Source organism: Mesorhizobium sp. WSM3866, assembly GCF_002294795.1.
In the GTDB taxonomy this organism is placed as follows: domain Bacteria; phylum Pseudomonadota; class Alphaproteobacteria; order Rhizobiales; family Rhizobiaceae; genus Mesorhizobium.
In genome coordinates this window covers 57,672-115,342 of sequence record NZ_NSGC01000014.1, presented here as the reverse complement: position 1 = coordinate 115,342, position 57,671 = coordinate 57,672, and the positions used below count along the sequence as shown (strand labels likewise).

45 protein-coding genes and 9 pseudogenes (2 of these 54 cut by a window edge) are annotated in these 57,671 nt (G+C 60.7%); 38 read left to right on the top strand and 16 right to left on the bottom strand.

The features are described from left to right. Positions 1–654, top strand: partial view of a 5-demethoxyubiquinol-8 5-hydroxylase UbiM gene (gene ubiM / locus CK222_RS26140; RefSeq protein WP_095802366.1) — the 3' portion only. It extends 528 nt beyond the left edge of the window; the window shows 654 of its 1,182 coding nt (coding positions 529–1,182); its start codon lies beyond the left edge, outside the window; the stop codon is at positions 652–654. Between the two features lie 452 nt (positions 655–1,106). After that, a pseudogene (locus CK222_RS33445) lies at positions 1,107–1,232 on the top strand (helix-turn-helix domain-containing protein); the annotation flags it as partial. A gap of 602 nt (positions 1,233–1,834) precedes the next feature. On the opposite strand, the pseudogene CK222_RS26130 reads toward CK222_RS33445, so the two are convergent. Then, positions 1,835–2,105 (bottom strand): annotated as a pseudogene (locus CK222_RS26130) (LysR family transcriptional regulator); the annotation flags it as partial. Positions 2,106–2,629: 524 nt separating this feature from the next. Here CK222_RS26130 and CK222_RS26125 point away from each other — a divergent pair. The 3 genes and pseudogenes from CK222_RS26125 (at position 2,630) to CK222_RS26115 (ending at position 5,493) form a co-directional block, all read left to right on the top strand. Continuing rightward, positions 2,630–3,412: a sulfotransferase gene (locus CK222_RS26125; RefSeq protein WP_095802365.1), complete on the top strand. Its 783-nt coding sequence runs from the start codon at positions 2,630–2,632 to the stop codon at positions 3,410–3,412. Between the two features lie 390 nt (positions 3,413–3,802). Continuing rightward, a pseudogene (locus CK222_RS33070) lies at positions 3,803–3,980 on the top strand (transposase); the annotation flags it as partial. Positions 3,981–4,323: 343 nt separating this feature from the next. Beyond that, a complete protein-coding gene (locus CK222_RS26115) occupies positions 4,324–5,493 on the top strand; it encodes an MFS transporter (RefSeq protein ID WP_095802364.1) in 1,170 nt (389 codons plus the stop codon). Between the two features lie 104 nt (positions 5,494–5,597). Here the strand turns inward: CK222_RS26115 and nifH are convergent. After that, positions 5,598–5,772, bottom strand: a pseudogene (gene nifH, locus CK222_RS26110) (nitrogenase reductase); the annotation flags it as partial. Positions 5,773–6,205: 433 nt separating this feature from the next. Between nifH and CK222_RS26100 the strand changes: the two are divergent. From CK222_RS26100 to CK222_RS26055, 10 genes are all read left to right on the top strand, one after another. Beyond that, complete coding sequence (locus CK222_RS26100) at positions 6,206–6,799, top strand: NodA family N-acyltransferase (RefSeq protein WP_095802362.1); 594 nt, start codon at positions 6,206–6,208, stop codon at positions 6,797–6,799. A gap of 127 nt (positions 6,800–6,926) precedes the next feature. After that, complete coding sequence (nodC, locus tag CK222_RS26095) at positions 6,927–8,201, top strand: chitooligosaccharide synthase NodC (RefSeq protein ID WP_095802361.1); 1,275 nt, start codon at positions 6,927–6,929, stop codon at positions 8,199–8,201. A 43-nt stretch (positions 8,202–8,244) separates the two neighbouring features. Further along, on the top strand, positions 8,245–9,267 hold the full coding sequence (gene nodI, locus CK222_RS26090) for a nodulation factor ABC transporter ATP-binding protein NodI (protein ID WP_095802360.1): 1,023 nt from the start codon (positions 8,245–8,247) through the stop codon (positions 9,265–9,267). Positions 9,268–9,270: 3 nt separating this feature from the next. After that, a complete protein-coding gene (locus CK222_RS26085) occupies positions 9,271–10,059 on the top strand; it encodes an ABC transporter permease (RefSeq protein WP_095802359.1) in 789 nt (262 codons plus the stop codon). 291 nt (positions 10,060–10,350) lie between these two features. Continuing rightward, a complete protein-coding gene (locus CK222_RS26080) occupies positions 10,351–12,366 on the top strand; it encodes a carbamoyltransferase (protein ID WP_095776600.1) in 2,016 nt (671 codons plus the stop codon). Between the two features lie 656 nt (positions 12,367–13,022). Further along, positions 13,023–14,492, top strand: coding sequence for a PLP-dependent aminotransferase family protein (locus CK222_RS26075; protein WP_095802379.1), 1,470 nt, complete (start codon positions 13,023–13,025; stop codon positions 14,490–14,492). A 530-nt stretch (positions 14,493–15,022) separates the two neighbouring features. Then, complete coding sequence (locus CK222_RS32515) at positions 15,023–15,205, top strand: hypothetical protein (RefSeq protein ID WP_170954330.1); 183 nt, start codon at positions 15,023–15,025, stop codon at positions 15,203–15,205. A gap of 309 nt (positions 15,206–15,514) precedes the next feature. After that, the gene (gene nodB, locus CK222_RS26065) at positions 15,515–16,162 is read left to right on the top strand and encodes a chitooligosaccharide deacetylase NodB (protein WP_095802358.1); all 648 of its coding nucleotides are present in this window, start codon (positions 15,515–15,517) and stop codon (positions 16,160–16,162) included. A 595-nt stretch (positions 16,163–16,757) separates the two neighbouring features. Then, on the top strand, positions 16,758–17,408 hold the full coding sequence (locus tag CK222_RS26060) for a LysE family translocator (protein ID WP_095802378.1): 651 nt from the start codon (positions 16,758–16,760) through the stop codon (positions 17,406–17,408). A 256-nt stretch (positions 17,409–17,664) separates the two neighbouring features. Next, complete coding sequence (locus tag CK222_RS26055) at positions 17,665–18,477, top strand: TIM barrel protein (protein ID WP_245322475.1); 813 nt, start codon at positions 17,665–17,667, stop codon at positions 18,475–18,477. Here CK222_RS26055 and CK222_RS26050 read toward each other — a convergent pair. Continuing rightward, positions 18,454–19,431, bottom strand: coding sequence for a LysR family transcriptional regulator (locus tag CK222_RS26050; protein ID WP_095776596.1), 978 nt, complete (start codon positions 19,429–19,431; stop codon positions 18,454–18,456). The genes CK222_RS26055 and CK222_RS26050 overlap by 24 nt on opposite strands. A 571-nt stretch (positions 19,432–20,002) precedes the next feature. Here CK222_RS26050 and nolL point away from each other — a divergent pair. Beyond that, entirely contained in the window at positions 20,003–21,124 is a 1,122-nt protein-coding gene (gene nolL / locus CK222_RS26035) for a nodulation factor fucose acetyltransferase NolL (protein ID WP_095802357.1), read from the top strand. A gap of 18 nt (positions 21,125–21,142) precedes the next feature. On the opposite strand, the pseudogene CK222_RS33065 reads toward nolL, so the two are convergent. Continuing rightward, positions 21,143–21,252 (bottom strand): annotated as a pseudogene (locus CK222_RS33065) (acyltransferase); the annotation flags it as partial. 74 nt (positions 21,253–21,326) lie between these two features. On the opposite strand from CK222_RS33065, the gene CK222_RS26030 reads away from it, so the two are divergent. Both CK222_RS26030 and CK222_RS26025 read left to right on the top strand, forming a co-directional pair. Beyond that, positions 21,327–22,232 (top strand): LysR family transcriptional regulator, encoded by a 906-nt coding sequence (locus CK222_RS26030; RefSeq protein WP_095776592.1) that lies wholly within the window; start codon positions 21,327–21,329, stop codon positions 22,230–22,232. 210 nt (positions 22,233–22,442) lie between these two features. After that, a pseudogene (locus tag CK222_RS26025) lies at positions 22,443–23,138 on the top strand (MFS transporter); the annotation flags it as partial. A gap of 108 nt (positions 23,139–23,246) precedes the next feature. Here CK222_RS26025 and CK222_RS33060 read toward each other — a convergent pair. Both CK222_RS33060 and nodU read right to left on the bottom strand, forming a co-directional pair. Beyond that, positions 23,247–23,488 (bottom strand): annotated as a pseudogene (locus CK222_RS33060) (MFS transporter); the annotation flags it as partial. 681 nt (positions 23,489–24,169) lie between these two features. Beyond that, complete coding sequence (gene nodU / locus CK222_RS26015) at positions 24,170–25,837, bottom strand: nodulation protein NodU (RefSeq protein WP_095776591.1); 1,668 nt, start codon at positions 25,835–25,837, stop codon at positions 24,170–24,172. Between the two features lie 758 nt (positions 25,838–26,595). Here nodU and CK222_RS26010 point away from each other — a divergent pair. The 8 genes from CK222_RS26010 to rlxS all read left to right on the top strand — a co-directional run bounded on the left by CK222_RS26010 (position 26,596) and on the right by rlxS (position 34,640). Next, the gene (locus CK222_RS26010; protein ID WP_095776590.1) at positions 26,596–27,558 is read left to right on the top strand and encodes a zincin-like metallopeptidase domain-containing protein; all 963 of its coding nucleotides are present in this window, start codon (positions 26,596–26,598) and stop codon (positions 27,556–27,558) included. 215 nt (positions 27,559–27,773) lie between these two features. Beyond that, on the top strand, positions 27,774–28,193 hold the full coding sequence (locus CK222_RS26005; RefSeq protein ID WP_095776589.1) for a DUF2958 domain-containing protein: 420 nt from the start codon (positions 27,774–27,776) through the stop codon (positions 28,191–28,193). Positions 28,194–28,272: 79 nt separating this feature from the next. Continuing rightward, positions 28,273–30,003, top strand: a complete 1,731-nt coding sequence (locus tag CK222_RS26000; RefSeq protein ID WP_095776588.1) for a ParB/RepB/Spo0J family partition protein — start codon at positions 28,273–28,275, stop codon at positions 30,001–30,003. A gap of 537 nt (positions 30,004–30,540) precedes the next feature. Beyond that, positions 30,541–30,864 carry a DUF736 domain-containing protein gene (locus CK222_RS25995; protein ID WP_095776587.1) on the top strand — a complete coding sequence of 108 codons (324 nt, stop codon included), beginning with the start codon at positions 30,541–30,543 and terminating at the stop codon, positions 30,862–30,864. Between the two features lie 151 nt (positions 30,865–31,015). Next, positions 31,016–31,276 (top strand): helix-turn-helix domain-containing protein, encoded by a 261-nt coding sequence (locus CK222_RS25990; RefSeq protein ID WP_095776586.1) that lies wholly within the window; start codon positions 31,016–31,018, stop codon positions 31,274–31,276. Between the two features lie 20 nt (positions 31,277–31,296). Beyond that, positions 31,297–31,821 (top strand): S26 family signal peptidase, encoded by a 525-nt coding sequence (locus CK222_RS25985; protein ID WP_245420462.1) that lies wholly within the window; start codon positions 31,297–31,299, stop codon positions 31,819–31,821. After that, the gene (locus CK222_RS25980; RefSeq protein WP_095776584.1) at positions 31,809–32,492 is read left to right on the top strand and encodes a lytic transglycosylase domain-containing protein; all 684 of its coding nucleotides are present in this window, start codon (positions 31,809–31,811) and stop codon (positions 32,490–32,492) included. The genes CK222_RS25985 and CK222_RS25980 overlap by 13 nt, the downstream gene beginning before the upstream one ends. A 177-nt stretch (positions 32,493–32,669) precedes the next feature. After that, positions 32,670–34,640, top strand: coding sequence for a relaxase/mobilization nuclease RlxS (gene rlxS, locus CK222_RS25975; protein ID WP_095776583.1), 1,971 nt, complete (start codon positions 32,670–32,672; stop codon positions 34,638–34,640). 62 nt (positions 34,641–34,702) lie between these two features. On the opposite strand, the gene CK222_RS25970 is transcribed toward rlxS, so the two are convergent. The 4 genes from CK222_RS25970 to CK222_RS25955 are packed head-to-tail and all read right to left on the bottom strand — an operon-like array spanning position 34,703 to position 37,656. Next, positions 34,703–36,262 (bottom strand): E2 ligase fold family C protein, encoded by a 1,560-nt coding sequence (locus CK222_RS25970; RefSeq protein ID WP_095776582.1) that lies wholly within the window; start codon positions 36,260–36,262, stop codon positions 34,703–34,705. Between the two features lie 2 nt (positions 36,263–36,264). Further along, positions 36,265–36,753 carry a Mov34/MPN/PAD-1 family protein gene (locus CK222_RS25965; protein ID WP_095776581.1) on the bottom strand — a complete coding sequence of 163 codons (489 nt, stop codon included), beginning with the start codon at positions 36,751–36,753 and terminating at the stop codon, positions 36,265–36,267. After that, positions 36,750–37,367, bottom strand: coding sequence for a putative metal-binding protein (locus tag CK222_RS25960; RefSeq protein ID WP_095802377.1), 618 nt, complete (start codon positions 37,365–37,367; stop codon positions 36,750–36,752). Before CK222_RS25960 ends, CK222_RS25965 begins: the two co-directional genes overlap by 4 nt. Next, complete coding sequence (locus tag CK222_RS25955) at positions 37,360–37,656, bottom strand: DUF2604 domain-containing protein (RefSeq protein ID WP_095776580.1); 297 nt, start codon at positions 37,654–37,656, stop codon at positions 37,360–37,362. Before CK222_RS25955 ends, CK222_RS25960 begins: the two co-directional genes overlap by 8 nt. A 551-nt stretch (positions 37,657–38,207) precedes the next feature. On the opposite strand from CK222_RS25955, the pseudogene CK222_RS25950 reads away from it, so the two are divergent. Continuing rightward, positions 38,208–39,175 (top strand): annotated as a pseudogene (locus CK222_RS25950) (DUF1403 family protein). Between the two features lie 2 nt (positions 39,176–39,177). Next, complete coding sequence (locus CK222_RS25945; protein WP_095776579.1) at positions 39,178–39,876, top strand: SMC-Scp complex subunit ScpB; 699 nt, start codon at positions 39,178–39,180, stop codon at positions 39,874–39,876. A gap of 239 nt (positions 39,877–40,115) precedes the next feature. On the opposite strand, the gene CK222_RS25940 is transcribed toward CK222_RS25945, so the two are convergent. Together CK222_RS25940 and CK222_RS25935 are read right to left on the bottom strand one after the other, a co-directional pair. Further along, positions 40,116–40,412: a hypothetical protein gene (locus tag CK222_RS25940; RefSeq protein WP_095776578.1), complete on the bottom strand. Its 297-nt coding sequence runs from the start codon at positions 40,410–40,412 to the stop codon at positions 40,116–40,118. Next, positions 40,411–40,797 (bottom strand): annotated as a pseudogene (locus tag CK222_RS25935) (damage-inducible protein); the annotation flags it as partial. The pseudogene CK222_RS25935 and the gene CK222_RS25940, both read right to left, overlap by 2 nt. Before the next feature lie 242 nt (positions 40,798–41,039). Between CK222_RS25935 and CK222_RS25930 the strand changes: the two are divergent. Next, positions 41,040–42,314, top strand: coding sequence for a DUF4238 domain-containing protein (locus CK222_RS25930; RefSeq protein WP_095776577.1), 1,275 nt, complete (start codon positions 41,040–41,042; stop codon positions 42,312–42,314). Between the two features lie 2 nt (positions 42,315–42,316). Here CK222_RS25930 and CK222_RS25925 read toward each other — a convergent pair whose 3' ends face one another. Together CK222_RS25925 and CK222_RS25920 are read right to left on the bottom strand one after the other, a co-directional pair. Continuing rightward, on the bottom strand, positions 42,317–43,192 hold the full coding sequence (locus CK222_RS25925; RefSeq protein WP_141245928.1) for a hypothetical protein: 876 nt from the start codon (positions 43,190–43,192) through the stop codon (positions 42,317–42,319). 42 nt (positions 43,193–43,234) lie between these two features. Beyond that, a complete protein-coding gene (locus CK222_RS25920; RefSeq protein ID WP_095776575.1) occupies positions 43,235–43,963 on the bottom strand; it encodes a DUF2971 domain-containing protein in 729 nt (242 codons plus the stop codon). A 151-nt stretch (positions 43,964–44,114) separates the two neighbouring features. Between CK222_RS25920 and CK222_RS25915 the strand changes: the two genes are divergently transcribed. From CK222_RS25915 to CK222_RS31910, 3 genes are all read left to right on the top strand, one after another. Next, entirely contained in the window at positions 44,115–44,366 is a 252-nt protein-coding gene (locus tag CK222_RS25915; protein ID WP_170954332.1) for a helix-turn-helix transcriptional regulator, read from the top strand. A 93-nt stretch (positions 44,367–44,459) separates the two neighbouring features. Beyond that, on the top strand, positions 44,460–45,425 hold the full coding sequence (locus tag CK222_RS25905) for a HipA domain-containing protein (protein ID WP_245420464.1): 966 nt from the start codon (positions 44,460–44,462) through the stop codon (positions 45,423–45,425). A 74-nt stretch (positions 45,426–45,499) separates the two neighbouring features. Beyond that, positions 45,500–45,637 carry a type II toxin-antitoxin system HipA family toxin gene (locus CK222_RS31910; RefSeq protein WP_141245929.1) on the top strand — a complete coding sequence of 46 codons (138 nt, stop codon included), beginning with the start codon at positions 45,500–45,502 and terminating at the stop codon, positions 45,635–45,637. A 1-nt stretch (position 45,638) separates the two neighbouring features. Here CK222_RS31910 and CK222_RS33055 read toward each other — a convergent pair whose 3' ends face one another. Then, complete coding sequence (locus CK222_RS33055; RefSeq protein ID WP_245420466.1) at positions 45,639–45,881, bottom strand: hypothetical protein; 243 nt, start codon at positions 45,879–45,881, stop codon at positions 45,639–45,641. A gap of 15 nt (positions 45,882–45,896) precedes the next feature. On the opposite strand from CK222_RS33055, the gene CK222_RS33050 reads away from it, so the two are divergent. Next, positions 45,897–46,223 (top strand): hypothetical protein, encoded by a 327-nt coding sequence (locus tag CK222_RS33050; RefSeq protein ID WP_245420468.1) that lies wholly within the window; start codon positions 45,897–45,899, stop codon positions 46,221–46,223. A 110-nt stretch (positions 46,224–46,333) separates the two neighbouring features. Here CK222_RS33050 and CK222_RS25895 read toward each other — a convergent pair whose 3' ends face one another. Continuing rightward, the gene (locus tag CK222_RS25895; protein WP_095802356.1) at positions 46,334–47,515 is read right to left on the bottom strand and encodes a hypothetical protein; all 1,182 of its coding nucleotides are present in this window, start codon (positions 47,513–47,515) and stop codon (positions 46,334–46,336) included. A 266-nt stretch (positions 47,516–47,781) separates the two neighbouring features. Between CK222_RS25895 and CK222_RS25890 the strand changes: the two genes are divergently transcribed. The 5 genes from CK222_RS25890 to CK222_RS25870 form a co-directional block, all read left to right on the top strand. Further along, the gene (locus tag CK222_RS25890; RefSeq protein ID WP_095776570.1) at positions 47,782–48,837 is read left to right on the top strand and encodes a hypothetical protein; all 1,056 of its coding nucleotides are present in this window, start codon (positions 47,782–47,784) and stop codon (positions 48,835–48,837) included. Between the two features lie 73 nt (positions 48,838–48,910). Continuing rightward, a complete protein-coding gene (locus tag CK222_RS25885; RefSeq protein ID WP_095802355.1) occupies positions 48,911–52,204 on the top strand; it encodes an NERD domain-containing protein in 3,294 nt (1,097 codons plus the stop codon). Between the two features lie 284 nt (positions 52,205–52,488). Next, positions 52,489–53,406, top strand: a complete 918-nt coding sequence (locus CK222_RS25880) for a hypothetical protein (protein WP_095776568.1) — start codon at positions 52,489–52,491, stop codon at positions 53,404–53,406. 219 nt (positions 53,407–53,625) lie between these two features. Further along, positions 53,626–56,916 (top strand): AAA domain-containing protein, encoded by a 3,291-nt coding sequence (locus CK222_RS25875; protein WP_095776691.1) that lies wholly within the window; start codon positions 53,626–53,628, stop codon positions 56,914–56,916. Further along, positions 56,913–57,671, top strand: the 5' end (the start) of a protein-coding gene (locus CK222_RS25870) for a phospholipase D-like domain-containing protein (RefSeq protein WP_095776567.1). It continues 981 nt past the right edge of the window; only the first 759 of its 1,740 coding nucleotides appear in the window; its start codon is at positions 56,913–56,915; its stop codon lies beyond the right edge, outside the window. The genes CK222_RS25875 and CK222_RS25870 overlap by 4 nt, the downstream gene beginning before the upstream one ends.

Genomic DNA, 57,671 nt, shown 5'->3' with positions numbered 1-57,671 from the left:
CTCGGCATCGGCGCCGATATCAACCGGCTTGGCAACTCGATGCTGATTTGCCGGGTGAGGCACGAGCGCCCCCACCATCAGATCGCGATCGAATGGTTCGATCATCATCAGACGATAGCGATGTTGCCCCTCGCCAAGGGCGTGTCGTCGCTGCTTTTGACTTTGCCCTCAAACGAGGCCGAAGAACTGCTTGCCCTTGATGACGAGTTGTTCCTGATGGAGTTGACGAAACGCTGTCGAGGCCGCCTCGGCAACATGAGCCTGGCAAGCCAACGCCATATCTATCCGTTGGTCACGACCTGGGCGCACAGGTTCCGGGCGCCGAGCGCCGCATTGATCGGCGACGCTGCCATCGGCATGCACCCGGTGACCGCGCATGGCTTCAACATCGGCCTCGGCGGCCAGAAGCAGCTCGCCCGTGGTATTCAGACAGCATGGCGCGACCGTCGCGACATTGCCGATCCCGACATGCTCCACAGATATGAAAGCCGACTGCGCCTGTCGGCCGCGCCGCTCTACCATGCTACGAATATTCTCGTCGGTCTCTACTCAAGCGAGCATCCGGCAGCACGGCTTGCAAGGCATGTGGGGCTGCGCCTCGGACAACATCTTCCCTTTGTCCGTTATGGCATTGCGGCCATGCTGAGGCGGTGAACCCCAGTCACAGTGGCATCGTCCGCGTGCCGGCCTAGCAGGCTGGCGAGTGTGGTTCGATGTGAGCGGTCGCGGCTGCGCGGAATCGTCGATCGCCGAAGAGCATGACGCCTTCCTCCCTTGTATAGGCGAAGGCGTGATCTGCTCTTTCAGGCGTTTGTGTTCCTAGTGCGGACGACGAGGTATCTGGGCCGGTCAATCCGCTTTCGGTGCTGATTATGGCAGGGCCGCCCCTCTACTGAGCGATCGGTCAGGATTGCTCTGTCTTGGGAGAGAGAGGGGACCGCCGCGATTTTCGACCCGCGCAGCGCCCAGCCGGTTCCGCGGTTGCACGCTTGCCGTTCCATGGTCCGGCGCAGCCGGCACACGAGGTGGGCGACCGAACGAACCGCAGGGGCGACGATCCGAAGGAGCCCAATTGCTCCACAATGGGCCTCGCGGCTGACGGAACGCGGCTGATCGACGCGATGGAGAACGCCAACTGGGTCCAGGCTAGGGCGGCTCGTATCCTCGGCCCCACGCCGCGGCAAGTCGGCTATGCTCTGCGCCGGCACGGAATTGAGGTGAAGAAGTTCTAAACGCCTGGATGATGTCAGGTCGCGAAGTCGCCCCCGGCCGTTGTGACCCTAGACATGCGGCACCTCTCGCGAGCGAGTTCGCTTCGTCAATGTCGGGGGCCGAGACATTGGGCGATGACACCTTTGTGAGTTGGCATAGGATTGGACGTTGAAGCGCATTCTGGAACAGAGTTTGAAATGGCCGAGTTGAGCCCGCTGCGCCGCCTGAGCGAGGACATGACGGCTTGCAACAACGATCGCACATCCACACGGTAGCGAAGGTGTTTCGTTTCTCCGGAACGAGGATGCGCGCCGTCTTGTACGTCTCCTTCGCGATGTAAGTGATCCGCAAGCTTAGATAGCTCAAGGTGGAGTTCGCACAGGAGGTGCGGTGTCTCCTTCACCCTCATCGCCGCCGCCCGACCCTCCAAGCCAGATCGGCTACTGGGCCAGTGTGCCGACAGGCTGTCGGATGGGAAGGTCGACCTCGTCACCACGGCGATCGCCCGGCAACAACAACCCATTTCCCTGTACCGGGGATGAAATCGGTACCTGATAATCGTCTCGCCCCGACTGATAGCGGGCACTACATGAAGCTGGGAACGCAAACGCCCCTCACGCAGGTCGTCCTCGAGAGGCAGCAATTCAAAGCCGGTGGCGGGTGCTTCCCGGGCGACACGCTCCACGACCGCTTGAAGACCGTCATGAAATCGGAAGTGCCGATCCTGAAGCGACGCGCCGATTGGGTTGGGTTGAATTATGCCAGGGAATGATAGAGAGCTGGATGTGCAGCAGAGCCTCGCGGACCGCGGGGACGAGCCCTTCCGCACGGCGTGTTGGGACAAGTTCACGGCCTCTGATGATAAATAGCTCGTCGCGGAAAAAGTCGCGCACCGGCTTTAGCGGGTGGAGCATTCACATCAAGGCCCTTGAAGCGCACGGTCGATTCTTCCACGGCATGGATGTGAAGTATCCGAACAATCGATTTTGCGACGTTTATGGAGTGCTGCATTTCTGAAGTAGACGTCTAGCATCAAACTAGGCCATGCTCACTCGAATATGTTCTTCGGACGTTGCACAAGCTCCATCGATCCGGCTGACGCAACCAAGCCCCAAGGCCGCTTGGAGGCATACCACCGGCAAAAGCTCCGTACGCTTTCCAGACTGGCCGAGATCGGATCGCGTGGCGCCTAACCCAGGAAACGGCAAGAGGAAGTTATTCCAATGCGCTTTCCAAAGTACGCCGGGAGACTATGCGGGAAATGAGCTGGGACTTGCAGACAACGTCGAATTCGCCGAATTCTTTCAAAAAGCCATTTTTAGGAAGGCGGCTTACATAGAGTTGCTGCGCCGTTTCATCCAGGGCTGACATCGTAGGTCAACCCCAGCCGAACAAACCTTAGAACGGAAACACTTGCATGACCCATCCAATGCCTTCACCTAGCCCATTTGTGATCCTTGCGATGCCGAGGGCGGGTACGCATTACTTGGAAGAACTGCTGAACGAGCATGCGAGCGTACTGAGCAATGGTGAGTTGCTCAACCCCTATGATACTAACTGGCTCGATAAGGACCGCTTGCTAGGCAGCGATCGCGAGCTCCTCGAGCTGGCCTACTTGCGTTATCCCAACGCAACCGACAAGAAGGTGACGCGCGTTGGTTGCAAGATCAACGAACCTCAGTTTCGCGAGCGTCCGGGCTTTTTTGCTAAGCTCGCTCGTTGGCCATGCCTGAAGGTCATCCTTCTAGTTCGCAGAAACACATTGGAATCGCTACGATCCCTGACACAGGCGAGGCAAACCCGCCAATGGCTTAAGTACATTTCGGGCAACGACGCGAATCCATGCGTCAAACTGACAGTCGCCTGCTGCGAGGCTTATTTCAAGACCGCCGATGAATTCCACAATCTCGTCGCGCGCTCCTTCGCGTCCACCGACTTGCATGTGGTCGAGTACGAGAGCCTTCTTGGCGAACCCTCTGCGTGCTTGGCAACAATTTGGGAGTTCCTGGGGATTCCACCGGTTCGGCTCTCTGGTGCCACTATTCTTAAGCGGCAGGAAGCGCGCCCCCTGGACCAAACGATAGAGAATTTCGGAGAGTTGCGGCGTCACTTCGCAGGCGGACCTTACGCGCGATTCTTTGAGGTTGGTGACCGTCTGAATAGTCGGCGCAGCGGAAAGCGACAGCCTGCCCTTCCTTAGCCTCGGGGACCCAACGTCGACGAGCTCGCTCGCCCTTCCGACAATAGTGCAGCGCTGAATTCAGGGCGAAAAAGGGGCTCGACGATGAAGGGCAGCATGGGCATCCAAACCTAGAGACCGCACACCCGCAAGGCACCGGCACCACCATCACCGCTTCTCGCAATCGGCACGTCCGTGTTCATACGGCCATGGCGTAAGACATACCAGACCGAGCGAAATAGGGATGCCGCCGGCGAAAGCAAGCGCCGGAATGGCAATAAGGGCTTGGAATGGCCTCCTGTACTGGCAACACCGGGAAGCAGCACGAACATTCGCATTGGTATGGCGATGCCGGGAGTTGCTGCGTGAGACGGCGCGGGCGCACGAAATTGTCATTCACGCCGGATCGACGTGCGCATGCTTGTGTCGGTCCCGCCGAACCTGTCGGTAAGTATCGCGTGCAGCGCCTGAAGGGACGCAGTTTACACAAGCTGCTGAGCGAGTTCGGATATTGCGCAAACGCTACTAGGGCCAGCATCTGTGGGCGAGGGGTTATTGGGTTGCCACAAGCGGCAATGTTACCGACGAATGTGGGGAACCAGACGCCGCCCGAGCCTGACGACAATCTCAACGTGACGTGAGTTCGCGCCCTGTCCGCCGGACGCGGACCGATCCGGCTTTAAGCCGTAACCTGAAGCCACCGGTTTTAGTCGGTGAAGCATTCACCCGATGCTCAGAAGGTAGCCGGAAACTCCCTCAACGCGCGGCATGGGCTTCCCGGACAGCAGTGCAGAAATGACAAAGCCGGGGCGACAATGTCGGACAGGCGACGTACCTGTTTACGCTATCTGCTTGTTCCAGAATGACCTTTTATTCGGAACGGCACATGCTTGGTTGTCCGCGAGTCATCACCGAGCGAGTCTGGACACCCCATGCCTTTGCCGATCCTTGCACTTGCCATTGCATCCTTCTGCATAGGCACCACCGAATTCGTCATCATGGGACTGCTGCCGGAGGTGGCCGCCGATCTCGGCGTTTCAATTCCATCGGCCGGCTTGCTCGTCACCGGCTACGCGCTGGGCGTTGTCATCGGCGCACCGATCGTCGCTGTGGCGACGGCCCGCCTGCCGCGCAAGCCGGTGCTTGTCGGCCTTGCTACGCTCTTTGTCATCGGCAATCTGTTCTGCGCGCTTGCGCCCAATTACTGGCTGCTGATGGCGGCGCGCGTCTTCACCGCTTTCGGCCATGGCGCCTTCTTCGGCATCGGCTCGGTCGTCGCCGCGAGTCTTGTGCCGCGCAACAAAAGGGCGAGCGCGATCGCGCTCATGTTCGCCGGTCTGACGCTCTCCAACATACTCGGCGTCCCCTCCGGCACCGTGCTCGGCGAAGCCTTCGGCTGGCGCGCCACCTTCTTTGCCGTCGTTGGCATCGGGCTGGTCTCGGTCGCGGCCATCGCCTGGCTGGTGCCTTCGGATGTCGCCGAGCCGAGCGGTGGCCTGCTCGCTGAATTGCGCGTGCTCGGCAAGCTGCAGGTGTGGTTGGCGATGGTGATCGCCTCGCTTGCATCGGCCAGCCTGTTCGCGGTTTTCACATACATCAAGCCTTATCTCACCGACGTCTCCGGCCTGTCGACGGCGACCGTCACCTGGGTGCTGCTCTTGTTCGGCGCCGGCATGACGATCGGCAACCTCATCGGCGGCAGCCTAGCCCAATGGAGGCTGATGCCGACGGTAATCGGCACGCTTTTCGCCATGGCCTTGATGTTCGTCATCTTCGCCAAATTCGGTGCGATAGGGATGGTTGCCATAGCCATCGTCTTCCTATGGGGTATGCTGATCTTCATCGTCGTGCCGCCGCTGCAGATCCGCGTCATCGAGGCGGCTGCCGAGGGCCCGAACCTGGCCGCCACGCTCATCCAGAGCGCCTTCAATGTCGGCAATGCCGGCGGCGCTTGGATCGGTGGCCTCGCTATCTCCTGGGGCGTATCCTACGCCCGGTTGCCGCTGGTAGGTGCGGCGCTGGCGCTGCTAGCCGTCGCCGCCGCTGTGCTGCTGCAGTCAGTCGACCGCCGTACTGTCCCGCAGACGCGGCCGGCGGAATAGCCGCTCTGCGCATGCTAAGTCGGCACCCCCGAAATTCTGGGCTGAATACGAAGGGTAAGGCGATGCGACGACATTCCGAGATGCGCGAAGATACATCCACCTGTTTGCAATTCCCCTGCCTGCTTGGAGTCCGGCGCACGCTGGATCACTGACATCTTCCTGAGTTCGGACGATGTTGTCGCGAGGCAGGAAGGGGATGAGCTTGGAATTGAGCCTGGATGCCAGTGTGTAGGCGAGGTTGAGCTCGCGGTCGGTTTGACGCTCATTGCAGATCAGTCCGCTCGATGCACGACATGCGGCTCGACTCCAGCAGCGTCTCACCAAGAGAGCCGACGCGCTGGCGGCACGTTGATGGCCGGCTGTGACGACGGCTTCGACATCATTGACGTTGGCGGGTCGGGCCCTTCCTCCACTTGATCGCTGCTTCGGCACGAGGCACAGACACGCCGGCGGCCGCTCTTGAGGCAGGTTGTGTCACCGACAGCCGCCATCGCTGCCGTCGCATTATCGGGCCGATCGAGGACGACCAGAAGGTTCAGATCAGGGCTTTGAAACGCATGGTGTTAACATCCACAGTGTGGATGCTCGCCATCTAAACAATCAATTTTACCAATCCGAGCGGGTCATTCATAGACCGCCGCACATGACGTACACCGCCGTTGCACCACCGCGTGAGGTACACAAAAGAACCCGAAAAAAAGGAAGTCTTCGCATGCGCTCTGACGTGCAGTGGAGGTTGTGCTGGGAAAATGAGTTGCGGCTTACCGATCATCTCGAACTCTCTGAGTTCTTCCGGAAGATCTATGAGCCTGTCGGAGCCTTTAGTGCAAAGGCATTCGCGGGCGGGCGAAGTTGGGCCGGTGCAAGGCCGGAGGTCCGCGCAATCGGCTATGATGTGCACGGGATAGCGGCTCACTTGGGCGTGCTGCGCCGATACATCAAAGTTGGCGACGCTGATCTCCTTGTCGCTGAACTCGGTCTATACGGGGTGCGTCCGGATCTTGAGGGGCTAGGAATCGCCCATTCGATCAGCGCGATGTATCCAGTGCTGCAGCAGCTTGGCGTTCCATTCGCTTTCGGCACGGTTCGGCACGCGCTCCGGCACCATCTTGGCAGGTTCTGCCGCAAAGGCTTGGCGAGCATTTTGTCGGGCGTTCGCGTGCGTTCAACCCGCCCGGACGTGTACCCAGATCTGCCTCCCACGCGAATCGACGACGACGTGCTCGTCATGGTGCTCCCAATCGGACGCTCAATGAGCGAGTGGCCGGCCGGCACTTTGATCGATCGGAACGGTCCAGAGCTATGAAGAACACCCGCAATGATATCAGTCACCGCGACCCGCCCCTCATCGCATTGACCGATCTGAACCCAGCATTGACCGCGGATTTGTTGTCCGCTCGCTTCCTCAAATGTACTGAAAAATCTGACATCTCATGAACCTCTTTGTCCCGGCCAGTATTGTCGCCGTCTGCTCTTATGCGCTGCTGTCGACCGTCTATAAGACCGCGCAGGTGCTTTATACCCTGCCTGCAGACGTACCGCCGTCCTCGGGCGAACCGGCCGGCTGTGAGCCTTGGCCGAGCGTCGATGTCATTATCCCGTGCTACAACGAGGCACCTCGCACCCTCTCGGACTGCCTGGCTTCCATTGCAAGTCAGGACTATGCCGGAGAACTGCAAGTCTATGTTGTTGATGATGGTTCTGGAAACCGCGATGCCCTCGTAGGTGTGCACGAGGAATACGCGCGCGACCCGAGGTTCAATTTCATTGCGCTCCCAAAGAATGTCGGAAAGCGCAAGGCACAGATTGCGGCGGTTCGCCGCTCGTGCGGAGATTTGGTGCTCAATGTAGATTCGGACACGGTACTCGCACCGGACGTCATCACAAGGCTTGCGCTAAAGATGCAAGATCAAGCGATCGGCGCCGCCATGGGCCAGTTGGCGGCTAGCAATCGCAATGAAACTTGGCTGACGCGGTTAATTGACATGGAATACTGGCTCGCCTGCAACGAAGAGCGGGCAGCGCAGGCTCGGTTCGGTGCCGTCATGTGTTGCTGCGGTCCGTGTGCCATGTACCGGCGAACCGCGCTTGTTTCGCTGCTTGATCAGTACGAGACGCAGCGCTTTCGAGGGAAACCGAGCGACTTCGGTGAGGACCGCCACCTTACGATCCTGATGCTGAAGGCAGGCTTTCGAACAGAATATGTCCCGGAGGCCGTCGCGGCAACAGTCGTTCCCAACAGCATGGGGCCTTATCTGCGCCAACAACTTCGCTGGGCTCGGAGCACGTTCCGTGACACGTTGCTGGGGCTCCAACTGCTGCGCGGCCTTAATATCTATCTCACATTGGATGTGATTGGGCAGAACCTTGGCCCATTATTGCTGTCATTGTCGCTCCTGGCGGGGCTCGCGCAATTCCTAACGACGGGTACCGTGCCTTGGACGGCGTGCCTGACGATTGCGGTCATGACTATAATTCGCTGCAGCGTGGCAGCGTTTCGTGCGCGCCAACTTCGATTTCTCGGATTCTCGCTCCACACACTCATCAACATTTTTCTCTTGCTCCCATTGAAAGCATACGCGCTGTGTACATTGAGCAATAGCGATTGGTTGTCGCGAGGCTCTGCGGCCAATGTGCCAAACATCGGCGGCGCCGTTCCAAAGCACAACTTGGTGGGATCTGACGCAACTTACAGCGAACAGCAATAGGCACGTAGGTGGAAGAGCTTTGAGCCAGGACCAGGAACATCAAGTGTTGAGTCGGAAGTTGGGCCCAGAGGATTTGCGGCGGCTCGAGACTGGTCCGATCGAACGGAAGTCTCACGGGCAAACAAGCGCGAAAAGCTCCCTGCCTGGCCCTCTGTCGACCGTGGCTGTCGATTTTGCCGGCGTAACCAAGTCGTATGGGAACAAGGCCGTTGTCGACGAACTGTCGTTCAGCGTTGCGTCGGGCGAGTGTTTCGGCCTCCTCGGACCAAACGGCGCGGGCAAAAGCACGATTGCGCGTATGCTCCTTGGCATGACATGCCCTGACGCGGGCACGATCACAGTGCTCGGCGTCCCGGTGCCGGCGCGAGCTCGGCTGGCACGCAGGGGCATTGGCGTGGTCCCGCAATTCGACAATCTTGACCAGGAATTCACCGTACGCGAGAACCTGCTGGTGTTCGGCCGCTACTTCGGCATGAGCACACGCCAGAGCGAAGCAGTCATCCCGTCCCTTCTCGAATTCGCTCGCCTCGAGCGAAAGGCGGATGCGCGTGTCTCGGAACTGTCCGGCGGGATGAAGCGATGCCTGACGATGGCGCGGGCGTTGATCAACGACCCCCAGCTCATTGTGATGGACGAGCCGACAACCGGCCTCGATCCGCACGCGCGCCACCTGATTTGGGAGCGGCTGCGCGCCCTGTTGGCATGCGGCAAGACGATTATCCTGACGACGCATTTCATGGAAGAGGCTGAGAGATTATGCGATCGGCTGTGCGTGCTCGAAAGAGGTCGCAACATCGCCGAAGGCCGCCCGCAGGCGCTTATCGACGAGCATATAGGATGCCAGGTCATGGAGATCTACGGCGGCGATCCGCACGAGTTGCATTCGCTGGTCAAGCCACATTCTCAGCGCATCGAGATCAGCGGCGAAACCCTTTATTGCTATGGGCCAGACCCTGACCAGGTGCGCACGCAACTGCAGGAGCGTGCAGGTCTGCGTCTTCTTCTGCGCCCAGCCAATCTCGAGGATGTTTTCTTGCGGCTGACCGGGCGCGAGATGGAGGAGTGAACGATGATTGAAGGTTTTGCCGCGGCGCTGCCGGCCAATGCGTGGAACTGGGTTGCGGTGTGGCGCCGCAACTATCTGGCATGGAAGAAAGTCGCACTCGTGTCGATTCTCGGTAACCTCGCCGATCCGATGATCTATCTTTTCGGACTCGGCACCGGACTCGGCATAATGGTCGGCCACGTTGACGGTGCGTCGTATATCGCCTTTTTGGCGGCCGGTATGGTCGCGGTAAGTGCGATGACCGCCTCTACCCTCGAAACATTGTACGCGGCTTTCGCTCGCATGCATTCTCAACGCACATGGGAAGCCATGCTGTACACGCACGTTACCCTCGGCGACATCGTTTTGGGTGAACTGGCCTGGGCAGCCACCAAGGCCTTCCTGGCCGGTACGGCAATTACGATTGTCACCGTAACGTTGGGCTATGCAGCCTGGCCGTCCGTCCTCTATGCGCTGCCAATCATTGCTCTGACGGGCTGCGTATTTGCGAGCCTCGCGATGATCGTCACCGCACTTTCGCCCAGCTACGATTACTTCGTATTTTACCAGACGCTTGTGCTTACACCTATGCTGTTCCTGTCGGGCGCCGTTTTCCCATTGAATCAGCTGCCTGACGCCTTTCAGAAGATAGCGCGATGCATGCCGCTGTCACATTCGATCGACCTCATTCGACCTGTTATGCTTGATCGCCCGATCGCCGGCATCGCCCTGCACATCGGTGTGCTCGGCCTGTACGCACTGTTGCCATTCTTTCTCTCGATGGCGCTGTTGCGCCGCCGACTGATGCGCTGACGCGAAAGAGAGAAGGAGATAAATCATGCCTATGAGCGCAAATAAAAACGACATCGCCAGCATGTGCCGCGAAGGGTTTGGCTGGCGTCAATACAATCTCACAACGCTATGGGACCGGCGTCTCGAGCACAGAATCTTATGTTGATCCCGGCGGACCCAAGAGGATTTCTTTGAGGTCAGTGATGTCTGACTGGCGTTCGCCGGGACGAATGACAACGCAGCCGGTCTTTCTGATCGAACGGCCTCGAGACAGGCCAATTTAGTATTCTTGTACGACAAACGGAGAGCCAGATGCTGTGTCTAGGATTGAACGGCGGATTGGACAAAGTCCATGAAAACAGGTTTCAGATTCCAAACACATTCATGCACGATGGCGCTGCGGTGCTCGTCCGGGACGGACAGGTCATTGCGGCAGTAGAAGAAGAGCGCCTCAATCGGATCAAACATTCCAACAAGCTCCCAATTAGCGCGGCTCAATACTGTCTTTCAGCAGCCGGGGTTCAGCTCAGCGAAATCGATCGTGTGGCGTTCTACGCTACCGAAGCCTACTCGAATGCCATGCTAGAAAACATGCTTGTTTCCCAGCCGGATGCCTCCATTCCGTTGGATGCTAAACTGTTGGTGCAGAAGCTGTTGGCGCAGGAATTCGGTACCGAACTCGACGCTTCGCGTATCTCATTCGTAAGTCATCATCAGGCGCACGCCGTGAGTGCTTTTGCAATGTCGGGCTTCGAGCAAAGTCTGATTTTTGCGGTCGATGGCTCTGGTGATTTCCTGTCGGGCCTAATGGCGATAGGATCCGGTACTGAAATTACGCAACTCGCGACTTTCCCGGAGAACAATTCCCTTGGGCAATTTTATCTCGAGACGATCCGGTATCTCGGCTACGGCTTGTTCGATGAATACAAGGTAATGGGGCTAGCCCCCTACGGCGATCCCGTTCCCTATCGCGAGCTTTTCGAGCAGTTCTATGAACTCTCAGCAAACGGCGAGTATCGCGTCCACCTGGACCGCATCGGTCCGACTTTGCTCCGCAGCATTCAGGTTCGGCAAAAGGGAATGCCATTCACCCAGCAGCACAAGGATGTGAGTGCGTCGTTACAGGAAGCGCTCGAACGCATCGTGTTTCACATTCTTCGGCATTATCGCGAGGCCACCGGGATGACGCGGTTATGCCTGGCCGGCGGAGTTGCGCACAATTGCTCCATGAACGGCAAGCTCCTCTATTCAGGACTTTTCGAAGACATCTTCGTGCAGCCCGCATCGCATGACGCTGGGTGCGCATTAGGCGCTGCACTAATCGCGTCTAATGAGCTGGGCCGCCCCGCGCCGCGTGCGCGATTGCAGGAGGTTTATTGGGGGCCGGATCTTGCGAGTGATCACGCTGTCGAAGAGGAACTAAAGGCATGGGCGGGGCACCTGGAGTTTGAACGCACCGAGGAAGTGGCGGATAGGGCAGCCGAGTGGATGGCCGGTGGGGCCGTGATCGGCTGGGTGCAAGGTCGTTCGGAGTTCGGGCCGCGCGCGCTCGGAAATCGCAGCATTCTTGCCGATCCCAGGCCCGCCACAAACAAGGACCGGATCAACGCTATGGTCAAGAAGCGGGAAGGGTATCGCCCGTTCGCCCCATCTGTGCTGGAGGAGGATGCGCGCGAATTCTTTGACCTTCCGGGGAGTGCGGGCGAATTTCCGTTCATGAACTTCGTAGTTCGTGTGCACGATTCCAAACGTGGTTTGCTCGGCGCCATCACGCACGTCGACGGTACGGCTCGGCTGCAAACAGTATCGCGCAAGGCCAGTCCTGCCTACTGGAACGTTATCAATGCCTTCAAGCAGCGCACTGGCATTCCAATGCTGCTCAATACGTCCTTTAACAACAATGCCGAGCCGATCGTAGATTCAGTTGCAGACTCGATTGCCACGTTCTTGACGACAGAGCTGGATGGACTTGTGGTCGGGCCGTACCTCGTCAAAAAACGGGCCGCAACGCTGCAGGACTGGACTGCGCTCGCGGTTTCATTGCCGCCATATGTGTCCCTGCATAAAGTCCGCGCATACACGGCGCAGGATCGCCAAGAGACCGTCTGCGAAATCCGAACGGATAACCGTGACTGCGCGCGTATTTCACATGACTTGTTCGATCTGCTGACGCGGATCGAAGGCGAGGCCGTGCTCGCAGAGCTCCTCGACACAACCACGATGGATCAAGCCCAGCGCGAGGCTCTCACATCAGAGCTGAGACGATTGTGGGAGCAGCGCCACGTCCGGATGCACCCCTCACGAGCTGCTCGCGTCCACCAAAAATGATGCCAGAGCCTGGACGACCGATACCAGCTGCCGAAACACCGGTGCGTCCAAGCACCTTCATATGACAAGCCGCTTGGTGCGGGGGATCCGGAGCAATTGGCCGAACACCCGGATCCTGATCCATAGCCATTTATTGCAGTCCGCAGGTTTTTCGACTGGTGCCGGGCCAATATATCGACTTCAGCCTCGGCCTGGTGCTCACCATGAGCTTGCGCAAGGCATGGCGCGGATCTGGAGCCCCGCACAATGGCGCGCTTCGAAGCGTCCCGGCGAAGGGCGAGTCCGAAGGTCAAATTCGTTTACGGAGCCGGCAGTTGGAGCCGCGTCGAACGCGTCATCGCCTCGTGTCGAGGGCAGCGAATGAAAGCGTGGCCAAGGCGAGCTGTTCTCAAGCTGCGCCACGCGTCGCTGAAGGATTTCCGCGAGGAACGTGGAATTGCTAGCGTGACGCGAACCTCAGTTGGCACGCCGATCTAAACCATGCGAGTTCGACTGGAGCGCCGCGGCCTATCGCGCGGGCAGCCGAGTTGGCCGTTCGCAGACGGTGCCAGTTTATCAGTCTTGGATCGGTGGGGCGGGCTCGGGCATCGACTTCGGACATGCTCTTGGCTTTCGGCAAGAGTAGCTGCAAACTGGTCCAGTTGGGAGGAAAAGAAATGGTCCAGTTTCCAGGTCCCGGCGGCTCAAACCGCTCGTACGGCATGGGTGCGCGCCAGATCTACGAATCGCTTCGCGAGCAGATCCTCAGAGGCGTCTACGACACCGGCAGCCAACTGCCCTCCTCACGTGGTCTCGCCGAGGAACTTGGAGTCTCGCGAACGACCGTCACCGCTGCCTACGAGCAGCTGGCGGCGGAAGGTTTCATCGACGTCCGTCAAGGCGCGCGCCATCGTGTCGCATCCTCGCTGATCGGACCTGAGCTAACCGCCAATCCTCCAAAACGGGCCGGCCCGGGTCACTTGTCGAACTATGGCGAACGGCTGCGTGGCACTCCGCGCTGGCCGGATCACCTGCCCAACAGGCTGAAGATCGATTTCCGATATGGCGACCTGGCGCCCTCAGATTTTCCGGCACCGGTTTGGAAGCGCGCGATGAACGCGGCTATGGCGCAGCGGCCTGCACGGCTCGCCTACGACCATCCGTGCGGTTCGCGCCGGCTGCGCCAGGCGCTTCAGGGCTATCTCTGGCGCGCCCGTACTGTGCGCTGCGACCCTGAGCAAATCGTCATTGTCAATGGGTCGCAGCAGGGGCTCGATCTCTGCGCGCGCCTGCTGCTCGACCCAGGGGACAGCTTCGTCATCGAGGACCCCTGCTACAGGATGGCACGCCAGGTCTTTGCCAGTACAGGTGCCACGCCGGTTCCGGTCGAGGTTGACGAGCATGGCATGCAGACGGAGCAACTGGCGGGGCTCGCGGCTCGGCTGGCCTATGCGACGCCATCGCATCAGTTTCCGCTCGGCGGTGTCATGCCGATCGCTCGGCGGCATCAGCTTCTGGAATGGGCGCGGGACGAGGGCGCCTACGTCATCGAGGACGACTACGACAGCGAATATCGCTACGATATCAGCCCCGTTCCCCCACTGCACAGCCTGGAGGATCATGGAGCCGTCATCTACCTAGGCACCATCTCCAAGACGCTCTCGCCGATGCTGCGCATCGGCTATCTCGTCGTCCCGGTGGAATTGCAGCAGGTTTTTGAAACCGCCAAGCAGTTTGCCGACCGGCATTCTCCGATGGCCGAGCAGGAGTCATTGGCCTCTCTGATCGAGAGCGGCAGCTATGAAAGCCATGTGCGCCGCGTGCGCCGCCTCAACGGCGAGCGCCGGGAGGTGTTGCTGACCACCATGAAACGGAGTTTTCAAGATAGGATCGCCGTCCAAGGGGCAGAGGCCGGACTGCACGTCGTCATATGGTTCAACGACCTGCCGCGGTCGCGCGAAACGGCGTTGGTCGAAGCCGCGCAATGCGCAGGTCTAGGTCTGCACCTCATTTCGCCGCTTTATCATGGGCAATCGGGAGCAGGCGAGGCCGATCGCGTCGGGCTTGTCATGGGCTATTCCGCCTTGAGCATCCGGCAGATCGAAAAAGGCGTCGAGATGCTGCGGGACGTCGTCGCTCAACTCTGAGACGCTGACAGTTTCCGCATGCGGAGTAGGACACGTTCGCGGGTGCTCATCGTAAACAGTTCATCGTTGAAAGCAGCCGGGCAACGGCCGCGCTCATGGCCGGCTGACTTGGGTTGATGCTGCTTGCCCCCCCGTGAGGTTGCACTTCGGTCGGTGCGTCGCACGACCAGGAGGTTCAGATCAAGGGCTTGATCTCATCTATTCACAAACTGGATGCTTGTCATCGAAGCAATCGATTTTGCGGATTGGACAGGACGTTGCATAGGAAGATGCAGCCCTAAAAGGATTGTCGATGTATACGTTGGCTCCGAGTAGCATTTCTGGTGTGTGCCTCCTGGGCTGCGCCGAACTTAGGCGAGCCGATCCGCTTTCCGATCAGGTTCGTCGGTGATCGGCGCAAGCTGCATCGGGTCGGCTCTTCGCCACAAGCTCCCTCAGGTGGCGTAGCGCCTACCTCAACATCAACAAGGTTGAGGTTTTCCCATGCGCTCCCAAGGACGGTGGAGGTTGTGCTTGGAAACAAGTTGCAAGTGGCCGATCATGTCGAACTCTCCGACTCTTCCGAAAAACCTATCGAGGGACTGATCCCTTTGATGGAAAGCTATTCGCAGCCGTTCGAAGTTGGGCTGGGGCTTCGGCCTAACGGCTACGACGCGCTGGTCGTCACGGCTTACTTGGGCCTGTTGCGCCGCCATCAGGATCGGCGAGGTTGATGTCGTGGCGGGAGAATTCGGGTTGCACGCGATGCGTCCGCATCTTGATCGGTTCGGAATCAGCAATTCATTTTGTATACCATATCCAGTGCTTTCTCACTTGGGGCACGCGCTGCGGAACCAATTTGAGGTCCTGCAGAAACAGGCGTGGCGGCTATCGCGTCTACTTTCGCGTACGATCCCACTCCGGAGTGCCGAACCTCGACCGGCCGTCTCGCGCGTTTGAGCACGTGCTCTCGTGGCTATGCCGATTGCGGGGCCGATGAGCAAATGGCCGGTACAACAATTGACCCGGAAGGATCCAGAGCTATGAAATATCATGATGAAAGATGGGAGGTGCAGAGTGAATGCGCTGATGGAAGTCGGAGCGTTTATCTGACGTTTGACGACGGTCCCGATCCATTTTTCACGCCACAGATACTCGATGTGCTGGCGCAAAATGGGGTGCCAGCGACTTTCTTCGCCATCGGTGCCTGTGCCGCAGAGCACCCGGATCTCATCCAGCGAATGATCGCAGAAGGGCACGAGGTAGGCAACCACACCATGTCTCATCCAGATCTGTCCAAATGCGACTTGGGTGAAGTGCAACGCGAGGTATTTGAGGCCAACCGTGCCATTATGGCAGCATGCCCGCAGGCCTCGATCCGCTACATTCGCGCGCCATACGGCGCCTGGAGCGAAGAAGTGTTCACTGCGTCAGAGATCGCCGGGCTGGCCGCCCTTCATTGGTCGATAGACCCAAAGGACTGGGCGCGGCCCGGCACCGACGCAATCGTCGATGCAGTGCTCGCTTCGGTCCGGCCTGGCGCAATCGTGCTCTTGCATGACGGTTGCCCTCCCGACGAGTCCAGCACTCAAGCCAGTCTGCGCGACCAGACCGTTATGGCGCTGTCCAATCTGATTCCGGCATTACATGCCCGCGGATATGAAATTCGCTCGCTACCAGAACATCACTGAAATGCCGGATTGGACCTGCTTCCCGCCAGAACCTTGTGATCTCGCGCATGAAGGCTTGCAGGCCGTTTACGCCCTGCGCACAAGCACTTCGTCGACCTCGGACGAACTGCGACCGTTCGCTTAAGCATGGAAGGTAGTTGTCACCTGCCGGACCCGCGCACGCTCTCGGCATTGCCTGGCCGACGCGCTCTCCTGGAGGTTGTTTTAACATGGCTCATTTTGCGTTAGCTCTATTCATTGGGCTTGCCAGAGGCCTATACCACATTCCTGCGTGATCGCGGGCCACAAGGTTTGGGAAACTAGCCGCCGTTGCCGTCGTTGCGGGATATGCACCACCGCTCGGCTGCGAAGGACGCAGGCTGTTGCCAGACTCGCCCACCCCGCCGCGGGATCTGTCCCTGATCGGATCGGCGCGATGCCGTCTTTCGTCAACTGGACCACGTCGATAGCTTCTGACTGGCCGTTTTCAGCAGGTCAGATTGCCAGTAGCTGACTGGTAACGCAAGGAGGGCCTTGCAGCGAGCGGGCGGGCATCTGACCGAGAGATCGCCGCGCTCATCCCAAATAATCGTGAACCTCGTTGGAATCGACCATGATGCCAGAACTGACCCCGTTCGCCCTGTATCTCGCCGCGGCCTTCATGCTCGCCATCACGCCAGGTCCGGGCATCTTCTACGTTGCCGCGCGCACGCTTGCCGGCGGTCGTGCGGAAGGTATCGCTTCCAGCTTCGGCACCGGGGTAGGGGGCATGATACATGTCCTCGCCGCAAGCTTAGGTGTCTCCGCGATCGTGCTCGGGAGCTCGGAACTGTTCTCTGCATTAAAGCTGTTCGGCGCGGTCTACCTCGTCTGGCTGGGCTTGCGCACCTTTCAAACCGCCCGCCGCAAGGAAGCGACTGGCGGCCATGACGGCGACCGGGTGAGTCCAGTCGGACCCCGGCGGGCATTTCGTGAAGGGGTGCTGGTCGAGGCTCTCAACCCGAAGACGGCAGCGTTTTTTTTAGCCTTCCTTCCGCAGTTCGTGAACCCGAGCGCAGGGTTCGTAGCTCTGCAATTCGTGGTGCTTGGCTCCTTGTCGATTGCACTCAACACGCTTGCCGACATCGTGGTTGCCTTCCTGGCCAGCGGCATTCAAGACGGCGCGGCAGCGCGTCCCGGGTTGATCCGCCGCCTAAGGGAAGCGTCGGGCGGCGCGATGATCGCGCTGGGCGTAGGCCTCGCTCTGGCCAAGAACCCGGCTGCCTGAATTGTGAATCCGATCGGTTGGCCGTCTCTGTGGGTTGGCGGGTTAGCTTGCGCAAGCAGATGGATGGCCCGAGCCAGCTTCGGTCATTGCACCTATTCAGGCAATTTCTCGGAAGGCGCGGCACCACAGTGAGAGAAGCGTGAGCTCGACCGACTCGCCTCCCGCATGAAGATCATTTCGGCCCTCGCATATCAACGGACGGTAGAAGACAAGTCAGCCGAGAATGGCATCCGTTTCCTGGAAGGAAAACCAACCCATGCGCCAAGCATCGCCCCGCTTTGCACTCGATCATATGGCGACACCCGGACTTGACGTCGGGGCACTTTTCGCTTTTGCCCGCGACCAGGGGCTGACCGAGGTCCAGATCCGCGGCCAGCCGCGCAGCAATGCGGTTGCACTCGGCATCCCGGCAGCGGACGTCCGGTCTGCCGCCGCCGAAGCAGGCGTTGGGATTCTTTCCGTCAATGCCTTGCAGCGCTTCAATGAGTGGACACCCGCCCGCAAGGCCGAGGCGAGCAAACTCGCCGATTACGCGGCCGCCTGCGGAGCCAAGATGCTCATGCTGGTCCCGGTCAACGACGGTTGCTGGCCCGCCAATGGCGAGCGGCGGGGCGATCTCCACGCCGCCTTGAAGGCGCTCAAGCCGATCCTCCAGTCGCGCGGTCTGATCGGTCTCGTCGAGCCGCTGGGCTTCCAAACCTGCTCGCTTCGATCGAAGAACGAAGCGGCTAAGGCCATCGCCGCTGTTGATGGCCAATCGGTATTCCGACTCGTGCACGACACGTTCCATCACACGCTCGCCGGGGAGACGTTCTTCTCCTGCGAGCTGACCGGTCTAGTGCACATTTCAAGAGTGAACGATCCAATCCACTGGATTTACCCGGATCGCGTCCTGGCAGGTTCCGACAATGGCAGCCAGATCCGGGCGCTGCTTGATGGCGGTTATGGGGGCCCCTTCTCATTCGCACCGTTTGTCGATGCAGCCCACCCGCTCGACGACTTCGCAGGCGCACTTGCCGCAAGCATCGATCTAGTCCGACACGGGCTATTGACCCGACTGGCGGCCTGAGACGCGGGTGTGGGGGTGCCTGCGGCGCCCTTTGGCGTCCGGCGGAGAAGTCATTCGGGACGCCTCCTGTAACAACACCTCTCGCATCCAGATGCTTGCCGGATCGCTGTTGTGAAGGGCGGGCCACTGGACGGCCTCGGTGAATGCGGGAAGCGGCAGCGGAAGTTCGACGATCCGCAGGGGCAAGGTTTTTTCGAAATATTTAACCAGCCGGAAGGGCATGCTGGCGATACGAGCTGTGCCTGAGACCATCGGCGGGATCATGCTAAAAGCCTGTACGACGATCTCGATACGTCTCTTGAGACCATGCTCAAGCAAAAACCGTTCCTCCATGGATGGCGTCAGCGCATGGCCGAACTTGACCGCAACGTGCCTCATAGACATGTAGCTCTCGAAGGTAAGCTGCCCTGGCAGCTGCTTGTTCGTGGGGCAGCCGACGCACACGAGTGTCTCGTCGAACAGCGCCGCTCTTGGATGCGCGCTCGACATGAACAATTCGGGACAAATCAGGAAATCGACGTCGCCGCGCCGGAGAAGCTCATCCGGATCGTCGTCGAGCGGCAGCAATTCGAAGCTGACGCCGGGTGCTTCGCGTGCAACACGCTCCACGACCTTTTCAAAAAACACGAGTGTGACGAAATCGGAAAGAATGATCCTGAAACGGCGATCGGATTGAGCCGGGTTAAACGGATCCCAAGAAATAATCGAGGATTGGATTGTCAGGAGTGCGCCGCGAACTGCGGGAGCGAGTGTCTCCGCACGCTGCGTTAGAACACGTTCGCGTCCGCTCATCGTAAACAGTTCATCGTTGAAATAATCCCGCAGCCGGCCGACGGCCGCGCTCATGGCCGGCTGACTCAGGTTGATGCTGTCTGCCGCCGCCGTGAGGTTGCGCTCGCTCAGCAGTGCGTCGAGCACGACGAGAAGGTTCAGATCAAGGCCCTTGAAGCGCATGGCTTTCACTTATCCATAGCGTGGATGCTCACGATCTAAACAATCGATTTTACCAAACTTCCATGGCGCTGCATAGATGACCGCACCCGAGATGCACCCGATCACGCCACTGCACGGCGTAGCGGCTCACTTGGACCTGCTGCGCCGTTTCCTCACGGTCGGCGAGGTTGATTTCTTGGTAGGCGAACTCGGATTGTACAACGGTGCAAGTCGGATCTTGAGAGACTCGGAATGAGCCATTCTATCCGCGTCATGCGTGTCCCACCGCAGCAGCCTGACATTCCATTCGCTTTCGGCACGGTTCGGCACGCTCTGTGGAACCACCTTGAGAAGTTCTGCAGAGACCGCCTGACGGCAATAGTGCCGTGCGTTCGCGTCGCCGCACATGATCGCGACCGCCGCCGCGATCGAGGTAGCGATCAGGCGCTGAGATTTTGTCCGCTCGCTTGCAGCCGATCGCCCCACAATACCATGCCCGATCCCCGTCAGTTTCGATCCTTTGCGCCGCAACTGGCCCGCTCGCCGTGCCCGCAGACGGCACGTAGCAATGCGATAGATAGGCTGGAGTCTGATGCTTGATCACATAACAATCGGAGCGAAAGCACGCGACTCGCGCCCAGCCGGAACAAACAACCGAGATCCAAGCTTTGATTTCGCCAAAGGTATACTCATTACTTTAGTGATAATTGGGCACTTATTACAATATTGCATTTATCGAGGCACTGACGCCTTCTGGCTGTCGCCGTATTTCAAGTCGATATACATATTTCATATGCCTCTCTTTATGGCCATAAGCGGCTATCTATCTTCTGCGGCAATTTTGCGAAAACCATTCATTCAGGGAGTCCGCAATCGAGCAACCCAGCTACTGCTGCCAATGCTTTTTTGGTGTGCGTTAATTTGGACGCTAAAGTCCACCGTGATGGTCCCGACGAAGAGTTTAACTGGTGGGTTGTTGGATCTTTTGAATGAGGTCATTGGAACATACTGGTTCATATGGGCGGCGTTTACGTCGTTCGTCCTGGTTAAGTTTTTTACAACTTTCAATCGTCTATCGATGTGGATCATAAGCGCATCTGCAATTGCGGTCGCAATCGCCCCCATCACATCATCGATAATCCCGTCGTTAAGATACACATACCCATTTTATTGTTTGGGTTTCTTTTTTGCCCAGTCGAAAGGGTGGCAAGAAAGTATTAGCTGGACCCACAAATCAATATTTTTGTTCCTACTTTCGATAGCAGCTTTCATATGCTTGCTATGGTGGGATAAGCAGACCTACGCCTTCAACAATCTCGTGTTAATCAATGATGAACGGTCAGCTAAACAAGTATTGCTAATGTTCGCCGGCTCTGCGGCGGCTTCTGCAGTGGCAATGCAGTTTATGTTGCAATGCTGGAGAATCGGGTATTCGACCAGAATAGCTCACTTTGTAGCGGTCGAGCTTGGTCAGAGCACTCTGCTGCTTTACCTGGTCCAGGGTGCCGTGTTTCGCCTCACGGATTTTATACAGTTTGGAGAAGTCTGGAATCTCACGACCAGAATCGTGTTCGCAAGTGTTCTTGGAGTGGCCATTGTCGTAACAGCGATGGCAATTCGCAAGTTTGTGGGAGACCTTGGATATGTGTCGCAGATCGTTGTCGGAGCGCCGCCACGCTCAAGCCTGCTCAAACCTCAATCTGTGATCAATTAGCCACGTGAAAAATTCAGTTCATAGCTCCGGACCTGTCCGATCAACAGTTGTACACGCCGGCCATTCGCTGATCGGCCGCGCAATCGGCATAACCCGAGCACTTCCTCCACACGCGTGGGCGGCAGGTCAAGACACAACACCTCTGAGTGGGACTTACGCAATGGTCGCGATGACAAGCAACCACGTTGCGGACGGATGAGGCATGCGCTTCAAAGGCCTTGATCTGAACCTTCTCGTCGTACTCGACGCACTGCTGACCGAGCGCAACCTCACGGCGGCGGCAAACAGCATCAACCTGAGCCAGCCTGCCATGAGCGCGGCCGTCGGCCGGCTGCGCCATTATTTCAATGATGAACTGTTTACGATGAGCGGACGCGAACGTGTTCTAACCCCGCGTGCGGAAACACTCGCTCCCGCAGTTCGCGGCGCACTCCTGCACATCCAGTGCTCGATTATTTCTTGGGAGCCGTTTAAGCCGGCTCAATCCGATCGCCGCTTCCGGATCATGGTTTCGGATTTCGTCACACTTGTGTTTTTTGAAAAGGTCGTGGAGCGTGTTGCACGCGTAGCACCCGCCATCAGCTTCGAATTGCTGCCGCTCGACGACGATCCGGACGATCTTCTCCGGCGCGGTGACGTTGATTTTCTGATCCTTCCCGAATTGTTCATGTCGAGCGCGCATCCAAGAGCGGCGCTATTCGACGAGACATTCGTGTGCGTCGGCTGCCCCACGAACAAGCAATTGCCAGGGCAGCTTACATTTGAGAGATACGTGACGATGAAGCACATTGCGTTCAGGCTTGGCCGCGCGCAGATGCCATCCATCGAGGAACGGTTTTTGCTTGAGAATGGCCTCAAGAGGCGTGTCGAGATCATCGTTCAGGCTTTTAGCATGATCCCGCCGATGGTCTCGGGCACATCTCGTATAGCGACCATGCCGCTCCGGCTGGTTCAGCATTTCAAAAACACCTTTCCCTTGCGGATCATCGAACTTCCGCGGCCACTACCCACGTTCACCGAGGCCGTCCAATGGCCCACCCTTCACAACAGCGATCCAGCAAGTACCTGGATGCGGCAGATAATGTTGCAGGAGGCGTCCCGCATGTGAAGTCGCGGGTGCTCCCTGGTCCAGGTCTGGATTTTACTCAGCGCCTCGTACGGGTGCAAACGGCGCGCAAAAAATTGGGCCTGGCTCTTCGATGATTTTGGCATGACGGTGTGGTGCTGGCTTCCCCACTGTCCCCGGGTGCTTCCCGGAGGTCACGCGGCGTGCGCATCGAAACTGGAGACCCGGTTCATGACGGAATCCGCGATATACATGGACGGAGTTCTGCATGACCCAGAACAGCCAAAATCAACGGTCGGGTCCCGCCCTGCGGTGCGGTCATCTCGCTTGCCTTAGGCACCTTCGGGCTTGTGGCGGCAGAGTTTCTGCCTGCCAGCGTGCTGACGCCGCTCGCGCATGATCTCGGTATCACCGAGGGTGCAGTTGGACAGGCGCTGACAGCGACTGCAATCGTCGGTGCCATCGCCGCGCCGACGATGGCCATCATCACAAATCGCCTTGACCGCAGGATCGTCATGTGGGCGATGACGCTGCTGCTGATCCTGTCGAACGTTCTATCGGCCGTCGCTGGGTCGCTGCCGGTTCTTGTGACCGCCCGCGTCGTGCTCGGAATAGCGATCGGAGGCTTCTGGTCGATTTCAGCAGCGCTGGCGATGCGGCTCGTTCCAAGTCACCTTCCTGCAGCGCGCCATGTCGATCATCCTCACCGGCGTTACCGTCGCTAAAGTCTGCGCGGCTCCTATCGGCGCCTATGTCGGCGACATCTGGGAATGGCGAACCGCCTTCATCATCGCTGCGGTCGTAGCCGCCATTACACTGATAGTGCAACTCGTGACCCTTCCGAGGCTGCCTCCGATGGGACCGGCCAGCTTTCGCCGTCTGCTGGACGTGGCCAGGAACCCGAGGATCAAAGTCGCGATTTTGGTCGTCCTGCTGGCGGCGTCCGGGGCCGATTGCGAAGCCTGCAACCGCCAAAGATCGTGCGCAGGATCGGACCGCGCGGCCGATCTGATTGCATCTATCCCCGCGCTTTCACTTACGGCCTCTTTCAACGGTCTAGGCATCGCGCTTGGGGCCGAGCAAGAACACCGTCAGGGCAGCGAGGAACGAGGCTACGGCGCTGTAGGCAAAAACACTGGCCACGCCGGCATTGTCCACGAGTAGTCCGCCGAAAACCGCGCCGGCTGCAGCGGCGCGCAGCACCATCCATGTCTGCATACCCACCGGCACCCCGCCGAAGGCAAAGCCCCATACGAAACCGCAATCACCGCGGCCCACGCCGATGCTCCCAGCGCGATGGCCACTTGGAACGTTGCGGCCATCAGTCCACCGGCGTTCTCGGCATGCTCGGGAGTTGGGACCTGCATCGACCGCGTTTTTTTAGTGGGTGATTGCGTGCGCAGGCCGGGGATCTGGGATGACGCGGCCATCGCACCTCTACCATTGCGCTGTTGCTGCTCCCCCGTCGAGGAAGGTCTTTGACGCCTCCCGCTCATCAGCACCGCGCCGGTCTGCACGTGGTAAGGATCGAGTTCGGCTGGGCGTCAGGATCGTTGCATGATCGAGATGCCTTGATTTGCTCGCGGGCGCGCCCATCCGAAAAACTTTTTTTGGGCCCGAAGGCGGACAAGAATGTTGCAAGCGCGACCAAAAGATCGCCTCGGCCGTCTGCCCGTACTGGGGCAATGGTCAAAGGCAAACGGCACGGCGATCGGCGCGCAACTTGCTCCGACAATTTTGTAGTGGGCGTCGTCAGCAGTGCTTCACGAGCTCAGCGGTGATTGACCAACGATTGGCGGCGTGGCGGTTGTCGAATCCTGACGAGAAATACCGTGAGGAGAGCCTTCATGCCCTATCCTTCGACCGGCCACGGGCTTGTGACGCCGGCTACGCTGCCCGATGATGCCGCATGCACGCGCCAAACCAGGCGCGATTGACCCTGCACACACAGCCAGCCTTATTGAAGACCGGAGCGGCGACTAGCCCGTCTTGGTCAACAGCAACCCATCGCACCAAACGTGGTCCACGCATCCCCACTCACACGCTGCCGAGGCATCGGGAAAGAAGCCCCGTCCGTTTAGGTTGGCACTCGTGTTGCAGAGCAGCGGAATGCCGGTGAGTTGTTCGTATTCGACCAGGAGCTCTGCAATTGGGTGATCAGATTTTCTAGAAACTGTCTGTAGTCGTGCAGTCCCGTCGAGATGAATGACTGCCGGGATTTTCTCTTTCCACTCCGAACGTGTTCGGTGATCGAACAGCATGTAGGGATCAGGCGTGCCAGGTTCAAATATATCAACTGCGCGATCCTCCAAGCATATTGGCGCTACCGGCCGGAAGTGCTCTCGACGTTTTACTTTGTTGAGGTGGTCCTTCATTTGGGGCGAAGTCGCGGCGGCCAGGATGCTTCTGCCTCCCAAGGCTCGTGGACCAAGCTCTGCACGGCCAGTGAGGAAAACGACAGGCTTGCCGTCGGCGAGCACGCTGGCCAGTTCTGCCACGCTGCATGGAGCAGCCTGCCATCCCGGCGACACGGGGCCATCCTTCATGTTTGGTCCGCTGTAGACCGACCAATCGAGGTGAACGAAGCCTTTGTCGGCAGCCAGCGCGCAGCAAGCGGCACCGAGCGCCGACCCGCTGTCGTTTGGGAACGGAGGCACCCAAACTGTATCGAACAAACCACTCGCCCGAAGTGCGCTGTTCCATTTGATATTCAGCCCGCATCCCCCGGCGATGCACAGGTTTCGCGTTCCGGCAACCGAGAGCCCACGCAGCGCGATTGCCATTTCGCGAACCAGAAGACGCTCGAGAAAGGCATGAAACGAAGCAAGTATGTCCTCAGGTGTCTCGGCGACCAGCCGTGCCTCGGCTGCATCGAAGAAATCATGCACGGCCGTGAGTAACGCGTCCTCGGAGCGGCTGTTGTTTCTATATTCAATAGCAAGCTTCGTGTCACCGGCGAAATGTTGGTCGTAAAGTTCCCCAAATACTGTCACGATCTTTTCGCTGACAGATCCGAGCGCGATATAGGCCATCAGCTTGCCGGCGATATCCAGATTCCAGCCGGTCCTCGTTTCCTGCCTGTAAGGACCGAAGTGTTGGCCCGCGGCGGCATAGGCATGACCCATCATCGGAAACAGGCATTCGATAAACCGCACTCCGCTTGGTTCCACGTAGTAAAGCCGCGGGAAGATGAAGCCGTCCCATACCAGGCAAAGGGCAGGTTCTTTGGCTTTGGCGAATGAACTGGTACAGTATGCGGAAGCTACGTGGCCAAGGACATGCGGATAGCTTTCATAACAAAATACCCCGCCGCCCAGCACGAGGCCTGAGCCATGACAAGCTGTCAGGGGACTTTTAGGATCCCGCTCCACATATGGTGCCCCGTTGAGAGTGACTGGTGTGCCCTCACTAACAACCTCGAATTGCGACTCGATCTCACCGTCCCAGCCATCGATGACGAACCGGTCTACATCGCGCGGATCCAGGCCATGCTCCGCTAAGGCGGCAACAATCGTTTCAAGACGATCAATGGATTGATATCGAGGATTATTGTCGAGTTTTTCCTGCTCGATGCAGAAGGCCAATCGGCCGTCCTCGACGACAGCGATTGCCCCGTCGTGCGTTAGCTTAATACCGCAAATTCGCATAATAGATCCATGTCAAAGTTAGCTGTGGAACAACTTAGGCAACCGACGAACGTGAGCTGGAAAGCATCGGGCATACGCTTTCAAGCAATGCGCTATGCAGTATGAGAACCCATCGGTAAACTTGATTGTTTGGATATAGTGCATCCATGGCGTGGATATCGCGGCACATGCCCACAGGCGCCCGGTGGCCAAGCTTAGTGAGCACGCGAGCTCAATAGCGCGCCCCATTCAAAGCCTCCATGCCGACCAGACACGCCGGCAAATTGGCGAAGAAGCGGGCGACCGCATCGCGGCGCAGCCTCTTTCGCAAAGAGAGTCCTATGGTAATTGACGCCATAGGCTTAGTAAGCCGCCAAGGGCGCAGCGGTCGCCTTGACGCCATCGGCACTGCTCAGCGCCCGCGCGCCTGAGGCGCGCGCCGGGTGCTCGTGAACCGAGCCCACTTTCTTCGGCAAGCTCAGGCGGTCTCGGCCCTGCGGCTTCGCCCCCTGGCGCGGCCCAGCCTGTCGGCTGCTGACGGTCGCCGGCCTTTGGGCCGGCGTGGTTTCTTGTACTGGCCTTCCCCGGTGGCGCGCGGTGGGCGGCACTCCCTTCTAGGCCCGCCGCGGCGTCCCGCAACCCTTCGCTTCGCTTCGGGTCCGCCTCTTCGTTCCGGTCCTTCGGATGCGGTCCGCCTTGGACGTCGGGCCTTTCCGGTCGCTTTCGCCGCCCACCCCGCTTCCGGGGAGGGCGCGGGATTAGGAGCGGAGGACCAGACGATGGGTGCAAAATACAAGCGTTCCGGTAGCCAAGAGGCTGGCGCGGGCAGGGGCGGGCGCACGAGCGCCAGCCTTTATCAGGAAATCACTGATCGCATCATCGCCGAGCTGGAGCGCGGCACGGTGCCATGGGTCAAGCCATGGGGCAGCGCCAAGGCCGGCCTCGGCCTGCCCAGCAACGCGGCCACCGGTCGCGCCTATTCCGGCATCAACATCCTGATCCTTTGGGGCGCTGTCTTCGAGCGCGGGTATGCCAGCCAGAACTGGCTGACCTTCCGGCAGGCTCAAGCGCTCGGCGGCAATGTCAGGAAGGGCGAACACGGCACGACCATCGTCCACGCTGACCGCTTTGTTCCCAAGGACGAAAAGGAACGCGCCAAGACGGATGGCGACGAACCGCACGCCGTGCCCTTTTTGAAGCGCTTCACCGTCTTCAATGTCACGCAATGCGACAACCTGCCGGATCATCTTTATGCCGCCGCCGAACCGCTGCCCCAGCGTCAGATCGTTCCGCAGGCCGAGGCGCTGATTCACGGCTGCGGCGCTGACTTCCGCATCGGCGGCGATCGCGCTTTTTACATGCCGGGCAGCGACTTCATTCAAGTGCCGCCGCAGCCTGCTTTCTTTCACCAGATCGACTATTACCGCACGTGCTTCCACGAGCTTGGCCACTGGACCGGCCATCCAACCCGGCTTGCGCGCGACCTTTCCGGCTCCTTCGGCTCGAAGGTCTATGCGCGCGAGGAACTGGTCGCAGAAATCTGCGCAGCCTTCGTCTGCAGCAGTCTCGGTATCGAGCCGACCGTGCGCCATGCCGATTACATCGGCTCATGGCTCGCCGTGCTGCGCGAAGACAACCGCGCCATTTTCCGCGCCGCTAGCCAAGCCTCGAAAGCCGCCGATTTGCTGCTCTGCTCTATCCCCAGCACTGAAGACTCGGACCGTGAGGAGATCGCGGCGTGAGCGCGCACGATCCTCATACGCTGCCGCCCGACACGACGCCGGAAGGCGAGCAGACGCTCATTCCCGGTGTCCGGCCAGTCACCACGCGCGACCGGCTTTTCGCTTCTCATTCACGCGCCGATGCGACCGCGCAAGGCACGAAAGCCGCTCGATATAGGCCTTTTCGACGAAGGCGCGCGCAATGAACTCGACCTGTTTTGACAAGGAATTCAGCAATGATCCTGATCACCGACGACCTTTGCGCCCGTCTCCTCGCCAATGGCGCTTCCGACACCGAAACCGACCATGTTCCGGTCGTAAAACTGTTCGATCCGACCGGGGCAGCAACCTGGCTCTTGAGCGAACTCGCCGCCGACGGCGACACGCTGTTCGGCCTTTGCGATCTCGGCGTCGGCTTTCCCGAACTCGGCAGCGTCAGCCTTGCCGAACTGCAAAGCGTCAAGGGCCGGCTTGGCCTCGGCATCGAGCGCGACCGTTATTTCAAGGCCGAGTTTCCGCTCTCCGTCTACGCCGAAGCCGCGCGGCTGTGTTGCCGCATTACCCAGGACGAGCGTCTGCTGCGGCAGGCAGCAGACGCGCTTGCAAGCCCCCATTCCGAGCTTCCGCCTGACATGGCGGAACAGACGCGCCGCTAGGGCGCGAAAACCGTCCCGCCGCGCCGGCCTTGCGGCCTTTGCGGCGGGAGAACCTCAACCAAACCGAAGGAGACAGATCATGCAGCTTGCTCATATTCCGCTTGATAGGCTCAACATTTCCGCCCTCAACATGCGCCACGGCAAACGCGCGCCGGACATCTCCGATATCCTGCCGTCCGTTCGCGCGCGCGGCGTTCTCGTGCCGCTTCTTGTGCGGCCCAACGGGACGCCGGAAAGCTTCGAAATCGTCGCCGGCCGGCGACGCTATTTCGCCGCCAAGTCGCTCGCAGACGAGCGCGGCGAGAGCCACGCCTTGCCCTGCGCCATCATGGAGGACGGCGACGACGCCGATGCGCTCGAAGCCTCGCTCATCGAAAACATCGCTCGCCTCGACCCCGACGAGGTCTCGCAATGGGAAACCTTCTCGCGGCTGATCAAAGAAGGCCGCTCCATTGCCGACATCGCCGCCACCTTCGGCATCACCGAGCTTCAGGTGAAGCGCATCCTGGCACTCGGCGAGCTTCTCCCCAAGATCCGCGAAGCATACCGCGGCGAGGAGATCGACGCCGAGACGGCGCGCTATCTCACCATGGCTTCGAAAGCGCAGCAGAAGGACTGGCTGGCGCTTTATGCCGACCCCGAGCAATACGCGCCGCGCGGCTACCAGCTGAAACAATGGCTGTTCGGCGGCCAGTCGATTTCCATCAAGGTGGCGCTGTTCGCCATCGAGGACTATCCGGGCATGGTCGTCTCCGATCTGTTCGGCGAGGACAGCTATTTTGCCGATGCCGACGTGTTTTGGCTGAAGCAGAACGAGGCGATCGCCGCCAGACGCGACGCCTATATCGAGGCTGGATGGAGCGAAGTGACGGTGCTCGAACCGGGGCAGTATTTTCATTCCTGGGACCACGAGAAAACGCCAAAGAAGAAGGGCGGCAAGGTCGTCATCACCGTCTCGCATCGCGGCGAGGTCGAGTGTCACGAGGGCTGGCTTTCGCGCAAGGAAGCGCGGCGCGCCCGCGCCGATGACGAGGGCGGAGAGCCGGACGAACAGGTCCTCAAGCCGTCGCGGCCTGAACTCACCGGCCCGATGCAGAACTATGTCGATCTGCATCGTCACGGTGCCGTGCGCACCGCCTTGCTCGATCATCCCGCCATCGCAATGCGCCTCATGGTGGCGCATGCGATTTCCGGTTCAAGCCTGTGGCAGGTGCGCCGCGAGCCGCAGCGCGCGGCGAACGAGACGGTCGCCGCCAGCCTCGCCACCTGCAAGACCGAAGCCGCCTTCGCCGAAAAGCGGTGTGAGGTTTTGGCGCTGATTGGGCAAGCGAACGATGATGGCCCGCTCACCGGCGGCCACGTCGACGCCCTTGCTTTCGCCAGCGTCTTTGCCCGCTTGCTGGCGCTCTCCGATGACGATGTCTTGCGCGTTCTCAGCCTTGTCATGGCCGAGACGCTCGAGGCCGGCAGCGCCGTCATTGAGGCGCTTGGGCATAATCTGAACGTCGACATGGCTGCTTTCTGGCAAGCGGACGAGGCGTTCTTCGAGCTACTGCGCGACAAGGAAGTCGCCAATGCCATGCTCGCCGACATCGGCGGCAAGCCTGTCGCCGACGGCAATGTCTTGGAGAAGGTCAAGACGCAAAAGAAGATCATCCGCGACTTCCTTGCCGGCGAGGACGGCCGAGAGAAGGTGGAAAGCTGGCTGCCGCGCTGGATGAAATTCCCCGCCGAAAGCTACACAGCGCGCGGCGGCTTCCGCACCGCCGATCAGTGGGCCAAGGTCCGGCACCTGTTCGTGTCGGAGTGACCGGCCAAGCCCCAAGCGGCGGCATTTCGAAAGCCGCCGCTTGGGGCACCTCTCGGGCAGAACCGGTTGCACTTTCGCGATTTTTGAAGCGCGCACTGCATGTGGTGGTCCGACGCAAATCGATGCCCTCGCCAGCCCTGTGCCAGGCCAGAATGCTCGCCGAGGCGCCACTCGGGTAGGTACGTCGTCGCTGGCTGCGGTGTCTGAACCCGTGCCAAGCCCGGTACCCGCCATGTTGCTTGGGGATCGTGTCAGCCGATCGCGCGATCTGTCCCCCAAGCGTCTTTCAGGACCATTTCCCTGCGGTTGGCTTGTCGACCTATGGGCGGTTCCGACCCGCCCGAAACCCTCGGCCAGCAGCTTTTTTCCCCGCCGCCTATGGCGGCTTCCTCGCGCCCGCTTCGCTCCAAAAAAGCCGCCCGCTCGGGTCCTGCGCTGTCGCTGCGGCCCTGTCGGGTTCAGGCGGGCCGGACGCGCCCATCACGGTCCGCCATCGCAGGGGAATGGTCCCCGGCGACAGCAAAACAGGAGACTAACATGACCGCGATCGGATACGTCACCAAGCAGGAAAACGGCGGCTACAAGGGCCAGCTCAAGACGCTCAGCGTCCGTGCCGACATCGACATCGTGCCCAACCAGGGCAAGACCGCCGACAATCATCCAGACTTCCGGGTGCTGACGCAAGGCGTCGAAGTCGGCGCCGGCTGGATCCGCATGGGCGAAGCTTCCGGCAAGGACTATGTGAGCCTGTCGATTGCCGCCCCGGAGTTCGGTCCACGCAAGCTCTACGCCAATCTCGGCCGCGCCGCCGGCCAGGACGATGACGACACCTACGCCATCATCTGGAACCCCGTCGACTAAACGGCGGAGCTCCGAGCCCCGCGCCGCGACCGGCGCGGGGCTCATCTGACAAGAGCGGCGAAAACTCGCCCCCGACTCTTCGCCCGTCCCCGCAGCGACCTCGCTCGCCCATCCTCTCCGTCGCTTCTCCTTAAGCGATACGAGGACAATCATGGACGACGAAAACGAACGCGCCGCCCGCGCCAAGAAGGGCAGCCCCTTTCTCAATACCGCGCAGGCAGCCTTCTATATCGGCCTCTCCCAGCGCACGCTCGAAAAGATGCGGCTCAAGGGCAGCGGCCCGAAATTCCGCAAGCACGGCCGCTATGTCCGCTATCACATCGACGAGCTCGACGAATGGTCGAAAGGCCATCCGCACTGCGGCGCTCCCGAAGCCGGTTCCACGCCGGCCGACGATGGGGGCCGCTCATGACCCGGCGTCCTTTTCTGCGCATGATCGGCTCCGGCCTGCGCCGCATTCGCGCCCGCAAGACGATCGCCATTGCCACGATTGGCCTCAGCCTTTTAGGCTTCACCACGTTCGCAAAACCCACGCCCTGGCTGGTCTGGAACGCCTCGGCTAGCGTGCCGATCGGCCTCTATCGAATCGCTGCGGGCACGCCGGCGCTGGGCGATCTGGTGCTCGTCCGCCCGCCTGATTACGTGGCGTATCTGGCGGCCCAACGCGGCTATCTGCCTGTCAATGTGAAACTCGTCAAACGCCTTGCCGCACTGCCCGGCGAGCATGTCTGCGCCTTCCATGACGCCATCATCATCGGCGGCGACATCGTCGCGCGCCGGCTCAAGATCGACGCCCAAGGCCGGCCCTTGCCATGGTGGAACGGCTGCCGGGCACTCACGAAGTCCGAGGTGTTCCTGCTCGGCAGCGAGACCAATCGCTCCTTCGACAGCCGCTATTTCGGGCCGGTGCCGGCCCAAAAAATCCTCGGGAGGCTCGTGCCGCTATGGACCGAGTGACCCTCCTGATGTTAGGCATGATCGCCACCGCGCCATGCGCCTGTTCCGCCTCGACCGGCGCCGAGCCGGTCGCCATCTCCCAAAGTCCGCAGCTTCGAAACTGGCAGCAGTTCGTAGCCGAAGCGAGCCGGCGATTTCGTGTTCCGCAGGCCTGGATCTACGCCGTCATGGATGCCGAAAGCGGCGGCAACACCATGCGCGACGGCCGCCCCATCACCTCTCGCGCCGGCGCCATTGGCCTCATGCAGGTGATGCCCGCCACCTATGCGGAGATGCGCGTGGCCCATGGTCTCGGCCCAAATCCGCACGATCCGCGCGACAATATTCTCGCCGGCACCGCCTATCTCCGAGCCATGTATGACCGCTTCGGATTCCCCGGCCTGTTCGCCGCCTACAACGCAGGCCCCGAGCGCTACAAAGGGCATTTGAAGCACGGCAAGCCATTGCCGAAAGAGACCGTCGATTACCTCGATCAGCTCAGGGCGGCGGGGATTTCGGCCACCGACATGAAACAATTCAAGGGCGAATCTGTCGCTCCGGAGAGGCGAAAGGCACCCTCGGGGCGCTCGCTGTTCTTCCTCCACGACGGTGTTCGCGCCGGCACGCGAAACGGCGATCTGCTCGTGCCGCTTCGCAAGGATGACATGCGGCCGAAGGAGCCGGATGGCTAGGAGTTTGGAGGCTGTGCGCGCGCGACAAGGGCAGTGCGCGTAAGGCAAGATAAAGGTACCGCCTCCGGGAGGCGGTCAAGTCTTTGTCTGCACATCGTTTTTCGAGGAGGCAGCTGGCGGGGCCAGGAGGCTGCGGCGCCTAAACCGTTGATCTAGCTTTGGATTCCGGAGGCCGACATGCAGGACGATGAATTCAGGCCGAAGCTCGGCAAGATCGGGTCGCGCGGATCGAAAGCAGGCAAACGCTTCGCCAGCCAGATCCGGACAGCGATCAACAGGGCCGGCGGCCGGCTGCAACGCGATGGTCGCTTCACCGGAAGCCGGGCAGGGCGGGGAGGGGCGGCCGCAGCACTCCTCAAATCCCGCGACCGGTATGCCGCCTTCCGCCAGCGGCGGGTCGTCGTCAAGGCCCGCTTCGTCAAGCTCGCCGGCAAGGGCGCGGACGGGGCGCGTGCGCATCTGCGCTATCTTCAGCGCGACGGCGTCACCCGCGAAGGCGAACCTGGCGACCTCTATGGCGCCGATAGCGACCGCATCGATGGTAAGGCGTTTGTCGATCGCACTGATGGCGACCGCCATCAGTTCCGCTTCATCGTCGCAGCCGAAGATGGCATCGAGTATGAGGACCTCAAGCCGCTGACTCGGCGCCTCATGGCTCAGATGGAAGAGGACCTCGGCACCAAGCTCGACTGGGTCGCCGTCGACCATTTCAACACCGGTCATCCGCACAGCCACATCATCGTGCGTGGCAAGGACGACCGCGGGGAGAACCTCGTCATCGCCCGTGAGTATATTTCGAGCGGCATCCGCGAGCGCGCTGCCGAGCTGGTCAGCCTCGATCTCGGTCCACTCACCGATCGCGAGATCGAGCAGCGCCTGCGCCAGGAAATGGAGCAGGAACGCTTCACCAGTATCGACCGGCAACTGCTGCGCACGCGTCACGATGACGGTCTTGTTTCGACAAACGGCCGCGACACCTTTCGCCAGACGCTGCATCAGGGCAGGCTTCGCAAGCTGGAGCGCATGGGTCTGGCCGAGGACGTCGGCGCTGGCTCCTGGCGACTCGACGGCGAGCTGGAAGCCACCCTGCGGCGTATCGGTGATCGCGGCGACATCATCAAGACCATGCATCGCGAGCTGGCCGGCAAGGGGCTCGCGCGCAGTGCCGCCGACTGCGTGATCCACGATCGATCCGGTGAGCCGGCCCAGCCCGTCGTCGGCCGCGTCGTCGCTCGCGGGCTCGCCGACGAAATCAATGACCGGCAATATCTTCTCGTCGACGGAGTTGACGGTAAAAGCCATTGGATCGACATCGGCAACGGTGAGGCCACCGAACCGATGCCAGAAGGCTGCATCGTGCTTGCCACCCCGAGGAGCACCGAGCCGAGGCAGGTCGACCGTACTGTCGCCGAGATCGCCGCAGCCCATGGCGGCCGTTACGACGCTGATATCCACCTGAAGCATGAGCCATCCGCCACCCAGAGCTTTGCGCAAACGCATGTCCGGCGGCTGGAGGCAATCCGCCGCGCGACCGGCGGCATCGAGCGAGAGCCGAACGGCACCTGGCTGGTCGCGCCGGACCATCTCGATCGTGTCGTGGAATACGAGCGCCAGCGGGCCAGGGTCGAGCCTGTCGTTGTCGACAGGCTGTCATCAATGCCGCTGGAGCACCAAGTCAGCTTTGAAGGTGCCACCTGGCTCGACCGGGAACTGGTTGCCGACGGACCAGAGCGGTTGCGCAACTCAGGCTTCGGGCATGAGGTCCGGGAGGCGCAAGCCAGCAGGCGGCACTGGCTGATCGCGCAAGGCCTCGCGCGCGTAGAGCAGGATCGGATCGTCTACCGCGCCAACATGCTTTCGATCCTGCGGCAGCGTGAGTTGCACCGTGTTGCCGGCCAACTGTCGGAGGAACTTCGTCTGCCCTATGCTGAAGCGCGATCCGGAGAACGAGTACAGGGTACGCTCCGCCGTTCCGTCGAGCTTGCCAGCGGCAAATATGGCGTGATCGAGAAGTCGCGCGAGTTCACACTGGTGCCATGGCGACCGGTGCTAGAGCGACACATCGGCAAGGAGGTTTCCGGGATCATGCGCGGGGACGGGATTTCCTGGGCGATCGGCCGGCAAAGGAGTGGGCCAAGCGTGTCATAGTGGCGCCGACATCTCACGCGCACAAGCCGCCGCTCTGGGGCAAGGGAGACGTCCGCGTCTGCTTAGGAGCCGGAGACATAGCTTAGCTGCTCAACGTTCTTGCTATATTTGCGCCTGTACGCGGCGATGAAATCGCCGTCGCTACAGATGCAGCGGCCGCTGGAATATTTGGCCTTCGGATCATGCAAATGAGAGCCAAGGGGGCGCAGAAGATTCACCCGAGTGCTCGTCGTAGCGCTCATGGGAAAACCCGCACTATGTTTGACCAGCTCCGCGGCAAGCATAATCCCGGCAAGCGCTGACTGAAAGGCCATCGGAACCACGGTTCGAACGAGGCGATTTCCATCGCTAAGCTCGAACACCAGACCGCCGCAGATCGCTTGCTGATAAAAGGAGCGCAAGGGCTGGCCAACAAACGGGGCTAGCGGTTCAAACGGCACAGCCATCGCAGTAGCCACCCGAACTACAAAGTCGTTGGGAACTCCGGCATTGGTCTGCAGCAGCGTTTTTACCTGCTCGTGTGCTTCCGGTATTCCGAGTTCCTCGGCAATCAGCTGGTGCTCGTCCTTGGATTTCCCCGACGGCATGTACATGCAACAAAGGCAAGCCTGGCCGTCATCGAAACCGTGCCGCGAGATTCCGAGATCGTGCTCCTGGGTCCAGGCATTCGCGATCCATCGGGGCAGAGCACCTTGGACAGCGAGACGGTCGGCGGCGGTGTCAAGCGCCACACCCACTTGGTCGAAGACCCAATTGCCCCTGCGCGCAACATATTCTGCCCACTTCACCGGGTGCGCCTCGACATCGAGGGCGGTCGATCGAAGGACGGTGGTTGCAAGGACCGCCTTGGACATGCCTATCTCCGCCTGGCCGGCTAATGCGTAGCGCTGCAGGTTTGAGAGTTCGATCGCTTCGGGATCGATTACATGCAGGCGACCCGAGAGGCCGGGGTGTCTCGCTAGCGTCCAAAGCGTGCCGTGGCCTATCGCGCCGAGCCCAACGAGGTGCGTTTCGCCAAGGTCGACAGGGAAATCGATCGGGCCTGCCTCGCCGGCTTTGGTCTTGTCGTAGCTGTATAACGAGAGGTCAATTGTTTCGTCCAACTCGGCGCCGGTCAGTTGGGCGGCGAAAATGGTTCGAAAGACATTGGCGGCGCCGAAGCAACCGGCGGCGCCAGCTCCATAGGGCAGCAAACTTGAGCCAGAGCCCACCGGGTCCGTAAGCGACAGCTTGGCCGACCAACCGTCCGATCCCATGAAAAAGGTTGGGCACCGGAGTGATGGGCGCGTTACCCCTGCAACTACGCAGACGGTGGCAGATTTGCCGGAACGCCGGATGCCGACTTTTGGATTGATCGACTTTGCCAAGCGCTCCAGCGCTTGGGTTTGACAGCTTGCCGCGCTGTCCAGCGGGAGTATCGCCAGAACTGGGTAGAGCCTGGCGAGCAATCTCACCGCAAGATCCAGCGTCGCCGCGCCTTCGGCGCAGGAAGCCGCCTGATTGTCGAACGCGACTGCCACGACCTGCTTTTCAAGAGCGGCTTTAAAGTCGCCCAGATGAAAGTCGGCCAGCACCTGAGATGCCGCCGTGGCAGCGCGGTCGATGAAGTTTGCAAGGGCCATCGTCAGCTCGTTATCGTGATCATTCGCATCAGGGCCGTGGACGCGACCTCATTCCAGTTCGCCTTCGCGTCAAGTCGGTAGGCAGCGACGCGAGCAAGATCGAAAGGCTCCCGGGCGAAATTCGGCACTACCAGCGACAGACACCCAACCGTGCTAGCAACCGCATAAGCGTCGTCGGTCGTCGAATGGTAGGCGCGGCCCGGATGGCTGTGAATCTGGGCCAACAGTTTCAGGCCGCTTTTGTAGAGCCAGACATTGAGCCGGTGCAGTTCTTCGGCCGGAACTATCACGCAAACGCCATCGCTTGTCCGAATGTGACGCTGCGCCGGGATAACCGTCTCTGTTACGGCAAACTGCCGGTGTTGCTGAACGCCGACCCAGAGCGCCATCCCCTCATTGCCCTCGCGACCAACTGAGCGCAGATGCGCATGCGTGGTCGAGATGCAGCCGCGCGGGAGAGTCACGGTCGCTACATCTTTCAATTCAGTCATTCCGGTATCGCCTGAGGCGACACCGCCATTCCCACGACGGTCGGTTGGAGATGAATCTGCAACTGCTCTACAGGATTGATTCCGTATTTGATGATCTTGTCCAGAATGAAGGCCAAACAGCCTTCGCCAGAACCCCGATGAAGTAGCCATGGGTCACCTGAATGGGCTGGGTTATCGTGGTATTCGCGGATACCCGCCATGCACAGGAATGGGGGGTCTTCGGGGCCGTTGGCCTGGATGAAGTCCGTCAAGGCCACAGCATTCTGCTGGATCAGGGCTGGGATCATCCCCGGAGGAGTTCCCGGCAACGCAGGACGTCTCAGCATTCTAAGCATCAAATCCTTCCGGGCAACTGGCTGACGGGTAAACGGGTCTACGAAGACCACCGAAGGAGGTCGAAGGTCGAAGTTGGAGAAGTCGATCTCGACAGCTGCACCGATCATCTGTGGCTTTATCTTCGGCGGTGCAAATATGAAGAAGGCGCTCGGGAAGCTCGCCTCGATCAGGAAGCAGCCTTGAGCACGATAGGCATCTGCATATGGCCGGAACCGGCCCATCTCACGATCAAACTTCGCTCGGGAGACCTCCGGGTCCACAGCTTGGAGTTCAGGCACCTGCAACACCCGCCTTCAGGCTTAGGAACAGGGTCACAGGATTCGCGAAACCGAGATCGCCAACTTTTTTGTCGACGTCAAGCAAGTTGCCGGCCTCATCCTTGAATTCCCAATTCTCGGGCGGTTGGGCGACGTTCTGCGTGTTTTCAAGGGCTTTGGTACGAACGACGTGCAGCGGCTGGTTGGGATTGGCTTCGACCTGCGTGGGCTGGCCGTTCACGACCACCGTGATCTCGATCTTGCCTGGCCCGCCGCCGTGATTATCGGTCTTACCTGAATCCTTCGACATTGTCCTACTCCTGTGGCTTGCCAATCCCGCCCCCTCGTGCCCACCTGCTGGTGAGACCGTTGGTCTTCAATCGTCCACGCGGCGCCACGACCGCGAGTACGCGAAAGACAGGGGATAAGCTACCGAATCGGTGCTACCTCTTTTATCCGCGACTTGAGCAGCAAGTAAACGGGCTGAAATTGCTCTTCACAACTATAATCGATTAAAGCAATGCCAAAATATTGGAGCCCCCCGATTCATGTGCGCTTTCACTCGCCTGCTCCAGTTGCAGCGTGCAACGTTGGCCCACCCCGTGCAAGTACGCCGCCCGGTATGATTTCATGTTCGATTGGGCGGGCGCTGTGATGATTTGGCTGGGGCGGCTTCCGGCCGCTGTCATCTACGGACGTCCGGATGCGCCCGGAGAACGATGCTAACCTATTGCGAGTGGAAGAAGTAGAGTTAAACGACTGGTAAGGCAACATTATCATTCGTTTTGTCGCGCCGACAGGCTGTGCGTTTTGGTGCGAATTTCATGGCGCAAAGCGCACGAGCACTTTACCCTCGAACACATGATTGGCCTCGATCCCCTCGCTGCCAATCCCTTGCCCGCCAGCCCCATCGCGACGCCGACAGTCCCGGCCTGGGCGCTCGCTGGCGGCAGCGGCCCGAGCGACGCCGACGCCGCCTTCCTGGCCGGCGCCGCCTTGGCTTCGCTCGACCCGCTTGCCCGGGCGCGGCCCGCCTGGGCCGGCGCCTGGCGGCAGAGGCTGGCGCTAAAATGCGCGGCCGCCAGCATGCGGCTCGCCGGCCGCGCCGAGGACGAAGCCGCCTTGCGCGACGCCTGGCATCTGCGTCCCGCCGGCGCCGATCCCGGTCCGGCCGGCGCCGTCCTTGGGGCTTGGCGGCAGTTGGCCGTGCAGCCGGCCCTCGCCAGCGCCGGTCGGCTCGAAAAGATCGTCGACCTGCTTGGCCTCCATTGGGAAGGCGCGGCGCTCGCCGATCTTGGCACGGAGATCGAAAAACTGGCGGGCTCGCAGCGGCCGGCGCCATTCACCGCCGCGGCGATCGCGCCCCACGTTGTCGCCATGCGCCCCGACGCCGAGCTGCTTGCCTGGTGGCTGGCCGACCTGGTGCTGGCGCAAAGCCTGCGCTGGCCGGAGCCGCCGCCGCTGCTGATGGCCCAGGCTTTTGCTCCAGCCTTCCGCACAGGGGCCGGTGGCGGGCGCGCCCGACCCGGCGAAAAGAGTTTTGAGCGCGCGGTCTACGTCGCGCTGGTTCAAGCGGCGGCGGATGCCTGCCGGCTGGCCGGCGAGGTTTCGCGGCGCGCGGAAAAACTCTTGTCGGTGGCGCCAAAATGCGCGCCAAGGGCGCCGGCGACGTGATTTTTTTGCTTCTGAATGAAGATGCTGTCGCCGGATCGCTGACAACGAAAAACATGTCGCGTTTTGCGGCGCGACGCCTGTTCGAGCGCTTGCAACAACTGGACGCCGTGCGCGAGCTCTCCGGCCGTCCCAGCTTCCGGCTGTTTGGGCTGTAGCGATGAGCGAAGCGTCCGCCCGCCGCAAGCCGAATGATCAGCCGACGCTGCTCGACACCGAGTTGGAGCATCTGCCGCCAGAGCTGCGCTGGCGTGAATGGATGGGCCGCGTCGAAGCCGTGGTCTTTGCGGCCAGCGAACCGGTGACGCGTAGTGTCCTCGCGCGGGTGGTGGGAAGAAACTGCAACATCGAGCTGATCATCGACGACATTCGCGCCGAGCTCGCCGGCCGCCCCTACGAGCTGGTCGCGGTCGCCGGCGGCTGGCAGCACCGGACCAGGAAGGCCTTTGGAGACACCATCCACGCCGCATTCGGCCAGCAAGGCGGCAGGGGCGAAAAAGAGCTGTCGCAATCCGAGGCGCTCGTGCTGATGTGTATTGCGTACTTCCAGCCGATCACCCGCGCGGAACTGTCTTCCTTCTTCGGCAAGGAGGTGTCGCGCGACCTGATCGGCGTGCTGCGCGCGCAGGAGCTGATCGCCTCGGGGCCGCGCAGCCCGCAACCGGGCGCGCCCTACACCTATGTGACGACGAAGAATTTTCTGTCGCGGTTCGGGCTCGACACGCTGCGCCAGCTGCCGGATTTCGAGGCACTGGAAGACGCTGGACTGCTGTCAAAAGAAAAGCTGCTCACAGGTAACGTCATGCCAGGATTTGCCGACGACAGCGATCTCGAAGCTGTCGCCGTCACGGACGAATAGCACACCCGCGCTAGGACAGATGATCGAGTTGCACGAATACGCGCGCGGGACGCTTCAATCGTGCGAGCTGTAGTCTCCGACGCGATGCCACAAAGGTGTCGACCTCGGACCGGCGACGTATGGCGCGATCATGGTTCTCTGGAAGTAACCAGCAAGGGGATGTGTCGAAATCTATGCTGACGTTCGACAACTGTGTGTCGGCGATCGGTAAAGTGGTTTCCTTGAAGCCGCAGGAACGTTCATAAATCTCCCGACGCCGACGCGTGGTTAGTGAGCCGGGCAAGGTTCGCATTTAATCGGTCCATTCCCTCGCAAACGCTTGCGGCGATTCGCTTTTGCCACTCAATTGACTCTCGATCAGCATTGAATAGCCGATGAATATCGGCGCGGACGCAGGATTTTCCGAAGGAGCCGAATACAGTCTCATGCAGGATGCCGACGAACTCTCGATTGCGTTCGTCATTGCTCATGCTGCCGAGCGCGGCGTCCAGGCCGGCAAGCAGTTCTTCGACATCAGCAGCGGTTGCCTCGAACATGGCGAAGCCCTTCCTCGAAGCAGGCGAGCACCGAGGCCTCGTCGCCGGCCTCGACATAAACGACGCGGCCGGGCAGCAGCCCGGCCTGGGCCAGCGCCGGCGCGAAGAGATCCTGCCGGGTGACGCACCAGAGCACCTTGCCCCTGGTGCGCGCGGCGATGCCGGCGGCAAAGAGCGCTGCGGCCGCCCCATCGATCGCCCCGTTGAGGCCGCCCGCCACCTAATGCAGCGCCCCGAGCGCCAGCCCGCCTCCCGGCAGGACCTTGTCGATGGAGGCCCCGCCGAACGGCAGTGTTGTACGATTGCGCGCCGACCCACCTTCGAGGCGTGCGATTCGCTCGCGAGCGCAGCGATGGCAGGGCTGGCGGCCGCCTGACCAATGGATAATCACTCTCAAACAGTCCCCAATGGATTTTCGGGTTGATATGTTCCCTATGTGTTCTATTCGATGGGAATGAGTCAATCGGATTCGCGGCGCGGCCCCAAACTTGATCGCGGCTGCCCGTTCCAGATGCGGCGTGACATTGCCGGTCATCGGCGGCAAAACGGAGTTTAGCGCTATTGAGGGCTTCCGAAGGCCTCTGAACGATCAATTGCGCTGAAGACCGCGCATCACGGCAGAGAACGATGAGTCGACCATCCAAAAAGCATCACTTCGTTCCGCAGGCCCAGCTTCGGCACTTTGCCGCCGATCCAGAACGGCGCTCCATCTATGTTTTCGCCAAGCGGTCCGACCGGTCGTTTCTGACCTCGATTGCCAATGCCGGTTCCGAGAACGACTTCAATACGGTGAGCCTGGGCGATACCAAATGGAACTTCGAGGACCTGTTCCAGGAGGTCGACGCGCGTTCGGCCCGCCTCGTCGCCGAAATGGTATCGCGACGCTCGCTGGCATGGATGACGGCGGATGATCGTATTGCCCTGGCTGATTTCTTCGCGACCCAGATGCTGCGGACGCATTTCAGCCGCACGGGACCAAAGCATTTGGCAGGCCAATTGCGGGAGATGACGCGCCAGGTCGGCTATGACCCGGATGCCGATCCGCACATGGCCATGCCCTCTGACGCGGCAGTGAGGCTTGGTGCCGTCAAGGCGTTCCTTGAACGAGAAGGTCACACCGTGGCGCTGCTTGGTCTTCATCCCGCCCTCTACGCGAGCGACGGAGAGCATCGCTTCATCATCTCGGACCATCCGGTCAGCCGCATCAACGCCTTCCCTTATGGAGATGTCGGGCTCAAGTCGCCGGGCGTTATGGTGATGCTGCCGGTTTCGCCTGGCCTGACGCTTGCCCTGCATTGCCCGACGATTGTCCAGCGTTACGAACTGGCTGCGAGCGCGGATCTCGAGCCCGAGCGCAGGGCAAGAATGATCCGCTATCGGGATGGCCTGCGGTCCGGTGAGCCGATCGCCATCGATGGCGACATGGTGCGCTACCTCAATGGCCTCCAGGTCTCGCAAAGCGCCGGCTATCTTTATGCCGACACCGATGCGTTCGACTTCGCACGCGAGATCCTAGGGAAGGATGAGGACCTGCGCAGCGTCGAGACCCATGTCGAGCTCGGCCAGATGGGGAACGCGCCTCCACCGCGATCGGGCATGCCCGCGGGGACGCACCTCGTCATCTTTGGTTCCCTCGATCACTGCACACTGGCGATTGAAGAGATCGACGAGAGCGGCGAAGGCCTGACGGCAAGAACCGGGCAGGTCGATCTGCTGGCCCAGGTCGCTGGCGACACCGGGATGTTGCGGGTCGAACTCTATGTTGATCGGCAGGTGAGGCGTGGGATGAGCCAAGTGATGGTGGAGCGCTTTGGCGAACGGTCATCCGGCTGGTTTCGGGTCGTCCATCGCGATCCGAGCCTGAGATCGCTCAGCGCTCAGCTTGATGCCAGGCGCGGCTGAGATTACCGGGCGCGGACAGAGCGCTTCAATATCCGGTCGAGATCGGCGTAGCTGAAGGCCGGCGCGCGGCCGACCAGGAAGGATGGCGCGAACACATCGATCACCTTCTGGCCTGGTTTGAGAGCTTCGCGTATCTCGCGCCGAGCCCGTTTCAGTTGCGCGCTGGAAGGGTTTGCGATGCCGTCACGTTGCAGAACGGCCGTGACCATGCGCTCCAGCCGATCCTGCCGCAGGCGCCCGATGCAGTAGGTTCGGATGTATCGCAACAGCGATTGCAGGAACAAACCCTGGCAATGGAACGACTGCATGCCCCCGCCGAGAGTTGCGGCGAATGCGGCCGTCACATTCGAGGTGCGGTTCATCTCCCGATAGAAGGCCAGGGTTTGCGCCTCGAGGAAGCCGACGCTGATTTCCTCAGCCGGCGCGCAGAAGAGATAGGCCGGCACGGGTCGCTTCAGGCTCACCTGCTTGTAGAGATGCAGGCCGAAGCACAGTGCGAAGATGGAGGTGAGATTGTTGGCTGTTGCAACGTTGAGGGCCCGCAGATCCTCGATGATCTCGCTCCAGCCAATACGATCGCCGCTCGGCGCAAGCAGGAGGCCGTCGGCAACCGTTCCGTGAGCATCGACGTGGAGCACGGGCCTCAACCCCTGCTCGGCCTCCGTCGTCAGCTGCCTGAACAGATCCTTCAGTTCGGCGCGGTCTCGGACGGCACACGCGATGACGGGGAAACCGCCGGCAATGGCGAGGCCCTCAAGGTCTTCGAGGATGCGCCGGCTTGGCCCCATCTCCTGTTCCGGCAGCGAGTGGATCCACACGATCGCGTTGGTCTGCAACGTTTCCGAGATCGTTAGAGCGGTGTCTGAATAGAATATCATTCTGGTGGGTCTCGCCTCGCCCCGACTCCCGTTCGCTGGGTTTCAGACATAGCGGGGTTTGCCCAGAAGGGTGGAAAGCTCAAGGCGATCGCTGAGCCCCGCGGCTGCCACATGTTGAGCGACGGTGGCGCGCTCGGTTTCGGTGATGGTCGAGCCGAGCACGATGCGGTCGATCAGGGTGGGAAGATCGACGTCGACAAGGATGCCGTGTTCGGGAACCCGGACGCCAAATTCCTCGGCCATGCGAACGGAGATTGCGAGCCGATACTCCCGCTCCCATTCAAAGGCCCTGTGCTTAAAAAAGAACCGGTCGAGCATAGCGACGCCGCGCATCCGAATCTGGGTCAGGTCGACATATTGGACCGGACCACTCCACAGATCTTCGACGCCATATTCCGGTTTGAGACGGAAGGGCTTGAAGGCGGCGCGCATGCGATCGGGCGTCGTGCAGATGGCGATACCCTTATGCTCTCCGGCGTAGAGCTTCCACATCGCATCGCTCTCGTAGGCGGCGCGGTGCCAGCAGCTTATCTTGGTCAACCGCTTCAGTTGGAAGAAGGCGTGCTCCACGCTTTCCATTTCGGCATAGCGCGGATCAGGCGGCGGCACGTTCAACTGGACGGCGACGGCGCCTTCGAACGGATCGATGAACTGGTTGGCCGATGCGAAATAGAGCCGGCTCTCGGCGAGCGTTGAAAGGAAGCGCTCGAGACGGAAGTACTTCCAGAGCGTCTCGTTGCCCTCGACAGCAATGTCGCCAACCTTGCGCATGATTACCCCACAGCGACGTTCATAGCCCGGTTGGTGCGGAGAGATACCACCGAACGGTTATTTTTCCGCTCGTTGCCTTGAAATTTCACCAGTCGGTGATATTTGTTCGATACTAACCGCTTTATCACTGAGCGGTCATAGGATGTCAAACATGCACATTCGGAGCGTCGACGACGTTCGCCGTTTTCTGCGGGAGGAGCGCAAGCGTCGCGGCCTGACCCAAGGCCAGCTCGCTGACCTTACGGCGACCTCGCAGAAATGGGTCAGCGATTTCGAGCGTGGCCGCGTCGATCCGCCAATGTCGATCGTGCTCAAGGTGCTGGTGTTGCTGGGCGTGACGATCGCGTTCTCGCCGGCGACAATCTCGGCGAGTGACCCGGCAGACGCAGGATCCGAATTCTGATGCCCGCATCCATCCGCCTTTACGGTCTTCCTGTTGGCGTCCTCGACGTTGCCAGGGATGGCGATTTGTCCTTTCGCTACGAGCCGGGCTGGCTTGAGCGCACGCAATTGCCGCGCCATCCGCTTTCTCTGGCGCTACCTCTCTCGCCAGATCCCTACAACCATGATCGCGCCGGTCCGTTTTTCGATGGGCTGCTGCCGGACTCTCAGCAACGCGCGAGGCTCTGGCTATCTGCAGGTCGATGCCACCGACGACTACGCGCTGCTCTACCAGCTCGGCCGCGATTGCCCGGGCGCGGTCACCGTTATGCCGCTCGACGATGAGGTGATCGCCGACGAGAATGTCGAGACGAAGTGGGACGTGCTGGACGATGATCGGCTTGCCGAATACATCGAGGCCCTGCCGCGGCGGCCGCTGTTCATCGACGCCGACGGGGAGCTGCGGCTGTCCCTTGCCGGCGTCCATCACAAGGCGGGGGTCGGCGTCGTCGATCGCAGGATCGCGCTGCCGAGAGGGCGCACGCCGAGCACTCACATCCTAAAGGTCGACATTGACGGTTTGCCGGATTCGATCCGCGTCGAGCATTTTTGCCTGCGCGTAGCCGCGGCTGTCGGCATTCCGGTGCCGTTCTCGACCATCCGAGTGGTCAAGGACACGCCCTATATGGTGATCCGGCGATACGACCGTGTCGGCGTGAATGGGCAAGAGGTTTTCCGTCGCTTGCATCAGGAGGATTTCTGCCAGGCGCTCGGGCGGTTTCCACGGCAGAAGTACGAAAAGGATGGCGGGCCGGGCTGGCAGGAATGCTTCGAGCTGATGAAGAAGGTCACCGATGTCGTCACGGCCCGCACGCAACTTCTTGATCGCGCGATCTTCCAGTTCCTGGTTGGCAACCCGGACGCCCACGCCAAGAACTACTCACTGCTCTATCGGCTCGATCGCATCGAGCTCAGTCAGCTCTATGATGTCAACAACGCCGCCGCCTTCCGGTCCTTCTACAAGGAGCAGCGTCCGCGGCTGGCGAGTTCGTCGGGGGCAATCGTGATCCGCTCACGCTGACGCCGGAAAACTGGGAAGCCTTCGCCAAGGATACCGACTTCCGTCCCCGCTTCGTGCTTCGGCAATTGCTCGATATGGCCGAGCGCATGATCCCGGCAGCCGAGAAGGTGCTCGCGGAAATGAAAGGGACCGAGGCCGACAGCAAGCTGCTCGCGCTGGCAGTCGAGGACATCGTGCAGCGCTGCACCGCAGTGCGCGCCTGGAGCGCATAGTTCAAGGATTCCCAGCCGCGTCGCGGCTCGGCGTGGATTTCATAATGTCCGTCAGGAGCTGGTCGATGCTGCCAGCCGATGCAGCAAGCCTGCCGTCGACAACATGTGGAAGGTCGTTCTCTTCTTCATAGCAATAGCTGGCTGCGAATTCCTCAACGGCTTCCCCCGCCAGGGGGACGCCTCGATCCCTCAGGCGCTCATAGGCAGCGACGACAAAGTTGAACAGAGCGCGGTTGATGTTCACGACCGGACCATACCAATGGAACATCTGATGGCAGGCCTGCCGAGCCTCCTCATGATATCGCTTTGTCGTCTGTATCGCCGCGACGACGTTCCCGCGTGGGACGAGGCACATCGTCATCAGATCCGTCGTTATCGGGTAGCCGCCGATCGGAATGAGTCTGACGACGTGCCGCAGTTCCTGTTGATGGTGGAAGTAGTTGCGGAGGCACTTGAGGGCAGCAAATTCCTGGACGTCAAGAAATCGACGGCCGCTCCGACCTTCAGTCAATCATTGAGACTGTGTGCCGCCTCAAGGAGCGAGAACAGTGTGTCGCGGCTCGGCGAAACGCAATGCGTCCGGTAGAGCCGAAAGAACCTCTCGGACGCTGCGCCAACATTGGCCAGATCGACATCTTCTGTCACAGCGAACCTCCAATCCAATATGCGCGTGTCGAAGCCGTCATCTATGGCGTTCTAGCCCGAAGCCTGCGACGAACCGCGCTGCAATAGCTCGTTCAGGAAGGCATCCTGGTTTTCTGGAGGCGACGGTGAGGTTGCTGCGCCGATCAAGGCACACACGCATCGACGCGCAAGCCGTCGAGCGTCCAGTCGCACTTGGCTTGGTATGTCCTGCATCGCCTGGCCATGGAGGAAGTCGCTCCTCTCCTTGAAAAGCGCGAGGTATCGCTCGCCGGCGGAGGCGTCGTCCAGCAGCGCCGCCAAGCGCCATGCGACCCGGGCGGTCGCGCCCTGACGCCGTTGTCCGCTGATTTTCGGGCGCTTCCTGGAGTCATGATCGATTGGTTGTCCTAGCGCTGCCTCGATCACGGTGACATGCGCGAGAAATTCGTCGATCCCATCGCTCGCGAACGCCCGGATCACGAAGTGCTCGATCGGGCGATGAAAGAGCGGGGAACGTCGAGCTTCCGAGAGTTCAGTCCAGGCTGTATCATCCAGATAGGCTGTTTGGGGGATCGCAGCGTCGGTCAGGGGCAACCGCGCAGGTCGTTCAAGCTCCACCATGGCACCGTCCTCATCTTCGTAGAAGTCCGGTTCCCACGACAATGTGTCGGCATCGGGCGGCGTCGCTCGGCGCGCAAACAGGTCGTCCGACAGCGTATGGACCCATGGCACGCGAAAGGGACGCCAATCCAAGTCGGAATAGCTGGTGACTTCCTCCCAGGAGGCCGTCAGTAGCGCGAAGAGCGCGGCTTCGACCGGAGCGGGAAAGTGCCTTTTGTGCGGTCCGATCCGCCCGAAATCCTGTCGCAGATCGGCGAACAGTCCGGGGAGGACGCGGCCGCCAGATTTTCCGGGGAGGACCACGATCTCTTCGACGACAAGCCAGGCAAACCGGCTGAAGCGCTGGCTGTCGAAACGCCAGCCGGGCCGTTTTCGCGACAACCCATCGGTGTCGAGGAGATCGTCCAGCTCTTCTGCCGTGAAGTTTCGAATGGCATTGGGTCCAAAACGCAATTCGGGGACCTCGTCGCCGAGATCAAGCGGACAGAGATGGACCAGGCGCGCTTCGGTTTGCCTGAAGGCTTGGTCAAGGCGGGCCGCTGCGATAGCCGGGGAGACAGCAAAGCGAGCTGGTGCGCCATCGCTCCAGCGATAGCCGAGGCCGTGGAGGGCGTGGCTGAGGGCGAAGTTCACGGCGTCCTTCGATCCCGCTGACTGATAGAGCCGTTGGCAGGTTTCCCGAAGCCTCACAAAAGCGGGGGAGGCATATAGATTGCCTGCTACCGGACCATCGTGACGCCACAACGCGTCGACGGCGGATACTAGCTCAATTGGGAGCGGGTTGTTCAGGACGCGAACTCCTTTTGACTATCTGAAGCTGTCCGAATGCGACGGGTCAAATAATGTAAGGTGCGGCGAGCCGTAATGTCACGGTTGCGGCGCGCGTTAGGAGAAGATCCGTGCGATCGATCGTTCCCATTGCAGAACAACTGGACCGCGCACTTGCCGAACTGACAATTGATCACCCGCTCAATGAACGGATCGCACTGATCCTCGTCGACAATGGCGTTGAGCTGATGTGCCATCAAAAATGCGCTGACGTATTGTTCGAAGACCGGCACGGGAACTCCCACCGGCTCACGCCGGAACAGCGCAGCGACGCGCGTGGCCGCGCCTTCGACAGGAAGATCCAGTTTCTAAAAGAGCTCGGTCACATTCCGCCCGATCAGGTCCGGGCGATGGGAATCCTGCACGAGTATCGGAACCAGCTCTATCATGTCGGGCTCCGCGACGATCCGATCATCGGGCAGCTCGCACACGTCTATTTCCGCCTAGCTGCTGGGCTGCTCGAGTCGCTCCTCGGTGCACAGCGTCATCTGCGCTGGGAACCTGAAGTAGTCAGTGATGCGGCACGTCGACTTTTGCCTGAGTTGGTAACCACTAAGTACCGCAGAGCCAAGGTCGATATGGCTGGACTACGCGATCGGCTGCTCGCGGCTTGTCCGCAACCACCAATGTCGGTCGAGCGAGCGTTGAGCGCGCATTTGTTGTTTCGGGTCGAGCAGGCGGAATCGGCCTTCGAGATCATCGCCAGGGGACGCTCGGGAACAGACGACCCTGTCGATACGCTGCGGACGATCCAACTCGAAGCTGACACGATCGCCGAAATCGTTCGTTTTCGCCGCGATGGCGACAAGGCACTGAAGGCAAAGGGCCTCCCGCCCAAGCCGCTTGATGTGGACGCGCTTGGGATGGCGCGAGGGACGAAAGTGTTGGTCGATCTCAATGCGCGCCTGCTGCCTAAATGGAAGCCGAGATACCCGCAGTTGCCGTTCGAGAGCTGGAGAAAGCGGGCCGGCTCGCTTAGCGCCAAACGGGCGGCCCTGGCCGCACTGGAGATGTTTGATCAGATCAGGAAAGAGATAGACCAGCTGGAAGAAATCATGGCCGAACCCATCGAGAATATGCACGGGTGGCACCAGTACCTCGAAGATGTCGCCATGGACAGCCGATAGCATTCGGTCGGTGCGGTCATGATGGCCTGCATCGAGGAGTGCTTTTCAGCAATGAAGCTGTAGAATCCACATCATGAACCCGACACGCCCACTGACGATCTTCTGCGGGGGACCGCTGGAACATGACTCGGAACGTATCTTCCTGCGCGCCCTCGTCGACCATCTGGCGCGAGGCGCGGCGGCGGCAGTCGTCCTGTGCAATTTCCAGCTCAAGGGTCGACAGATCGACTTCGTCGTGGCGACGGAGGATGCCGTCGCCCTTATCGAAGCGAAAGCCACCAAGCTTCCGGTTCGCGGCGAGATCAATGGACCATGGGAGCGGCTGTCGCCGTCCGGCGAGTGGACGCCGTTCCGCAACCCCTATCAGCAGGCGCTCGACGCCAAGAACCGTTTGCGTGATGCCATGGCTCAGGCGGCGCCCATCGGCGATTTCTACCCGGATGGGTTGGTCGCGATGACCGGTGACCTCCCTGCTGGGTCAACCATCACTGCGGGCGACTTCAAGGTTCGGATCGGGTCGACTGCCGAGGTGCTGGCTGCCTTGGCAGCGAGGGGAGACAGTGTATGGTCACTGGCGGCCTGGCAGGGCTTTGCGCGGTCCTTGAAGTTGACCGCTACGACGGTGGACGCCGCGCTGGCAGCCGAAAGTTCCTGGACATTTAGCGAGTGGGCGGAACGCTATCGGCGGGCATTCGCTGCAGAATACCAGCCCGATGCCGATCTATGGATCCCGGAAGATGATGAGCAAGCAGAGGCTCTCATCGCATTCACCAATGAGCAGGCTGGCAGCTTTTTGTGGGGACCCTCCGGGTGCGGCAAGAGCCTGATGGCAAAGTGGCTGGGAGTCCAACTGACAGCGACGGGCGCCATATGCCTCTTCGTTTCGGCAAAGCTGTTTTCGGGCTCGTGGGCGGAGGCGGTTCAGCGCGAGATTTCTCTGCTTGTTGATTCCTATGATCCGCGATTCCTGCGCCGGGCTACGCAATTGGGGATACCGGTCATCCTGATCTTCGACGGATTGAACGAGCTGTCGGCCGACAATGCGCGACAAGCGCTGCGGGGACTCAAGGCTCTCGCAAGGCGGTATGAGGCGCGGGTCGTTGTGACGAGCCAGGAGTCCCGTCCAGAAGGTCTGGCTGGCCTGAGCAGTGTCAGGGTCGGGAAGCCCTCGGAGATTTTGAAGGCACGCATCGCCGAACGGGGACATGGAGTCTTGACCTCGGCGGCAAAGGATGTGCTGCGCGGCGTGCGGAGCGGGCTCGAGGCGGGCATCGTGGGTGAAATCGGCAACGAGCTGCGGCCGAACGTTACCCGCCTTGAACTCGTTGACCAATTCATTCGCACGCGACTGGGTCCACATGCGCGTTCGGGTTCGCTGGGCCTTCGACGGCTCGCGGCGCGCCTCACCGACGAAATGGCCTATTCCCTATCGGAGATTGCCTTCGATGAGTTCATGCTGGCACAGCGCCTGACGTTCGACGATTGCGAGGCAGTTCTGCGGGCCGGCGTTCTGGAAACTCGAAGCGGCAGGGTGTCGTTCAGTCACGAAATCTTTCAGAGCACGTGCGCCGCTCAAGAACTGGTCAGGCTGGCGCAGGCGGATCCCGCGAAACTTGGCGTCCAGTTGGGCACGCCGCTCTTTCGTCCACTGGCCCGCGACATCATCGCCGCTCTCGACACGGAGCCCGCTTCCCGTGCGGTGCTGGATGAAATCACGGACGCAGACATCATTGCCGATGCCGCCGACGGTGAACTTGGTAGCGTGGCGACCGTGACCGCCTGGGCTATTCTTGAGACCAGCCACGCTAGTCTTCTCGCCCAGATCGCGCAGTCCACGCTGGTCCTGACGAATGGTGAGGCCTTCAAGCGCCTCGAATGGGAAGGGCACATCGAGCCTCCGCCGACGAGTCGAGCCCGCTATCAGGCCTTGGGCGTTCGCGCGGCCAAGGGCACGGGCATCGAGGAATACCTGGTTCTGTGCCGAGCAATGGACACAAAACTGCACGAGGAACGATCAAGGCTTGCCGAGGCGGCTCGTGAGGGCAACGTCGCCTTGCGTAGTGAAGCGTTCGCACTGGCCTATTATGGCTTCGGATCGCGCCACAACTTCACGCTCGCCGCGACACAGGCTGACGCAACGAGGTTCACCCATATCATCGGCAATCGGCCACCGAAGATCGCGATGCGATCTCTTGTCGGGTTGACCTCCGGCGAGCTCCTGTTCGTTCTCAAGCAGCGCCATGAGCTGTTTGGCAAAGCGGATGTCACGCGATTCACGCTTGAGCAGACCGAGGTATTGCGCACGCGGTGGAAATACGAGCCCTATCATGTTCGGCTCGAACTGCTGCATATCGTCGGGTTCGTCCGGGACGCCAAGGAGACGGCGAGAGCTGGTCTTGTCGAGGCGATCAACGCCCTCGAGATTCATCCTTCGAACTGGGCGTTGAATTCGAGCGTGATCGATGCCCTCAAGATACTGGGAGCGCTTGACGACGAGGGCGAAGGGCAGCGAGCTGCCATTCACGACGAGGTTGTGGCTGTGATTGGGGAAGCGGACAGCGACGAGATCCGCGAGCAGGCTCTCAGCGTCTACACGCGGATGTTCGATCACCCGTTTGACTGGATTTATGCCGAGGAGGTCTACGGGCTGCCGGAGGAGACACAGCGTCTGCTCTACCGTCGCGCCTTTCAGGCTGATGGAATCGGCGATTCCATGAGCGTGAGATACTTGGCGCAAAGGATCGCAGAATACGAAGAGCCTTCAGACGCTCCATTGTTCTCGAACCTGGCGCGACTTCCGTCGCAGACGAATCCGATGAGCCAGGACGAGTTGGCGGCCTTCGTCCTGGCGGTTCGCTTCCTCGCACGGCACGCCGCGCCGCTTCCGGTTGTGGAGGCTGAGAACGATGCACAACAATGCATGGTTCTCATCAGAACGTTGGTCTATGCGGCCGAGTCCGGCCGCGACGTCGACAGGGAACAGGCACGTGCGGCCTGGGAGAAACTGCACGCGCTCCCTGCGCAACGTGTTATCGGCTGTCTCGCAGAAATAAACGAGCCGCTGGCGGCAAGTCATGTGGCGGAACGACCACCTAACTATCTAGCTCTCAACCTGGTGGATGTGTTTCCGGTCGACCTGCTCGCGGTCAGCCGGAAGTTGGTTGATGAGGGCTTGCCCCCGACATCGTACCATCGGGTAGGCTTTCGTGATCGGGACCTGCATTTCGCCTTTGGCGTGATTGCGAAACACGGCGACCGCAGCGACCTTGGCAGGCTGCGGCGTGTAACTGCAGATCAGCCGTTTGCGCAAAAGGCCATTGAGGTCATCCGCGCAATCGAGACATCTGCAGCCGCCGTCAGCGGATAGCCCAGACTCGCGGACTCACGGTGCTCCACAACGGCCGCGACAATGCGCGGACCCGCCTCGTCGATTAGGGCGGCGCGCTGCTCCTCACCAAGATTGGTTGCCCGCGCCACCGGCGTAGCTTGCGGACAGGTTCGAATCGCCTATGCTGGAGCATGGCTGATCCGGCCATGCCGTCCACATTGGCGAAGCCCGCGGGCAGGAATGAACGATCACCCCGTATGAACCTCTCTCCAAGGTGCGCGGGCCAAGTGGACACGCCATTGAAGCACCGCCGGAGCGGTTCCATGCGAATGCATTTTCCCGATCTCACTCGGCCGAAACAGGCCGCAAAATATCTCGTTCGCGCGTCGACCGGACTGAAGCTCGCAACGGTGCACGAGGCGCTTGCGCGGGCACTCGGCTATCGAGACTGGCACGAGCTTTCGATCACTAGTCACCCAAACGCGCTCGCTGCTCATGATGGTCCAGATCTCGATGCCGCGCTTCTCACGATCCTCGATCTGGCTGATGCCCTTGGCCTTCCGGACGGCCATGTCCAATATGCCGTTTCGAGGGCCCGTCTACTGCGAGCGACGCCGTGGTCGATCGATGAGCATATGGTCCTGCGCGCCTCCATCTGGCGGCGACGTGTTTTCGGGCCGCCGGGCCGCGGCAAGCCTGGAACCGTCGTGAAATACAAAGCCTATGACTCCGCCGCCCTGGCCTACCTTCGCTATCCCGGCCGGCCCACCCACCTGCTCTTCGACACGGGATTTGGTATGCGGGCCGACTTCGAGGTCGCCACTCCGCGCACTGCGCTTCCGGACTTCGTGCCATCGCGCATCTGGTTGCCCTACGGGCTCTGGCAATTGACGGACGGATTGGAAGTCGCCTTCTCGCGCGACTATCTTCCAATGTGGCGCATATCGAACGATGGAACTGAGCGCCTTGCTCCCTGGCTATGGATCAAGGACATCGCGGAAGAAAAACACTTCGCCAGTGGTGGAACCGCCATCTGGGCCTCCGGCGCTGCTCGGGACAGTGCCGTCGCCTACCTTCAGCAACATCGCATTTCCGAGTTGCCGATGCTGACCGACATCATGCCTCACCTGTTCGAGCCCCAGGTCGAGTCCCTGCAGGACGGCGTTGCCCGCCTCTGTGGCTCCCGAGGCGATGCAGGAGCCCCGCCCTACGCTAAACTGAACGATCGTGTGTTGGCATGATCCCCAGCTTGTTGCCATCTCCCACGGCAAGTCGCCCCCGAATCTGCTAAGCGGTAAGTATTGATGGGCTCGGACTATATGGCTGCAGTCAAGAAGAAGACTTATCCGCCACTAGATACACGTTTCAGATTTGCGGAAGACTCGTTTGCCCGATTGGCGGGCGGGTGGGACTCTCACCTGCGCCCTGCTGTGGGGGTGGCGGACGGCGAGCCGTATCTCCTGCGCTTGTTCAAGAAGACTGGCACCCCGCTCGACGACGATCTGAGGGCGATCGTCGGACGTGGACTGAGGCGTATTCGGCGTGTGCTTTCTTCCCGTCGCGCAAGAGACGTCCTGGTCGAGGTCCTCGAAACCGCGGAAGACCAGCACGAGCTGGCCATCGTCATGGTGGACCCCGGAAGTCCGATCTCGGGGGCGTCACAGCGCCGGAGGACGAGGGAGGGGCGTTTTCTTACGAGCGCAAGTCGTGGTGTCTTCTGGCGGAATATGGTCCGCGTGGCAGAAGCGCTCGCACTGTGTCACGACGCCGGTATCGTGCACGGCGGCGTCAGCCTGCATTCGATATTCTCACAGCGAGACGATAGCGCCGACTATCGGCTCGGTGGGGTCGAGGCCTGCGTCCACATTGCGGACGGCGATCTCAAAGAGTCGGGGCATCTGCTTCGCGCCTCCGCTGTGATCTCGTTCCGGCAAGACTGGATCGACCTGGCTGCGGTCGCCGGCGCGCTGCTCGGCCTCGATGGTGACAACCCGCCCGCGCTTCTTTCGGTCGAACGTCGAATGCTGGAACGACTGGCGAGTCCCCCGCAGTTTCAACTGTTCGACGGTGCGGTTGTCCTCGACGAGCTAAGAAGCGTCGTGACCGAGCTCGACAGGGTTGGCTCCAGCTCGGAGGGGGAGCTCGTTCTTTATCCCTCTCGGGACGTGGTTCAGAGCGATTTGCCGGCCCTCTCTTCGGGCACGATACCCGCAGCGGATGGCGCCGCGATCCTGCAGTTTGTTGCGGACGATCTGTTGTCGCCCGGCGTCCGCCTTGTCCCGGCCGACCAGGACACCGTCCGTCTCATGACGGACCTCGCAGTCTATCATGTTCGCGTCATGAGCGACTCTGTCGGGATGATCGTAGCGGCACACCAGCGTCGGCCAAACGAATGGATGCACGGCGCCGTCGACATCGTTCATCGATTGCATCTCTCCCGAAATCGAGCGAGCTCGGAAGAGCGGGTCCAGAACCTCGGGCCAGGCGCCAAGGTCTGGCGTGATCTCCTGGAACCCATCCAGACTGCCGACGGGACGAACGACGTTCCAATATGGTTTGCTCTTATCCTCCTCGAGGCCTTCACTCTGCTCCGAGAGCAGTTTCGCCTTTATCCGGTGCATGTACTCCCGACAGTCAATACCGACGTCAACGTCGTTTGGCTGGCCCCCGCCGAGGACGCTCCGCGGGATGCGCAGCGCGAAACAATGGGGCTGCGCCCCGCTGCCGAGGCGCTGAAGCGAGAGCTGAAGCAGGACGACGGAAAGGCAAACTGGACGCTGTCACAAACGGCGCGTCTGGCCGTGGGCCGCGAGCGCGTTCCGGAACTCAGCTATGAGGGCAGTGGGCTGATCAACGGGAAGGTCGCGTTCGCATTCGGGACCAACCTCGCGATGCAGGCCGGGCAGCGGCTTTTCCTGCGCCCCCGCAAAGACACCGGTACCGAGCGGGCCATTCGGCGACGACTGCAGAACATCGTCGCCGCCAGGTCCAATGTCGAGCTTCTCAGGGCTTTGGACGATCCCGCGCAGGTGCGAATCGATGACGTGCTGCGCGACATCGCAGCACCCGGCCCACCGCCGGCCGACGCCGACATGGAAAAATCCAAGGTCGAGGCATGGCAGTCCATCGTCGAGGGCAGATCGATCAATGTCGTTGTCGGCCCGCCCGGAGTGGGCAAGACCTTTTTGATCTCGCACCTCGTGAAGAGTATCCTGCATGAAACGCCCGACGCTCGGATCCTCGTATCCTCCCAAAACCACGAGACGCTCGTTCACATGGAGGACGAGCTCCGCAAGTTTCTGCCCGCGTCCTCAACCATCGTCGTTCGCGTCGAGCGATCTCGATCGAGCGAGAAAGAGAGCACGCTGAGGCGTAGCTCGCAGTCTCTGCTGCGTTCCGTGTCCAAGCCGGATCCGGCCAGCGCCGCGATAATGACGAACCAGCTCAACCAGATCATCCATGCCCTCAAACCAGTAGATATGTCCGAGCAATCGATCGCTGACCGCGCTCTCCGAGACACCGATAATCTGATGCTGCGCTCGTCGGACGTGACGCTGGCGACCACGTCGTCGCACATTCTCGAGGAGATGATTGCCGACGGCGAGCAGTTCGACTGGGTCTTCATCGAGGAGGCGGCGCGGGCCAATGGCGCCGAACTGATCGGTGCGCTGCTCTTGGGGAACCGTCGAGTGATCATCGGCGATCACAACCAGCTCTCGCCCTTCGATGCGGCGGATCGGCAGAAATTCTACGACCCGAGTCGGGCCGGTGAGCTCCTGCGTGATGCCAAGGAGAAGCTCGCCGCGATCTCCGACTTGCCGAGCGAGGTGGAATTGGCGCTCGAGGCGTTGAAGGCAGATCAGTTCCTGCTCGGGGACGTTCTCGCGGTCGCGTCTCGCCTCGAAGAGCCGTTCCGATCCATTGCCGAGCGGGAAGAGACAAGAACGATGGACACCGGCCGCCCCAGCTCGATCGCCACCACGTTGCGCGAACAGAGCAGAATGCATCGGGCCATCTGCGAGCTCGTCTCCAACACGTTCTACAAGCGACAGTTGGTTTCGTCCGGCCGGGTCAAGACACGTGGCCAGGTCGTGGAGAGCGTAGGCGGATTCCCGGCCTCTCCGGTCGTCATCCTTGACGTGCCCTCGCTGAGCACGGTCAAAAGACGTGCATTCGAGCAACCGGTGAAACGATCGATCCGCAACGAGGTTGAGGCCAATGCGTTGCTGGCTGCGTTGCGGAAGTTGCGGCCGGTCATCAGCGAGGATGAGCGGGTCCCCACGCTGGTGGTGCTGTCGCCATATCTCGCACAGGTTAATCACCTCGAGCGGCTGCTCAAGCCCGAGATCGATGTGTCCGCGGGAACGCTGTTCGGCTTCGCCAGCCCGCGAGGCGACGGCAAGTTCGTCTATACGAGCGACAGCTTTCAGGGCGGTGAGGCCGATCTCGTCCTCGCCAGCCTCGTCCGCAATAACGTCCTCGTGGGCTCAAGAGCCGTTGGCTTCATGAGAAACCCCCAGCGCCTGAACGTGCTGCTCAGCCGCGCCAAGCATAAGCTCGTCCTCACCACCAGCCGGAAGTTCGTCCGCAACGCGGTTGATGGCATCGATCCCGATGCGGTCAACGATGAGCTGGGCTTTCTGCGAACCATGCTCGATGAACTGACCCGGCTGTCCGAGGCCGACTTTCCGTCGGTTGGCAAAGGCGCCTCCATCATCCCGGTGGATGATCAGGGGAGGTTGCCCCGGTGAACAACATCTATATCCCGGCCTGGCACTATCGCGCACCCGGCATTGTCCAGCGGACCTGGGGCTGGAGCCCTGTCGAGGAAATGATCCTGCTGTCGCTGGACCGAAGCCCGGGAACGATCAATGACGTCTCCGACACGCTCAAGATTCCCCGACAGGTGGTCGGCTCCACTGTGGCCCGCCTTATGCAGTTCGGACTTGTGGAAGTTCGGCTATCGCCGCACCCGGTCCTCGTCACCAGCAGTATTGGTCACGACTTCATCCGCACGGGGCGCGCCCTTCCCGAACGCTCGGCCGATCGCGAGATCGGCATCAGCGTGGTCTACGAGAAGGTCGGCTTATCAGTCTTCAGGACGAGGGACGTCGACACGATCTCCGTCACCAAGCTTCCCGGCAAGGGTGCAATCATCCGGTTTCCGGACGGCGAGCCGCCAGAGACGCACTATTCGATGATGCAACGCGTCAACGAGTTCATGGTCGGCATGCTAAGGCCCGGAGAATGGCTGCGCGGCGTGCAGGCCAATAGCTCGTTCCTGGAGCCGAAATTCCTCGTGCTTGATCTCGATGAGACCGGAGCTGGCGTGTTTCCGCAAGGCGCGAGCGACCAGCTCGTCGAGGCCCTCAAAGTAACGATCAAGACCGGCGTTCTACCCAAGACCACCGCACCGCCGCCGGAGCGTCCGGTATCCATCGAAACCCGATTCAGCGCCAGCGACATCGTCGTCGGCGCCGAGCAGCACTTGAAACGCTTCGAACAG

Bases quoted from the DNA above. Each gene is read 5' to 3' on its own strand.
- nolL (WP_095802357.1), top strand. From the start codon at position 20,003: ATGCTTGATCACATAACAATCGGAGCGAAAGCACGCGACTCGCGCCCA.
- CK222_RS26075 (WP_095802379.1), top strand. From the start codon at position 13,023: ATGGTCCAGTTTCCAGGTCCCGGCGGCTCAAACCGCTCGTACGGCATG.
- CK222_RS25965 (WP_095776581.1), bottom strand. From the start codon at position 36,753: ATGACTGAATTGAAAGATGTAGCGACCGTGACTCTCCCGCGCGGCTGC.
- CK222_RS25985 (WP_245420462.1), top strand. From the start codon at position 31,297: ATGATCGGCTCCGGCCTGCGCCGCATTCGCGCCCGCAAGACGATCGCC.
- CK222_RS25940 (WP_095776578.1), bottom strand. From the start codon at position 40,412: ATGTTCGAGGCAACCGCTGCTGATGTCGAAGAACTGCTTGCCGGCCTG.
- CK222_RS25920 (WP_095776575.1), bottom strand. From the start codon at position 43,963: ATGCGCAAGGTTGGCGACATTGCTGTCGAGGGCAACGAGACGCTCTGG.
- CK222_RS31910 (WP_141245929.1), top strand. From the start codon at position 45,500: ATGGCCGAGCGCATGATCCCGGCAGCCGAGAAGGTGCTCGCGGAAATG.
- CK222_RS26085 (WP_095802359.1), top strand. From the start codon at position 9,271: ATGATTGAAGGTTTTGCCGCGGCGCTGCCGGCCAATGCGTGGAACTGG.
- CK222_RS26050 (WP_095776596.1), bottom strand. From the start codon at position 19,431: ATGCGCTTCAAGGGCCTTGATCTGAACCTTCTCGTCGTGCTCGACGCA.
- CK222_RS25990 (WP_095776586.1), top strand. From the start codon at position 31,016: ATGGACGACGAAAACGAACGCGCCGCCCGCGCCAAGAAGGGCAGCCCC.
- CK222_RS25925 (WP_141245928.1), bottom strand. From the start codon at position 43,192: ATGATATTCTATTCAGACACCGCTCTAACGATCTCGGAAACGTTGCAG.
- CK222_RS26010 (WP_095776590.1), top strand. From the start codon at position 26,596: ATGGGTGCAAAATACAAGCGTTCCGGTAGCCAAGAGGCTGGCGCGGGC.
- nodB (WP_095802358.1), top strand. From the start codon at position 15,515: ATGAAATATCATGATGAAAGATGGGAGGTGCAGAGTGAATGCGCTGAT.
- CK222_RS26115 (WP_095802364.1), top strand. From the start codon at position 4,324: ATGCCTTTGCCGATCCTTGCACTTGCCATTGCATCCTTCTGCATAGGC.
- CK222_RS25955 (WP_095776580.1), bottom strand. From the start codon at position 37,656: ATGTCGAAGGATTCAGGTAAGACCGATAATCACGGCGGCGGGCCAGGC.
- CK222_RS26060 (WP_095802378.1), top strand. From the start codon at position 16,758: ATGCCAGAACTGACCCCGTTCGCCCTGTATCTCGCCGCGGCCTTCATG.
- CK222_RS25995 (WP_095776587.1), top strand. From the start codon at position 30,541: ATGACCGCGATCGGATACGTCACCAAGCAGGAAAACGGCGGCTACAAG.
- CK222_RS25970 (WP_095776582.1), bottom strand. From the start codon at position 36,262: ATGGCCCTTGCAAACTTCATCGACCGCGCTGCCACGGCGGCATCTCAG.
- CK222_RS25915 (WP_170954332.1), top strand. From the start codon at position 44,115: ATGCACATTCGGAGCGTCGACGACGTTCGCCGTTTTCTGCGGGAGGAG.
- CK222_RS25945 (WP_095776579.1), top strand. From the start codon at position 39,178: ATGAGCGAAGCGTCCGCCCGCCGCAAGCCGAATGATCAGCCGACGCTG.
- CK222_RS26055 (WP_245322475.1), top strand. From the start codon at position 17,665: ATGCGCCAAGCATCGCCCCGCTTTGCACTCGATCATATGGCGACACCC.
- nodU (WP_095776591.1), bottom strand. From the start codon at position 25,837: ATGCGAATTTGCGGTATTAAGCTAACGCACGACGGGGCAATCGCTGTC.
- CK222_RS26100 (WP_095802362.1), top strand. From the start codon at position 6,206: ATGCGCTCTGACGTGCAGTGGAGGTTGTGCTGGGAAAATGAGTTGCGG.
- CK222_RS25930 (WP_095776577.1), top strand. From the start codon at position 41,040: ATGAGTCGACCATCCAAAAAGCATCACTTCGTTCCGCAGGCCCAGCTT.
- CK222_RS26030 (WP_095776592.1), top strand. From the start codon at position 21,327: ATGCGCTTCAAAGGCCTTGATCTGAACCTTCTCGTCGTACTCGACGCA.
- CK222_RS25885 (WP_095802355.1), top strand. From the start codon at position 48,911: ATGAACCCGACACGCCCACTGACGATCTTCTGCGGGGGACCGCTGGAA.
- CK222_RS26000 (WP_095776588.1), top strand. From the start codon at position 28,273: ATGCAGCTTGCTCATATTCCGCTTGATAGGCTCAACATTTCCGCCCTC.
- CK222_RS25880 (WP_095776568.1), top strand. From the start codon at position 52,489: ATGCGAATGCATTTTCCCGATCTCACTCGGCCGAAACAGGCCGCAAAA.
- CK222_RS26125 (WP_095802365.1), top strand. From the start codon at position 2,630: ATGACCCATCCAATGCCTTCACCTAGCCCATTTGTGATCCTTGCGATG.
- nodC (WP_095802361.1), top strand. From the start codon at position 6,927: ATGAACCTCTTTGTCCCGGCCAGTATTGTCGCCGTCTGCTCTTATGCG.
- CK222_RS26005 (WP_095776589.1), top strand. From the start codon at position 27,774: ATGATCCTGATCACCGACGACCTTTGCGCCCGTCTCCTCGCCAATGGC.
- CK222_RS33050 (WP_245420468.1), top strand. From the start codon at position 45,897: ATGGAACATCTGATGGCAGGCCTGCCGAGCCTCCTCATGATATCGCTT.
- CK222_RS26080 (WP_095776600.1), top strand. From the start codon at position 10,351: ATGCTGTGTCTAGGATTGAACGGCGGATTGGACAAAGTCCATGAAAAC.
- rlxS (WP_095776583.1), top strand. From the start codon at position 32,670: ATGCAGGACGATGAATTCAGGCCGAAGCTCGGCAAGATCGGGTCGCGC.
- CK222_RS25980 (WP_095776584.1), top strand. From the start codon at position 31,809: ATGGACCGAGTGACCCTCCTGATGTTAGGCATGATCGCCACCGCGCCA.